Annotated in this window: 55 protein-coding genes, 1 other RNA gene and 3 pseudogenes (1 of these 59 running past the window's edge); 27 read left to right on the forward strand and 32 right to left on the reverse strand. The window is 51.2% G+C overall.

What is annotated here, in order from left to right:
• The first annotated feature begins 130 nt into the window (after positions 1-130).
• The 3 genes and pseudogenes from J4614_RS09670 to J4614_RS09680 all read left to right on the forward strand — a co-directional run bounded on the left by J4614_RS09670 (position 131) and on the right by J4614_RS09680 (position 1,173).
• Positions 131-264: non-coding RNA, RtT sRNA (locus J4614_RS09670), on the forward strand.
• A gap of 196 nt (positions 265-460) precedes the next feature.
• A pseudogene (locus J4614_RS09675) lies at positions 461-814 on the forward strand (integrase); the annotation flags it as partial.
• Between the two features lie 161 nt (positions 815-975).
• Positions 976-1,173, forward strand: a complete 198-nt coding sequence (locus J4614_RS09680) for a hypothetical protein (protein WP_001117984.1) — start codon at positions 976-978, stop codon at positions 1,171-1,173.
• A gap of 212 nt (positions 1,174-1,385) precedes the next feature.
• Here J4614_RS09680 and clpA read toward each other — a convergent pair whose 3' ends face one another.
• The 3 genes from clpA to J4614_RS22105 all read right to left on the reverse strand — a co-directional run bounded on the left by clpA (position 1,386) and on the right by J4614_RS22105 (position 4,186).
• Positions 1,386-3,662 carry an ATP-dependent Clp protease ATP-binding subunit ClpA gene (clpA, locus tag J4614_RS09685; RefSeq protein WP_000934064.1) on the reverse strand — a complete coding sequence of 759 codons (2,277 nt, stop codon included), beginning with the start codon at positions 3,660-3,662 and terminating at the stop codon, positions 1,386-1,388.
• A 30-nt stretch (positions 3,663-3,692) separates the two neighbouring features.
• On the reverse strand, positions 3,693-4,013 hold the full coding sequence (clpS, locus tag J4614_RS09690) for an ATP-dependent Clp protease adapter ClpS (protein WP_000520789.1): 321 nt from the start codon (positions 4,011-4,013) through the stop codon (positions 3,693-3,695).
• 95 nt (positions 4,014-4,108) lie between these two features.
• A complete protein-coding gene (locus tag J4614_RS22105) occupies positions 4,109-4,186 on the reverse strand; it encodes a hypothetical protein (protein ID WP_212742690.1) in 78 nt (25 codons plus the stop codon).
• A 150-nt stretch (positions 4,187-4,336) separates the two neighbouring features.
• On the opposite strand from J4614_RS22105, the gene cspD reads away from it, so the two are divergent.
• Positions 4,337-4,558: a cold shock-like protein CspD gene (gene cspD, locus J4614_RS09695; RefSeq protein WP_000447499.1), complete on the forward strand. Its 222-nt coding sequence runs from the start codon at positions 4,337-4,339 to the stop codon at positions 4,556-4,558.
• A 129-nt stretch (positions 4,559-4,687) separates the two neighbouring features.
• Here the strand turns inward: cspD and macB are convergent, their stop codons facing one another.
• A complete protein-coding gene (macB, locus tag J4614_RS09700; protein ID WP_000125894.1) occupies positions 4,688-6,634 on the reverse strand; it encodes a macrolide ABC transporter ATP-binding protein/permease MacB in 1,947 nt (648 codons plus the stop codon).
• Positions 6,631-7,749, reverse strand: a complete 1,119-nt coding sequence (macA, locus tag J4614_RS09705) for a macrolide transporter subunit MacA (RefSeq protein ID WP_208293159.1) — start codon at positions 7,747-7,749, stop codon at positions 6,631-6,633. The genes macB and macA overlap by 4 nt, the downstream gene beginning before the upstream one ends.
• A 145-nt stretch (positions 7,750-7,894) precedes the next feature.
• Between macA and J4614_RS09710 the strand changes: the two genes are divergently transcribed.
• Positions 7,895-8,845 (forward strand): VirK/YbjX family protein, encoded by a 951-nt coding sequence (locus J4614_RS09710; RefSeq protein WP_001528818.1) that lies wholly within the window; start codon positions 7,895-7,897, stop codon positions 8,843-8,845.
• Here J4614_RS09710 and J4614_RS09715 read toward each other — a convergent pair.
• Complete coding sequence (locus J4614_RS09715; RefSeq protein ID WP_000599770.1) at positions 8,842-10,500, reverse strand: ATP-dependent endonuclease; 1,659 nt, start codon at positions 10,498-10,500, stop codon at positions 8,842-8,844. The two genes, J4614_RS09710 and J4614_RS09715, sit on opposite strands and share 4 nt — an antisense overlap.
• A 200-nt stretch (positions 10,501-10,700) precedes the next feature.
• On the opposite strand from J4614_RS09715, the gene J4614_RS09720 reads away from it, so the two are divergent.
• The 7 genes from J4614_RS09720 to J4614_RS09750 all read left to right on the forward strand — a co-directional run bounded on the left by J4614_RS09720 (position 10,701) and on the right by J4614_RS09750 (position 19,845).
• Positions 10,701-11,600 carry a lysine exporter LysO family protein gene (locus J4614_RS09720; protein ID WP_000491118.1) on the forward strand — a complete coding sequence of 300 codons (900 nt, stop codon included), beginning with the start codon at positions 10,701-10,703 and terminating at the stop codon, positions 11,598-11,600.
• 143 nt (positions 11,601-11,743) lie between these two features.
• Positions 11,744-13,396, forward strand: coding sequence for a hydroxylamine reductase (gene hcp, locus J4614_RS09725; protein ID WP_000458780.1), 1,653 nt, complete (start codon positions 11,744-11,746; stop codon positions 13,394-13,396).
• An 11-nt stretch (positions 13,397-13,407) separates the two neighbouring features.
• Positions 13,408-14,376, forward strand: a complete 969-nt coding sequence (hcr, locus tag J4614_RS09730; protein WP_000178698.1) for an NADH oxidoreductase — start codon at positions 13,408-13,410, stop codon at positions 14,374-14,376.
• 157 nt (positions 14,377-14,533) lie between these two features.
• Positions 14,534-16,252, forward strand: coding sequence for a ubiquinone-dependent pyruvate dehydrogenase (poxB, locus tag J4614_RS09735; RefSeq protein ID WP_000815324.1), 1,719 nt, complete (start codon positions 14,534-14,536; stop codon positions 16,250-16,252).
• Positions 16,253-16,290: 38 nt separating this feature from the next.
• Complete coding sequence (gene ltaE, locus J4614_RS09740; RefSeq protein ID WP_000566346.1) at positions 16,291-17,292, forward strand: low-specificity L-threonine aldolase; 1,002 nt, start codon at positions 16,291-16,293, stop codon at positions 17,290-17,292.
• 10 nt (positions 17,293-17,302) lie between these two features.
• Positions 17,303-18,736, forward strand: coding sequence for an SDR family oxidoreductase (locus tag J4614_RS09745; protein WP_000079017.1), 1,434 nt, complete (start codon positions 17,303-17,305; stop codon positions 18,734-18,736).
• Between the two features lie 95 nt (positions 18,737-18,831).
• Positions 18,832-19,845 (forward strand): NAD(P)-dependent oxidoreductase, encoded by a 1,014-nt coding sequence (locus tag J4614_RS09750; protein ID WP_086776537.1) that lies wholly within the window; start codon positions 18,832-18,834, stop codon positions 19,843-19,845.
• Here J4614_RS09750 and J4614_RS09755 read toward each other — a convergent pair.
• On the reverse strand, positions 19,842-20,672 hold the full coding sequence (locus tag J4614_RS09755; protein WP_058111904.1) for an N-acetylmuramoyl-L-alanine amidase: 831 nt from the start codon (positions 20,670-20,672) through the stop codon (positions 19,842-19,844). The two genes, J4614_RS09750 and J4614_RS09755, sit on opposite strands and share 4 nt — an antisense overlap.
• Entirely contained in the window at positions 20,669-20,992 is a 324-nt protein-coding gene (locus tag J4614_RS09760) for a heavy metal-binding domain-containing protein (RefSeq protein ID WP_001160725.1), read from the reverse strand. Before J4614_RS09760 ends, J4614_RS09755 begins: the two co-directional genes overlap by 4 nt.
• A gap of 127 nt (positions 20,993-21,119) precedes the next feature.
• Here J4614_RS09760 and J4614_RS09765 point away from each other — a divergent pair, with 127 nt between their 5' ends.
• The 6 genes from J4614_RS09765 (at position 21,120) to artJ (ending at position 25,700) form a co-directional block, all read left to right on the forward strand.
• The gene (locus tag J4614_RS09765; RefSeq protein ID WP_001270726.1) at positions 21,120-21,635 is read left to right on the forward strand and encodes a lipoprotein; all 516 of its coding nucleotides are present in this window, start codon (positions 21,120-21,122) and stop codon (positions 21,633-21,635) included.
• Positions 21,636-21,863: 228 nt separating this feature from the next.
• A complete protein-coding gene (gene artP, locus J4614_RS09770; RefSeq protein ID WP_000027186.1) occupies positions 21,864-22,592 on the forward strand; it encodes an arginine ABC transporter ATP-binding protein ArtP in 729 nt (242 codons plus the stop codon).
• Positions 22,593-22,609: 17 nt separating this feature from the next.
• A complete protein-coding gene (artI, locus tag J4614_RS09775; RefSeq protein WP_000756586.1) occupies positions 22,610-23,341 on the forward strand; it encodes an arginine ABC transporter substrate-binding protein ArtI in 732 nt (243 codons plus the stop codon).
• A gap of 6 nt (positions 23,342-23,347) precedes the next feature.
• Entirely contained in the window at positions 23,348-24,064 is a 717-nt protein-coding gene (gene artQ / locus J4614_RS09780; protein WP_001001677.1) for an arginine ABC transporter permease ArtQ, read from the forward strand.
• Positions 24,064-24,732, forward strand: coding sequence for an arginine ABC transporter permease ArtM (gene artM, locus J4614_RS09785; RefSeq protein ID WP_000895393.1), 669 nt, complete (start codon positions 24,064-24,066; stop codon positions 24,730-24,732). Before artQ ends, artM begins: the two co-directional genes overlap by 1 nt.
• 236 nt (positions 24,733-24,968) lie before the next feature.
• Positions 24,969-25,700, forward strand: a complete 732-nt coding sequence (gene artJ / locus J4614_RS09790) for an arginine ABC transporter substrate-binding protein ArtJ (RefSeq protein WP_000737537.1) — start codon at positions 24,969-24,971, stop codon at positions 25,698-25,700.
• A gap of 219 nt (positions 25,701-25,919) precedes the next feature.
• Here the strand turns inward: artJ and J4614_RS09795 are convergent, their stop codons facing one another.
• The 13 genes from J4614_RS09795 to J4614_RS09855 form a co-directional block, all read right to left on the reverse strand.
• Entirely contained in the window at positions 25,920-27,407 is a 1,488-nt protein-coding gene (locus tag J4614_RS09795; RefSeq protein WP_086776536.1) for a sulfatase, read from the reverse strand.
• 9 nt (positions 27,408-27,416) lie between these two features.
• Positions 27,417-27,737, reverse strand: a complete 321-nt coding sequence (locus tag J4614_RS09800) for a PTS sugar transporter subunit IIB (RefSeq protein ID WP_000655399.1) — start codon at positions 27,735-27,737, stop codon at positions 27,417-27,419.
• 29 nt (positions 27,738-27,766) lie between these two features.
• On the reverse strand, positions 27,767-29,110 hold the full coding sequence (locus J4614_RS09805) for a PTS sugar transporter subunit IIC (RefSeq protein ID WP_080083864.1): 1,344 nt from the start codon (positions 29,108-29,110) through the stop codon (positions 27,767-27,769).
• A 294-nt stretch (positions 29,111-29,404) separates the two neighbouring features.
• Positions 29,405-30,532: a 23S rRNA (uracil(747)-C(5))-methyltransferase RlmC gene (gene rlmC / locus J4614_RS09810; RefSeq protein ID WP_086776535.1), complete on the reverse strand. Its 1,128-nt coding sequence runs from the start codon at positions 30,530-30,532 to the stop codon at positions 29,405-29,407.
• Positions 30,533-30,574: 42 nt separating this feature from the next.
• Positions 30,575-31,048: a YbjO family protein gene (locus J4614_RS09815; protein WP_000505788.1), complete on the reverse strand. Its 474-nt coding sequence runs from the start codon at positions 31,046-31,048 to the stop codon at positions 30,575-30,577.
• 73 nt (positions 31,049-31,121) lie between these two features.
• The gene (potI, locus tag J4614_RS09820) at positions 31,122-31,967 is read right to left on the reverse strand and encodes a putrescine ABC transporter permease PotI (protein WP_001061629.1); all 846 of its coding nucleotides are present in this window, start codon (positions 31,965-31,967) and stop codon (positions 31,122-31,124) included.
• A complete protein-coding gene (potH, locus tag J4614_RS09825) occupies positions 31,964-32,917 on the reverse strand; it encodes a putrescine ABC transporter permease PotH (RefSeq protein ID WP_000105453.1) in 954 nt (317 codons plus the stop codon). Before potH ends, potI begins: the two co-directional genes overlap by 4 nt.
• A gap of 9 nt (positions 32,918-32,926) precedes the next feature.
• On the reverse strand, positions 32,927-34,060 hold the full coding sequence (potG, locus tag J4614_RS09830) for a putrescine ABC transporter ATP-binding subunit PotG (protein WP_001000698.1): 1,134 nt from the start codon (positions 34,058-34,060) through the stop codon (positions 32,927-32,929).
• Positions 34,061-34,147: 87 nt separating this feature from the next.
• Positions 34,148-35,260, reverse strand: coding sequence for a spermidine/putrescine ABC transporter substrate-binding protein PotF (potF, locus tag J4614_RS09835; RefSeq protein ID WP_000125769.1), 1,113 nt, complete (start codon positions 35,258-35,260; stop codon positions 34,148-34,150).
• Between the two features lie 348 nt (positions 35,261-35,608).
• A complete protein-coding gene (locus J4614_RS09840; protein WP_000624814.1) occupies positions 35,609-36,085 on the reverse strand; it encodes a YbjN domain-containing protein in 477 nt (158 codons plus the stop codon).
• A gap of 96 nt (positions 36,086-36,181) precedes the next feature.
• Entirely contained in the window at positions 36,182-37,084 is a 903-nt protein-coding gene (gene rimK, locus J4614_RS09845; protein ID WP_000684363.1) for a 30S ribosomal protein S6--L-glutamate ligase, read from the reverse strand.
• A gap of 57 nt (positions 37,085-37,141) precedes the next feature.
• A complete protein-coding gene (gene nfsA, locus J4614_RS09850) occupies positions 37,142-37,864 on the reverse strand; it encodes a nitroreductase NfsA (protein ID WP_000075300.1) in 723 nt (240 codons plus the stop codon).
• Positions 37,848-38,138 (reverse strand): YbjC family protein, encoded by a 291-nt coding sequence (locus tag J4614_RS09855; RefSeq protein WP_001259128.1) that lies wholly within the window; start codon positions 38,136-38,138, stop codon positions 37,848-37,850. The genes nfsA and J4614_RS09855 overlap by 17 nt, the downstream gene beginning before the upstream one ends.
• Positions 38,139-38,307: 169 nt before the next feature.
• Here J4614_RS09855 and J4614_RS09860 point away from each other — a divergent pair, with 169 nt between their 5' ends.
• Complete coding sequence (locus tag J4614_RS09860; RefSeq protein ID WP_000495513.1) at positions 38,308-38,571, forward strand: GrxA family glutaredoxin; 264 nt, start codon at positions 38,308-38,310, stop codon at positions 38,569-38,571.
• A gap of 31 nt (positions 38,572-38,602) precedes the next feature.
• Here J4614_RS09860 and J4614_RS09865 read toward each other — a convergent pair whose 3' ends face one another.
• The gene (locus tag J4614_RS09865; protein ID WP_000680849.1) at positions 38,603-38,980 is read right to left on the reverse strand and encodes an inner membrane protein YbjM; all 378 of its coding nucleotides are present in this window, start codon (positions 38,978-38,980) and stop codon (positions 38,603-38,605) included.
• Between the two features lie 270 nt (positions 38,981-39,250).
• On the opposite strand from J4614_RS09865, the gene J4614_RS09870 reads away from it, so the two are divergent.
• Positions 39,251-40,936, forward strand: coding sequence for an aspartate:alanine antiporter (locus J4614_RS09870; protein WP_001024853.1), 1,686 nt, complete (start codon positions 39,251-39,253; stop codon positions 40,934-40,936).
• A 116-nt stretch (positions 40,937-41,052) separates the two neighbouring features.
• On the opposite strand, the gene J4614_RS09875 is transcribed toward J4614_RS09870, so the two are convergent.
• Positions 41,053-41,673 carry a TetR/AcrR family transcriptional regulator gene (locus J4614_RS09875; RefSeq protein WP_000661873.1) on the reverse strand — a complete coding sequence of 207 codons (621 nt, stop codon included), beginning with the start codon at positions 41,671-41,673 and terminating at the stop codon, positions 41,053-41,055.
• A 167-nt stretch (positions 41,674-41,840) separates the two neighbouring features.
• On the opposite strand from J4614_RS09875, the gene J4614_RS09880 reads away from it, so the two are divergent.
• Together J4614_RS09880 and J4614_RS09885 are read left to right on the forward strand one after the other, a co-directional pair.
• Positions 41,841-43,052: an MFS transporter gene (locus J4614_RS09880; RefSeq protein WP_000217430.1), complete on the forward strand. Its 1,212-nt coding sequence runs from the start codon at positions 41,841-41,843 to the stop codon at positions 43,050-43,052.
• Complete coding sequence (locus J4614_RS09885; RefSeq protein WP_000023542.1) at positions 43,049-43,864, forward strand: Cof-type HAD-IIB family hydrolase; 816 nt, start codon at positions 43,049-43,051, stop codon at positions 43,862-43,864. The genes J4614_RS09880 and J4614_RS09885 overlap by 4 nt, the downstream gene beginning before the upstream one ends.
• A gap of 53 nt (positions 43,865-43,917) precedes the next feature.
• Here the strand turns inward: J4614_RS09885 and J4614_RS09890 are convergent, their stop codons facing one another.
• Positions 43,918-45,150, reverse strand: a complete 1,233-nt coding sequence (locus J4614_RS09890; protein ID WP_001181284.1) for an MFS transporter — start codon at positions 45,148-45,150, stop codon at positions 43,918-43,920.
• Between the two features lie 312 nt (positions 45,151-45,462).
• Between J4614_RS09890 and ybjG the strand changes: the two genes are divergently transcribed.
• Together ybjG and deoR are read left to right on the forward strand one after the other, a co-directional pair.
• Positions 45,463-46,071 carry an undecaprenyl-diphosphate phosphatase gene (ybjG, locus tag J4614_RS09895; protein ID WP_001528832.1) on the forward strand — a complete coding sequence of 203 codons (609 nt, stop codon included), beginning with the start codon at positions 45,463-45,465 and terminating at the stop codon, positions 46,069-46,071.
• A 71-nt stretch (positions 46,072-46,142) separates the two neighbouring features.
• Positions 46,143-46,901 carry a DNA-binding transcriptional repressor DeoR gene (gene deoR, locus J4614_RS09900; protein WP_000450103.1) on the forward strand — a complete coding sequence of 253 codons (759 nt, stop codon included), beginning with the start codon at positions 46,143-46,145 and terminating at the stop codon, positions 46,899-46,901.
• A 44-nt stretch (positions 46,902-46,945) separates the two neighbouring features.
• On the opposite strand, the gene dacC is transcribed toward deoR, so the two are convergent.
• On the reverse strand, positions 46,946-48,148 hold the full coding sequence (dacC, locus tag J4614_RS09905) for a serine-type D-Ala-D-Ala carboxypeptidase (RefSeq protein ID WP_000195710.1): 1,203 nt from the start codon (positions 48,146-48,148) through the stop codon (positions 46,946-46,948).
• A 243-nt stretch (positions 48,149-48,391) separates the two neighbouring features.
• On the opposite strand from dacC, the gene J4614_RS09910 reads away from it, so the two are divergent.
• Positions 48,392-49,018, forward strand: coding sequence for a glutathione S-transferase family protein (locus tag J4614_RS09910; RefSeq protein ID WP_000631902.1), 627 nt, complete (start codon positions 48,392-48,394; stop codon positions 49,016-49,018).
• Here J4614_RS09910 and J4614_RS22110 read toward each other — a convergent pair.
• Positions 49,015-49,526, reverse strand: a pseudogene (locus J4614_RS22110) (PQQ-dependent sugar dehydrogenase); the annotation flags it as partial. The gene J4614_RS09910 and the pseudogene J4614_RS22110 overlap by 4 nt on opposite strands.
• A pseudogene (locus J4614_RS22115) lies at positions 49,503-49,706 on the reverse strand (IS1 family transposase); the annotation flags it as partial. The pseudogenes J4614_RS22110 and J4614_RS22115, both read right to left, overlap by 24 nt.
• Positions 49,707-50,052: 346 nt before the next feature.
• On the opposite strand from J4614_RS22115, the gene J4614_RS09925 reads away from it, so the two are divergent.
• Positions 50,053-50,478, forward strand: a complete 426-nt coding sequence (locus J4614_RS09925) for a GntP family permease (RefSeq protein WP_000287110.1) — start codon at positions 50,053-50,055, stop codon at positions 50,476-50,478.
• 264 nt (positions 50,479-50,742) lie between these two features.
• On the forward strand, positions 50,743-51,633 hold the full coding sequence (locus J4614_RS09930) for a LysR family transcriptional regulator (protein ID WP_000545335.1): 891 nt from the start codon (positions 50,743-50,745) through the stop codon (positions 51,631-51,633).
• A gap of 5 nt (positions 51,634-51,638) precedes the next feature.
• Here the strand turns inward: J4614_RS09930 and J4614_RS09935 are convergent, their stop codons facing one another.
• The 5 genes from J4614_RS09935 to J4614_RS09955 form a co-directional block, all read right to left on the reverse strand.
• Positions 51,639-53,324 carry an electron transfer flavoprotein-ubiquinone oxidoreductase gene (locus tag J4614_RS09935; protein WP_001000306.1) on the reverse strand — a complete coding sequence of 562 codons (1,686 nt, stop codon included), beginning with the start codon at positions 53,322-53,324 and terminating at the stop codon, positions 51,639-51,641.
• Positions 53,325-53,772: 448 nt separating this feature from the next.
• Positions 53,773-54,936 (reverse strand): acyl-CoA dehydrogenase family protein, encoded by a 1,164-nt coding sequence (locus J4614_RS09940; protein ID WP_000835387.1) that lies wholly within the window; start codon positions 54,934-54,936, stop codon positions 53,773-53,775.
• Positions 54,933-55,196, reverse strand: a complete 264-nt coding sequence (locus J4614_RS09945) for a hypothetical protein (RefSeq protein WP_001528824.1) — start codon at positions 55,194-55,196, stop codon at positions 54,933-54,935. The genes J4614_RS09940 and J4614_RS09945 overlap by 4 nt, the downstream gene beginning before the upstream one ends.
• A 32-nt stretch (positions 55,197-55,228) precedes the next feature.
• Complete coding sequence (locus tag J4614_RS09950) at positions 55,229-56,182, reverse strand: FAD-binding protein (RefSeq protein ID WP_000157772.1); 954 nt, start codon at positions 56,180-56,182, stop codon at positions 55,229-55,231.
• A gap of 10 nt (positions 56,183-56,192) precedes the next feature.
• Positions 56,193-56,867, reverse strand: the 3' portion of a protein-coding gene (locus tag J4614_RS09955; protein WP_001523061.1) for an electron transfer flavoprotein subunit beta/FixA family protein. 75 nt of this gene lie beyond the right edge of the window; the window shows 675 of its 750 coding nt (coding positions 76-750); its start codon lies beyond the right edge, outside the window; it ends in the stop codon at positions 56,193-56,195.

Below are 56,867 nucleotides of genomic sequence, written 5' to 3' on the forward strand. Positions count from 1 at the left end.
AGTAAAAGAGTCCGTGGCAATTTATAACCATGAACGGCCACACCTGGCCCTGAAATACAAAACGCCCGATGATGTTCATCAGGCGTTTTACAGACAAAAAACTGTCAACCTATATCAGGACTAGTCACATAAAGCCACCCTACAGGGGGGATGAGAACACCCGACCGGGGTTCGACAACTGGCGCAGCCAGTTGGACAGACGACGAGCCTGCGAGGAGACTGCCCGAAGGGCGAGCGCAGCGAGTCAATCCCCCCTCACCGCCATATTCAAGAAAGAGCTCGTACGAAAGTACGGGCTTTTGTATCTAAACTTCTTGTTTTTACTGTGATTTTCCTGATGAAAGGTTTCTTTTTGGACCTTTGGTTGCTACACCAAACTTACTATAGATTGTGTAAAAACAGCCCCAGTCCCCTACCTGAAACGCTTTAGAAAAGTTTGCATAAGTATCTCTCGGTAGTAAAAAAGCACCGAGTTCCTCTGTCTGATTCTGCCGTTGCTTTATTAGAAGGCTTACCGCGTTTGAAAAATAACAATCATGTATTCCCTGCCCCTCGCGCTGAAACACTTTCTGATATGTCGTTATTGGCTGTATTGAAACGAATGGGATATACCAACTTAACGCAACATGGCTTCCGTTCTACTTTCCGTGAGTGGGCTAGTGAAACAACGGGCTATCAACGTGAGGTTATTGAACATGCGTTGGCGCACCAGTTGGCAGATAAGGCTGAAGCAGCGTATCAGCGTGGGACGTTATGGCCTAAACGGGTGGCGTTGATGGATGATTGGACGGGGTATAACACTGCCAACAGCTAAGCTACCTGTACGAAAGCATTATCGTTGATAACAACGTAGAAAGTGTGATGCTAATAGCATTCGCTTTCGAAAATGTGATAAGCAACAATTTCATACTGAACTATTTCTTATGTAATTATTATTATGGTTTACAAATTATATAAACCACTCAAGGAGAGGTTATGCCCGGACTGATAGGCTACTGGAAGCAACTTCCAACCAAAGATGAATATATTAAAAAACATAATATGAGTAAAATATCCTGCTACAGTTGTGGTCACGAGAAATTCAGCGATGTTGGTTTGATACAGGTATGGGATAATCACAGAAGAATTCTTTGTGCTAAGTGTAAGACTACTCTTTTCAGAGAAGAGGATTAGTTTTTTGGCATTGGTAACAGCGGCTTCAGCATCCCTTTTCACACAGCGGGGCGGGCTTTTTTTTCGCATTACCCCCCGTCGATTACCGGATGATGACGCAATTTACAAGCGCCTTGTCCGCCTACCGCGAGCACAACGCCATCAGGCTAACTATTAGCCGGCGTAAAAAAACCGGGCGCTAAGGCCCGGTTTGTACGGCAGTGAAACGAAGATTAATGCGCGGCTTCCGGCTTGTGCTTTTGCGCACTCTGGAAGCCATACGTCAACGCATTTTTCTCTTTATCCAGCGCGACGGTGACCTGTCCGCCATCAACCAGCGATCCAAACAGCAACTCATTGGCCAGCGGTTTTTTCAGGTTATCCTGAATCACACGCGCCATCGGTCGTGCGCCCATCGCCCGGTCATAGCCCTTTTCCGCCAGCCAGTCGCGCGCTTCCTGACTGACTTCCAGGGAGACGCCTTTCTGATCCAACTGGGCCTGCAACTCGACGATAAACTTATCGACAACCTGATGAATCACCTCGCCAGACAGATGATCGAACCAAATAATGTTGTCGAGACGGTTACGGAACTCCGGCGTAAACACTTTCTTGATCTCGCCCATCGCATCGGTACTGTTGTCCTGATGAATAAGACCAATAGATTTACGTTCGGTTTCTCGCACGCCGGCGTTGGTGGTCATCACCAGCACCACGTTGCGGAAATCCGCCTTACGGCCGTTGTTATCGGTCAGCGTACCGTTATCCATCACCTGCAGCAGCAGGTTAAAGACATCCGGGTGCGCTTTTTCGATCTCATCCAGCAACAGCACCGCATGAGGATGCTTAATCACCGCATCCGTCAGCAGCCCACCCTGGTCGAAACCGACGTATCCCGGAGGCGCGCCGATCAAACGGCTCACCGTATGACGCTCCATATATTCGGACATATCGAAGCGCAACAGCTCAATACCCAGCGCTTTTGAAAGCTGTACCGTAACTTCAGTTTTCCCTACGCCAGTTGGCCCGGCGAACAAGAATGAGCCGACAGGTTTATGCTCATGGCCCAGACCCGCACGACTCATCTTAATAGCTTCGGTCAGCGCCTCAATCGCGTTATCCTGGCCGAAGACCAGCATTTTCAGACGATCGCCCAGGTTCTTCAGCGTATCGCGATCGCTCTGCGAGACGCTCTTTTCAGGAATTCGCGCAATTCGCGCCACTACGGACTCAATATCCGCCACGTTGACCGTTTTCTTACGTTTGCTCACCGGCATCAGACGCGCCCGCGCGCCCGCTTCGTCAATCACGTCAATGGCTTTATCTGGCAGATGGCGGTCATTGATATATTTTACCGCCAGCTCGACCGCCGCACGCACCGCTTTCGCGGTATAACGCACGTCGTGGTGCGCTTCGTACTTAGGTTTCAAGCCGTTGATAATTTGCACCGTCTCTTCTACCGAAGGCTCGGTAATATCAATTTTCTGGAAACGGCGCGCTAATGCGCGGTCTTTCTCAAAAATATTGCTGAATTCCTGATAGGTCGTTGAGCCGATCACCCGGATCTTGCCACTGGAAAGCAGCGGTTTAATCAGATTTGCCGCATCCACCTGTCCGCCCGACGCCGCGCCAGCGCCGATAATGGTATGGATTTCATCGATAAACAGGATGCTGTTGGTATCCTGCTCAAGCTGTTTCAGCAACGCCTTAAACCGTTTTTCAAAATCGCCGCGGTATTTGGTGCCCGCCAGCAGCGAACCGATATCCAGCGAGTAAATGGTGCAATCGGCCATCACTTCCGGCACATCGCCCTGCACGATACGCCAGGCCAGCCCTTCGGCAATCGCCGTTTTGCCGACGCCGGATTCCCCCACCAGCAGCGGGTTATTTTTACGGCGACGACACAAGACCTGGATCGCGCGTTCCAATTCTTTTTCACGACCAATCAGCGGATCGATGCCGCCCACGCGAGCAAGTTGGTTAAGATTCGTCGTGAAGTTTTCCATACGTTCCTCCCCACCAGCTTGTTCGTCGCCAGTTGGCTGATTGCCGAGATCGGAAGATTGGCTCGGTTCGTCTTTTCGCGTCCCGTGAGAAATAAAGTTCACGATATCCAGACGGCTCACTTCATGCTTACGCAGCAGATAAGCCGCCTGTGATTCCTGTTCGCTAAAGATAGCCACCAGCACATTCGCGCCAGTCACTTCACTACGCCCGGAAGACTGAACGTGGAAGACGGCACGTTGCAGGACACGCTGGAAACTTAACGTCGGCTGCGTATCACGCTCTTCTTCACTGGCAGGCAGTACGGGTGTGGTTTGTTCAATGAAGGCTTCGAGTTCCTGACGGAGCGCCACCAGATCCACGGAGCATGCTTCCAGCGCTTCGCGAGCCGATGGGTTGCTGAGCAGCGCCAGCAACAGATGCTCGACGGTCATAAACTCATGACGGTGCTCGCGCGCTCTGGCGAAAGCCATGTTTAAACTGAGTTCCAGTTCTTGATTGAGCATAGGCACCTCCCCCAATTTTTATACCTGCATTCAGGCTTTTTCCAGCGTACACAGCAACGGATGCTCGTTCTCCCTTGCATACTTGTTCACCATCGCCACTTTGGTTTCCGCCACCTCGGCGGTGAACACGCCGCAGATGGCTTTGCCTTGATAGTGAACCGCAAGCATCAATTGCGTTGCACGTTCTACATCATAAGAAAAGAATTTTTGTAACACGTCAATAACAAACTCCATCGGAGTGTAATCATCATTGACTAATATCACTTTATACATAGATGGCGGTTTTAGCGCGTCGCGCACGCTATCTTCCACCAGCTGGTCAAAATCCAGCCAATCGTTCGTCTTACCCATCGTCAGTCGTCATTATCGGTTACGGTTGTCGGCAGGAAAATCTGCCGCTGACCAGAGTCTATGCACACAATCAATCTACCTCAATTGATAGATAACTAACATCTATCAGTACCATCCGCGACATCTGTCACATTCCCGGCAATAGCGTTAACTGCTTCAAATTTTTGATTCATTTTTACCCGATCCCCCCTGCCTGATGCTTGACGCCTCGCCTGATTTCTCTAAATTGTAATGTCGAGAGTTGGTGAGGTTTTGAACAGCCCCCACTCCGTCACCGGTTCATTCCATCTTACTTATATAAGATTTACGAAGGATGTCGAAGCATGGAAACGGGTACTGTAAAGTGGTTCAATAATGCCAAAGGGTTTGGTTTCATCTGCCCTGAAGGCGGCGGCGAGGATATTTTCGCCCATTATTCCACCATTCAAATGGATGGTTACAGAACGCTTAAAGCCGGACAGTCTGTCCGGTTTGATGTACACCAGGGGCCAAAAGGCAATCACGCCAGCGTCATCGTGCCCATCGAAGCAGAGGCCGTTGCATAGCTCCTCTGTCTCATTGTGTACATCCAGGAGGCAAAATGCCAGCCCGATCGGCTGGCATTTTTATTTAACGCCAGTTCCTGATAGCGACACTGTTACATCTTATCAGGCCGACAAATGACGTCAGCAAGATTACTCCCTTGCCAGCGCATCCACCGGGTCCAGTCGCGCCGCGTTTCTCGCCGGTAGCCAACCAAACAGTATCCCAGTAAACGTCGAACATAAAAACGCGCTCGCCAGCGCAGTCAGTGAAAAACCGATCTCCCAGCCGGGCAGGAAAAGCTGTAGCATAAATGCGATGAACATCGACAAGCTAATCCCCAGCGCTCCCCCAACCAGGCAAACCAGCACCGCTTCAATAAGAAACTGCTGTAGCACATCGCTGGCGCGCGCGCCTACCGCCATACGGATGCCGATTTCACGCGTTCGCTCGGTGACGGAAACCAGCATAATATTCATAACGCCGATGCCGCCGACAACCAGCGAAATGACGGCCACCAGCGTCAGAAATAACTGAAGAGTATAGGTGGTTTTTTCAGCCGTTTTCAGGACGCTGTCCATATTCCAGGTAAAGAAGTCTTTTTTACCGTGGCGTAAGGTGAGCAGGCGGGTAAGCTGCTGTTCAGCCTGATCGCTATCAACGCCATCTTTCACACGAACGGTGATCGAGTTAAGCCATGACTGACCCATTATGCGATCTGACATCGTGCTATAGGGCAACCAAACTTGCAACAGATTGCTATTGCCGTACATGGACGGTTTCTCTTCCGCCACGCCAATAACAATAACCGGCATATTACCCACCAGCACCACTTCCCCTACGACATTCGCTTTATTTGGAAATAGCTGGCGTCGCGTGTTGGCATCCAGCACCACCACCTGCGCGCGATCCTGTTGCTGTACAGCATTGAAGGTGTTCCCCTCCCTAAAAGACATGCCGTAAACGTTAAAATAATCGCCACTGACGCCATTAGCATTTACGGCAATATCAATATTGCCATAGCGAAGACGTAGGCTCTTTGAAACACTGGGCGTCGCAGAGTTAACCCACGGCTGTTTCTGAATAGCCACCAGATCGTCATATTTCAGCGCCTGTCGATACTGCGGGTTGTCGTCGCCAAAATCTTTGCCTGGATGAATATCAATCGTGTTAGTGCCCATAGCGCGGATATCCGCCAGTACCATCTGTTTTGCGGCGTCGCCGACCACCACAATCGACACCACCGACGCAATACCGATAATAATTCCCAGCATGGTCAGTAAAGTACGCATTTTGTTAGCGGCCATCGCTAACCACGCCATCGACAGCGCTTCGCGAAAGCTGCTGGCAAATTGCCGCCAGCCGGGAGCCGTATTAACTACGGCAGCGTCAACGCCCTGTTCGCGTTTCTTTTCCTGCGCGGGCGGATTATGGACAATCTTGCCATCGTGAATTTCAATAATCCGCTCCGCCTGGGCGGCAATCAGCGGATCGTGCGTCACAATGATCACCGTATGTCCGCGATCGCGCAGTTGGCGCAAAATCGCCATCACCTCTTCGCCGGAATGGCTATCCAGCGCGCCGGTCGGCTCATCCGCCAGAATCACCTGTCCGCCGTTCATCAGCGCGCGGGCAATGCTGACACGCTGCTGCTGTCCGCCAGAAAGCTGTGAAGGTGGGTAATCGACGCGATCGCTTAATCCCAGCCGCAAAAGCAACTCTCTGGCGCGCGCCTGGCGTTTTTTGCGTTCAATGCCGGCGTAGACGGCGGGGATTTCAACATTTTGCGCTGCCGTTAAATGCGACAACAGATGGTAGCGCTGAAAGATAAAGCCAAAATGCTCACGCCGCAGCTGCGCCAGCGCGTCCGGGTCCAGCGTCGAGACGTCCCGCCCCGCCACCCGATAAGTGCCGCTGGTCGGTTTATCCAGGCACCCGAGGATATTCATCAGCGTTGATTTTCCAGAACCGGAAACGCCGACGATCGCCACCATCTCCCCGGCGTGGATTTGCAGGGAGATATCTTTTAACACCGCCACCTGCTCTTCTCCGGAGGGGTAGCTGCGACTCACATTGCGCAGTTCAAGCAATGCCGTCATGGCGTCGCTCCTGGCCTGCTCTCGCCGATGATCACCTCATCGCCCGCTTCCAAACCTTTAACCACTTCCACGTCTGTATCGTTACGCTCACCAATGACCACTTCGCGCTCACGTTTTTCGCCGTTACGCAACAGCGCCACTTTATAACGATTGCCGCCCACCGGTTCGCCAAGCGCGGCGAGAGGAATAATCAGCACATTTTTGACATCCATGAGTTGAATATAAACCTGTGCGGTCATATCAAGACGCAAGATTCTTTTGGGATTCAGCACTTCAAACCGGGCGTAATAAAAAATAGCGTCGTTGACCTTTTCCGGCGTCGGCAGAATATCTTTTAAAACGCCTTCATAGCGCGTTTGCGGATCGCCTGCAATGGTGAACCATGCTTTCTGCCCCGCCCGAAGATGGATCACGTCCGCTTCCGAGACCTGCGCTTTTACCAGCATGGTGCTCATATCCGCCAGCGTCAGAATATTGGGCGCCTGCTGAGCTGCAATCACCGTTTGTCCTTGCAGGGTAGTGATTTGCGTCACTTCCCCCGCCATGGGAGCAACAATACGGGTATATTCCAGGTTGGTTTTCGCGGTGTCCAACGAGGCCCGATTACGTTTGATCTGAGCATCTATGGTGCCAATACGCGCCTGTTTAACCGCCATCTCCGTCGCCGCGGTATCCAGATCCTGTTGCGATACCGCCTGAGTCTTAGCTAACTGCTGCTGGCGCGCCAGCGTAACCCGCGCCAGCTTTAACTCAGCGGCTGCCTGCTGACGCTCCGCGTTCAGCTCCATCAGGGTGGCCTCGACCTCTTTTATCTGGTTCTCCGCCTGATCTGGGTCAATCACGCCGAGTAGCTGATCTTTTTTAACGTTATCTCCAATGGAGACCAGCAGCGTTTTCAACTGGCCGCTCACCTGCGCGCCGACATCCACTTTACGCAACGCGTCCAGTTTTCCAGTCGCCAGTACACTCTGTTCAAGATCGCCTGGCCGCACGATTAATGTCTGATAAGTTGGCAGCGGCGCATTTAGCATTCGCCAGCTAACCATCCCCCCCACTAAAAGAATTAAAATAATGGCCAGATAACGCTTTTTAAATTTCTTTCCCTTAGCACGCATAGAAACCCTGACGGCAAAATTTCAACCAGAAAGTAAACCGTATCTAAACAAACCTGACACAATAAAGATAGCGTCGGCTGTATTGACGATTGGTTAATGTTTCCTGTGGTTCAATCTCGACAATCTTATGTCGCGGATTACGATCATGACACAGCTTACAGATAATACCTGGTACACTTCAGATCACATCTCTCCTTTACAATTATTTATTCGTCTGACGCGCGGGCAATTACAGCCAGGAAAATTCTGGCGTAAAGCCAGCTTTCGTCGCAAGTTTTTAATCCGCTCATTAGTCATGCCGCGTGCGACCAGCCAATTACTGACCAATCTCACCCAATGGCCGGAGTTAAATACGTTACTTGCTCGTCAGCCGCGTTTGCCTATTCGGCTACATCGTCCTTATATGGCTGTAAATATTAAACGCGATTTCGCCTTAGACGCTCTGTGTTTTCATTATCAACAGATGCGCCAACTTTTATCGCGGGAACAACAAGTTAGCTATTTAAGTCAGTATGGCCTGAATCTTGCTAAATTTGAAACTAAAACCGGCGAGTTGTTTCAACTTGATTTAGTCAGTCTGGTCTCACTGGATAAAGAAGGTGAAAGCACTATTGTTGTTCGCGACGCACAGTTACGTATTCTGGCAGAGATCACATTTACCCTGTGTCGCTTTAACCAACAACGCACACTATTTATCGGCGGATTACAGGGCGCGGCAAACGACGTCCCTCACGAAATTATCCAGCAGGCGACCAAAGCCTGCCATGGTCTTTTTCCCAAACGCATCGTGATGGAGGCTCTCTGTCAGTTTGCGCAAGTCTTTCAGGCGGAGCAGATTATAGCCGTGAGTAACGATGCGCACGTTTACCGTAGCTGGCGATACATGGATAAAAAGACGCAAATGCATGCCGACTATGACGCGTTTTGGGAATCGTTAGGCGGTGAAAGAATTAAAGGGAATTACTATACGCTACCGCTGGCGATCGCCCGAAAAAGCGAAGCGGAGATCGCCAGTAAAAAACGGGCCGAGTATCGCCGCCGCTATGCTTTACTCGATAGCGTTGTCGAACAGGTTCCGGCCACATTCAAACGCTAATCCGCCCGGCCCCGCGCCAGCCAAACCACGCGCGAGAACATCTTTCTGAACAGCGGCGGCACGGCGTCAATTCCCCGCCGCCCGGCTTCCATCGCAACTTCAATCGCCAAATCCGGCTTTGACGAGCGGTGGATAGCTTTAGTGATAATTTTCCGGGTATTCATCGGTACATTAGGCGGAAGCTGCGCAACCCGGTGAAAAACATCGGCAAAGCCCTGACGATACATAAAATGTTCCATATCCAGCGCAGGCAGCGCCGTGAGATGTTCGCGTTCTTCTTCCCGATCGTTATTAAGCAGGCTGCGGACCGTCGCGGCATATTTTTTCCCCGCTTCGTCGCCATCCACCAGGACATGCCACTCGATTCCCATACGGCGGGCGAACTTCACCAGCGGTTTCAGACCGGACTGAGCAAACTCAATGACTTTAATGCCCTCCGCATCAAAATGATGTCCACACTGACGCGCCAGCTCATTAATAACCCAGGTTTCCGTCTCGCCTTCCACCAGTAGCCAGCAACGCGCAAACAGCGACGACGCGCGATTAAAGCGGATATGAAAGGCGATGCGCCGTCCATCTTCCGCGCTTAACCCGCCCGGGCCCAAACGCCAGGCGGCGACGCGGGAAGATTCGCGCACCAGCCGTACGACATGCTCCACCGGCGTTAGCGAGAGCAATTCGCCTGAGTTAGTCGTCGCTATCCGCTGTAGCGGCAACAGATTGAGCAATTGCCAGGCGACTGAAAGCATAATGGGATGTAAACGGGTTTCCGGATCTTCCACCAGAAGTAATGGTCGCGCGTCTTTATGTAACCGCAGCGTCCCTTTCGCCTGTAACAGCGTGGAGAAAAGCCCCAGCAGGATCACCCGATGCGACCGGCTGCCCGGTTTGTCGATCATCCGATTAATAATATCCAGATAGCGCCAGCTACGCTGCTCATTTTGCGAACGTCGGCGCATGAGTCGGTGACGCGCCTGTCCTGCGCCCTGCTCTGAGAAATAGTGTTCAAGCAGTTGCACCATCGCGGACAGTCCCTGACGAATCTGCCCGTCGGTTAAATTTTGCGGCCGGGTCGCCAGCTCACGCGCCAGAAAATCCAGCTGTCGGGCCGTGACTTCAACATCCGGCACATTGGGCACCGTACCGTTGCGAATACGTCGCATAAAGCGCGCATCGCGCAAACGTAGCACTGGCATCAGACGAACCAGGTGGCGCACCTGATCGTTAATATTTTCCACCGGCAATGGCTGCCCATCGCTATTGAGAAAACTGCGCAGCGTCATCACGCTACCATCGGCGCCGCATTCGCCCTCTAGCCGATAAAAAATACGGTGAAAATCATCCTCGCAAGGCGACCAGCATGCTTCCAGCGCTCGATAACGACGTACCCGATGCCGCCCTGGCTGCGTTTCGCGAAAAGTCAGAATAATATGCAGGTGATGCTCGCGTCCTTTTATGTCGCCAGGCGGAAACCAGAAATCCTCACGGACAAAATGGTAGAGATCGAGTTCCGGCGACAATAACAGAGTCAGCGCATCCAGCAGGCTGGATTTGCCCCAGGCGTTTTCCCCAATCAGCACGTTGTTTTGCTCCAGCATCAACGACAGTCGGTTGATACCGCGAAATCCCACTATTTCAACGCGTTCGAGAATCATGCTTCCTCCAGAAAAGCGTCACCACTCCATTAAACTCACCGCAGTATAACGGCAAATGCTTCCGCCTGGCGTGATATTCCCCCCTTTGCCTGAGGCAACTGTATGATAAATGTACGGCTGACGGTGTCGCTTTACTGATAGTCTGGAATTCGGTAGTGTCATGTACGCTATTCAAACAATAAAAAAGGGCCCGGCTGTTCATGTTTTCAGGACTTTTAATCATTCTGGTTCCACTGATTGTGGGCTATCTCATTCCACTGCGACATAAAGCCGCATTACAACTTATTAACCGGCTACTGAGCTGGATCGTGTATCTTATTCTCTTTTTTATGGGAATAAGCCTGGCGTTTTTGGATAACCTCGCCAGTAATCTGGTGGCGATTTTTCATTATTCCGCCGTCAGTATTACGATTATTTTATTGTGTAATATCGCTGCCTTATTGTGGCTGGAACGTATCCTCCCGTGGCGTCACCATCATCAGCAGGAAAAACTGCCTTCGCGTATTGCCATGGCGCTGGAGTCGCTGCAACTGTGCGGCGTAGTGGTATTGGGGTTTGTTATCGGCCTGAGCGGACTCTCTGTTTTACAGCACGCCACCGAAGCCAGTGAATATACGCTGATCTTTTTATTGTTCCTGGTGGGGATTCAGCTACGAAATAGCGGCATGACCTTAAAGCAAATTGTGCTTAACCGCCGGGGAATGATGGTCGCGGTCGTTGTCGTGGCAAGCTCATTACTGGGCGGCGTGATTAATGCGTTTATCCTGGACTTACCGCTAAAAACCGCCCTGGCGATGGCGTCAGGTTTCGGCTGGTACTCTCTTTCCGGTATTTTGCTGACGGAGTCGTTTGGACCGGTTATCGGCAGCGCGGCATTTTTTAACGATCTGGCCCGCGAACTCTTAGCCATTATGCTTATTCCCGGCCTGGTTCGCCGCAGCCGTTCAACGGCGTTGGGCCTGTGCGGAGCGACCTCAATGGACTTTACGTTGCCGGTATTACAGCGCTCCGGCGGCGTAGAGATTGTTCCGGCGGCTATCGTACATGGCTTTATCCTCAGCCTGCTGGTCCCCCTCTTAATGGCGTTCTTCTCGGCCTGATACCTCTTTGGCGGTAGGCATCTGCCGCCAAAATTGCGCTAAATCAATCTCCTTGCACATTATGGCAGAAATCCCTTTTATCCCTTTGTTCACAGGCATAACCTTAAACATGTATATTAAATATAACTTTAAAAGGTGTGACCATGTTTTGTGTGCAATGTGAACAAACCATCCGTACACCAGCCGGAAACGGCTGCTCCTACGCGCAGGGAATGTGCGGTAAAACAGCTGAAACGTCCGATCTGCAGGATCTGCTGATTGCGGCTTTGCAAGGTTTGTCTGCCTGGGCGGTGAAGGCCCGTGAATATGGCATCATTAATCACGACGTTGATAACTTTGCGCCGCGCGCGTTTTTCTCCACGCTGACCAACGTTAACTTCGACTCTCCGCGTATCGTCGGCTACGCCCGTGAAGCGATTGCCTTGCGTGAAGCGTTGAAAGCGCAGTGCCTGAGCGTGGATGCCAATGCGCATTGCGACAATCCGATGGCCGATCTGCAACTGGTTAGCGACGATCTGGGCGAACTGCAACGTCAGGCGGCGGAATTTACCCCGAATAAAGACAAAGCCGCCATTGGCGAGAATATCCTCGGCCTGCGTCTGCTGTGCCTGTACGGTCTGAAAGGCGCGGCGGCGTATATGGAGCACGCGCACGTTCTCGGTCAATACGACAACGACATTTACGCGCAGTACCACAAAATCATGGCCTGGCTGGGCACCTGGCCTGCTGACATGAACGCGCTGCTGGAGTGCGCAATGGAAATCGGCCAGATGAACTTCAAAGTGATGAGCATTCTGGATGCCGGTGAAACCACCAAATACGGTCACCCAACGCCGACTCAGGTCAACGTCAAAGCGACTGAAGGCAAGTGCATTCTGATCTCCGGTCACGATCTGAAAGATCTCTACAACCTGCTGGAGCAGACCGAAGGCACCGGCGTTAACGTCTACACTCACGGTGAAATGCTGCCCGCACACGGCTATCCGGAACTGCGTAAATTCAAGCATCTGGTCGGTAACTACGGCAGCGGCTGGCAGAATCAGCAGGTCGAATTCGCCCGCTTCCCTGGCCCAATCGTGATGACCTCTAACTGCATTATCGACCCGACCGTGGGCAGCTATGACGACCGTATCTGGACCCGTAGCATCGTCGGCTGGCCGGGCGTTAGCCATCTTGAAGGCGATGACTTCGGGCCGATCATTGCCCAGGCGCAGCAAATGGCGGGCTTCCCGTATAGCGAAATTCCGCATCTCATCACCGTCGGTTTTGGCCGTCAGACCCTGCTCGGCGCTGCCGATACGCTCATCGATCTGGTCAGTCGTGAAAAACTGCGCCACATCTTCCTGGTCGGCGGCTGTGACGGCGCGCGCGGCGAGCGTAACTACTTTACCGATTTCGCCACCAGCGTACCGGATGACTGCCTGATCCTGACTCTGGCGTGCGGTAAATACCGTTTCAACAAACTGGAGTTCGGCGACATCGAAGGGCTGCCGCGTCTGGTCGATGCCGGTCAGTGTAACGATGCTTACTCCGCGATTATCCTGGCGGTGACGCTGGCGGAAAAACTGGGCTGCGGCGTCAACGATCTGCCGCTATCGCTGGTGCTCTCCTGGTTTGAGCAGAAAGCGATCGTGATTCTGCTGACGCTGCTGTCATTAGGCGTAAAAAATATTGTCACCGGGCCGACCGCGCCGGGCTTCTTCACGCCGGATCTGCTGGCTATCCTCAACGAGAAGTTCGGTCTGCGCTCCGTGACCACCGTTGAAGAAGACATGAAGCAATTGCTGAGCGCGTAAGGAGGCCAATGATGACGATGCCAACCTCACAATGTCCCTGGCGAATGCAGGTGCATCACATCCGTCAGGAGACGCCGGATGTATGGACAATTGCGCTATTATGCCATGACTACTACCCTTACCGCGCCGGGCAGTATGCGCTGGTGAGCGTGCGTAATTCAGCGGAAACGCTGCGCGCCTACACCCTTTCGTCTACGCCGGGCGTCAGTGAATATATCACGCTGACCGTTCGTCGGATTGAAGATGGCACGGGTTCACAGTGGTTGACCCATGACATCAAGCGCGGCGATTACATCTGGCTGTCTGATGCAATGGGCGATTTTACCTGTGACGATAAAACAGAAGATAAGTTTCTGCTGCTCGCCGCCGGTTGTGGCGTAACGCCAATCATGTCGATGCGTCGCTGGCTGGCGAAATACCGCCCGCAGGCCGATGTGCAGGTCATCTTTAACGTCCGTTCGCCGGATGATGTGATTTTTGCCGACGAGTGGCGACAGTATCCGGTCACGCTAGTGGCGGAAAATCATGCCACGGAAGGTTTTGTCGCGGGCCGTCTGACCACGGAATTATTACAGCGCGTACCGGATTTGGCATCGCGCACCATCATGACCTGCGGCCCGGCGCCCTATATGGATTTCGTCGAACAGGGCGTGAAAGCGCTTGGCGTAACGCGCTTCTTTAAAGAGAAGTTCTTCACGCCGGTGGCGGAAACGGCAACCAGCGGCCTGAAATTCACCAAACTACAGCCAGCGCAGGAATTTTATGCCCCGATCGGTACGACGCTGCTGGAGGCGCTGGAGAGTAATAAAGTACCGGTTGCCGCTGCCTGTCGGGCAGGTGTTTGCGGCTGCTGTAAAACCAAAGTCGTTTCCGGCGACTATACGGTGAGCAGCACCATGACGCTGAGCGAGGCGGAGATTGCCGAAGGTTACGTACTGGCCTGCTCCTGCCATCCGCAGGGCGATCTTGTTCTCGCATAATCGGTAAACGTTCCATCGTAGGCCCGGTAAGCGTTAGCGCCACCGGGCGATTTACCACTCGCTTCATCCTTTCGCCCCTCTCTTCGCCAAAGAAAAACGTCATCGTCATCTTCAACTAAACTTGTAACCGTTATCACATTTAAGGAGATGGAGAACCATGAAACAAACCGTTGCTGCTTTTATCGCCAAAACGCTGGAACAGGCTGGCGTAAAACGAATCTGGGGCGTCACTGGCGACTCCCTGAACGGCCTGAGCGATAGTCTTAATCGTATGGGAACCATTGAATGGATGCCAACCCGCCACGAAGAGGTTGCCGCTTTCGCCGCCGGCGCACAAGCGCAGCTTACCGGCGAGCTGGCAGTGTGCGCCGGTTCATGCGGACCGGGCAACCTGCACCTGATCAATGGCCTGTTTGATTGCCACCGTAACCACGTCCCTGTTCTGGCGATCGCCGCCCATATTCCGTCCAGTGAAATCGGCAGCGGTTATTTCCAGGAGACCCACCCGCAGGAGTTGTTCCGTGAATGCAGCCACTATTGCGAGTTGGTTTCCAGCCCGGAGCAGATCCCGCAGGTACTCGCCATCGCCATGCGCAAAGCGGTGCTAAATCGCGGCGTCTCCGTGGTCGTACTTCCGGGTGACGTAGCGCTGAAACCTGCGCCTGAAAACGCCGTCACTCATTGGTACCATGCCCCGCACCCCGTCGTCACGCCGGCGGAAGAAGAGCTGAAAAAACTGGCGCAACTGCTGCGTTACTCCAGCAATATCGCATTGATGTGCGGTAGCGGCTGCGCGGGCGCGCATGAGGAGTTGGTCGCGTTGGCGGCAAAACTAAAAGCGCCAATCGTTCATGCCCTGCGCGGCAAAGAGCACGTTGAGTACGATAATCCTTATGATGTGGGAATGACCGGCCTGATTGGCTTCTCTTCTGGCTTCCACACCATGATGAACGCCGATACGCTGATCCTGCTCGGCACCCAGTTCCCCTACCGCGCCTTTTATCCGAGCGATGCCAAAATCATTCAGATTGACATCAACCCGGGCAGTATTGGCGCGCACAGCAAAGTCGACATGGCGCTGGTGGGCGATATTAAAGCCACGCTTCGCGCCCTGCTGCCGCTGGTGGAAGAAAAAAGCAATCGTAAATTCCTCGATAAAGCTCTGGAGCACTATCGGGACGCCCGTAAGGGACTTGATGACTTAGCCAAACTCAGCGACAAAGCCATCCATCCGCAATATCTGGCGCAACAAATTAGTCATTTCGCCGCTGACGACGCTATTTTTACCTGCGATGTCGGCACGCCGACCGTCTGGGCGGCCCGCTATCTAAAAATGAACGGCAAGCGCCGCTTGCTGGGCTCGTTTAACCACGGGTCAATGGCCAACGCGATGCCGCAGGCGCTCGGCGCTCAGGCCACCGCGCCTGGTCGTCAGGTTATCGCGATGTGCGGTGATGGCGGCTTCAGTATGCTGATGGGCGATTTTCTCTCGGTGGTACAGATGAAGCTGCCGATAAAAATCGTCGTCTTTAATAACAGCGTGCTGGGCTTTGTGGCGATGGAAATGAAAGCTGGCGGCTACCTTACCGACGGTACCGAACTGCACGACACCAATTTCGCGCGTATCGCCGAAGCCTGCGGCATTACCGGTATTCGCGTGGAAAAAGCCGCAGACGTGGACGGAGCGCTACAGCGCGCGTTTTCCATTGACGGCCCGGTACTGGTTGACGTGGTCGTGGCAAAAGAAGAGCTGGCGATCCCGCCGCAGATCAAACTGGAACAAGCGAAAGGCTTTAGCCTGTACATGCTACGCGCCATTATTAGCGGCCGCGGCGATGAAGTGATCGAACTGGCGAAAACGAACTGGCTAAGGTAAAACAGTGCACATCACCTTTTAAAATCCAGGGATGTGCCATGATTGATTTACGCAGTGATACCGTTACCCGACCGGGCCGCGCCATGCTCGAGGCGATGATGACCGCCCCGGTCGGGGACGACGTATACGGCGATGACCCTACCGTTAACGCCCTTCAGCGCTACGCCGCCGACCTTTCCGGTAAAGAAGCGGCGCTTTTTTTACCCACCGGCACCCAGGCCAATCTGGTCGCGCTACTTAGCCATTGTGAACGCGGCGAAGAGTATATCGTTGGTCAGGGCGCACATAATTATCTCTATGAAGCTGGCGGCGCTGCGGTGCTCGGCAGCATTCAGCCGCAGCCCATCGACGCCGCCGCGGACGGTACGCTGCCGCTGGAGAACGTGGCGGCGAAGATTAAAGCGGATGACATCCACTTCGCGCGTACGCGCTTGCTCAGTCTGGAAAATACGCATAACGGGAAAGTGCTGCCGCGCGCGTATCTGAAAGACGCCTGGACGTTTACCCGCGAACGTGGGCTGGCGCTGCACGTTGACGGCGCCCGAATTTTTAACGCGGTGGTTGCCTACGGCTGTGAGTTAAAAGAGATTACGCAGTATTGCGACTCTTTTACCATCTGCCTGTCAAAAGGTCTCGGAACGCCGGTCGGTTCGCTGCTGGTCGGCAACCGCGATTACATTAAACGCGCGACGCGCTGGCGTAAAATGGTCGGCGGCGGAATGCGTCAGGCCGGGATTCTGGCAGCGGCCGGACTGTATGCGCTGAAGCATAACGTGGCGCGTCTGCAAGAGGATCATGATAACGCCGCCTGGCTGGCGCAGCAGCTTCGGGAAGCGGGCGCGGAGGTCATGCGCCACGAAACGAATATGCTGTTTGTTCGCGTTGGCGAAGCACAGGCCGCCGCGCTTGGCGACTATTTACGGGAACGGAATATCCTGATTAACGCCGCGCCGATTGTGCGTCTGGTGACGCATCTGGATGTCTCTCGCGAACAGCTTGCCGACGTCGTCGCCCACTGGCGCGCCTTTTTAGCCCGCTAAGGAGAGCAACGTGGCGCAACGCATTCTGGTTCTCGGCGCCAGCGGCTATATTGGCCAGCACCTGGTCTTTGCGCTAAGTCAGCAAGGGCATCAGGTGCGGGCGGCGGCGCGGCGCGTCGAACGTCTGGAAAAACAGCGCCTCGCCAACGTCAGTTGTCATAAGGTCGATCTGCACTGGCCGGAAAATTTACCCGCACTGCTTCGCGACATTGATACCGTTTACTATCTGGTACACGGCATGGGCGAAGGCGGCGATTTTATCGCCCATGAGCGTCAGGCGGCGCTCAACGTGCGCGACGCGCTGCGCCAGACGCCGGTTAAACAACTTATTTTCCTCAGTTCATTGCAGGCGCCGACGCATGAGCAATCCGATCACCTGCGCGCCCGCCAGCTTACGGCTGACACACTGCGCGACGCAGGCGTGCCGGTGACGGAATTACGCGCCGGGATCATCGTCGGCGCAGGCTCCGCCGCCTTCGAAGTCATGCGTGACATGGTTTACAACCTGCCAATACTCACGCCGCCGCGCTGGGTGCGTTCGCGCACCACGCCCATCGCTCTGGAAAATTTACTCTACTACCTGGTCGGCTTACTGGACCACCCTGCGCGCGAGCATCGTATTCTGGAAGCCGCCGGGCCGCAGGTATTAAGCTATCAGCAGCAGTTTGAACGTTTTATGGCCGTCAGCGGTAAACGGCGTCCGCTGATCCCGGTGCCTTTTCCGACCCGCTGGATTTCGGTCTGGTTTTTAAACGTCATTACCTCTGTGCCGCCGACTACCGCAAAAGCCTTAATCCAGGGGTTAAGGCACGATTTGCTGGCCGATGACGCCGCGTTAAAAAAGTTGATCCCCCAAACGCTTATCACCTTTGATGACGCCGTTCGCCGCACGCTAAAAGAAGAAGAAAAACTGGTGAACTCCAGCGACTGGGGCTACGACGCGCTGGCCTTCGCCCGCTGGCGTCCCGAATACGGCTATTTTCCAAAGCAGGCGGGCTTTACCGCGCAGACCCCGGCCAGCCTATCGGCGCTCTGGCAGGTCGTAAATCGGCTGGGTGGCAAAGAGGGCTATTTTTTCGGCAATATTTTGTGGCAGACGCGCGCCGCGATGGATCGTCTGGTGGGGCATAAACTGGCGAAAGGCCGCCCGTCGCATACCTTGCTCAAGCCTGGCGATACGGTAGATAGCTGGAAAGTGATCATTGTCGAACCAGAAAAACAGCTCACGCTCTTGTTTGGCATGAAAGCGCCGGGTCTGGGGCGGCTTAGCTTCACGCTGCACGATAAAGGTCGCTACCGCGAAATTGACGTGCGCGCCTGGTGGCATCCACACGGAATGCCGGGCCTGATTTACTGGCTACTGATGATCCCGGCGCACCTGTTTATTTTCCGGGGAATGGCAAGGCGTATTGCCCGACTTGCAGAACAAATCACAGAAAAATGAGAAAAAGTTGCTGTATTCTTTCGTGTTTCCCATTGCATACCGACGTAATTCACGGAAGAATGCGCACGACGGTTTATTAAACACAGTGGATTGATATGAAGGTACTGGTTACCGGCGCCACCAGCGGCTTAGGTCGAAACGCGGTTGAATTTTTGCGCAATAAAGGCATCAGCGTCAGAGCGACGGGTCGCAATGAAGCGATGGGCAAGCTGCTTGAAAAAATGGGCGCGGAATTCGTCCATGCGGATTTAACCGAACTGGTCTCCTCGCAGGCTAAAGTGATGCTCGCCGGGATCGACACGTTGTGGCACTGCTCCAGCTTTACCTCGCCCTGGGGAACCCAACAAGCTTTCGATCTGGCGAATGTTCGCGCCACCCGCCGTCTGGGAGAATGGGCGGTCGCCTGGGGCGTGCGCAATTTTATTCATATCTCCTCTCCCTCACTCTATTTTGATTACCACCATCACCGTGATATCAAAGAGGATTTCCGTCCGCATCGGTTTGCCAATGAGTTCGCCCGCAGTAAAGCCGCCGGCGAAGAGGTGATTAATCTGCTGGCGCAGGCCAATCCGCAAACACGTTTTACGGTGTTGCGTCCGCAAAGCCTGTTTGGCCCGCACGATAAAGTATTTATCCCACGTCTGGCGCATATGATGCACCATTACGGTAGCATCTTATTACCGCACGGGGGCAGCGCGCTGGTCGATATGACCTACTATGAAAATGCGATCCACGCCATGTGGCTGGCCAGCCAGCCGGGCTGCGATCATCTGCCTTCTGGCCGCGCTTATAACATCACTAACGGCGAAAACCGCACCTTACGCAGCATCGTACAAAAGTTAATTGATGAACTGTCTATCGACTGCCGCATTCGCTCTGTGCCTTACCCGATGCTGGATATGATCGCCCGCAGTATGGAGCGCTTCGGCAAAAAATCCGCCAAAGAGCCCCCGCTAACGCATTACGGCGTGTCAAAACTGAATTTTGATTTTACGCTCGATACGACTCGCGCGCAGGACGAGCTGGGCTACCAGCCCATCGTCACGCTGGACGAAGGCATTGAGCGCACCGCCGCCTGGCTACGCGATCACGGAAATTTACCGCGTTAATCCTGGCCGTACTTCTCCAGTAATGCTTCGGCAATCGCCTGCGTTTCGGCATCTGCGATACCGTTCCATTGCGCCGGACGGAAGTGCATCTGGAACGCCATAATCACCCGCTGTTGCTCGCGTGCCGTCATATCGGCTTTGACTTCATAACCATAGCGCGAGAGTAACGCAAGCACCGTTGCGGTATCGACTGGCGTATACGGCGCGCGTCCAGCCAGATAAAACGCCACACGCTGGGCGTCAGGCCAGGCGCCAATCCCCTGCGCCGCCAGCTCGCGCCACGGGAAGCGCGGGCCGGGATCGTCTTTACGCTGCGGCGCGATATCCGCATGGGCCACCACATTCTGCGGTTTGATGTCATAGCGCGCGATAATGTCCTTCGCTAACGGAATCAATGTCTGAATTTGCGCGGATTCAAACGGCGCGAAAGATTTCACCCCGCCGGACATTCGCCAGCCGCGATTTTCCAGCTCAATGCCAATAGACGTATCATTGAGACGCGTGGCGCCTCGCCAGAAACTGACGCCCGCATGCCAGGCCTGATCCTGTTCCGGCACCAGTTGCCAGATGCGCGGTTTACCGCCATATAATGGCGGGGTTGCGGGAATCAGGTAATGCGAACTGACGTTGCGACCCGTTAACGTCGCCAGCGAAACGTCAAAGTTTTCCGCCGTATAGTGAATCACCAGAACTTTAATGCGCGGATAGGCCGCCTGCGCCCGATGTCGGGTATCAAGCTGATATCCCTCTTTATCGATAATTCCTTTTTCGCTCGCGCAGCCTGTTAACAGCAACGCGAGACCCACCAGCCACAGTAGCGCTCTCATCGGCGCGTTTTCACCGCCGTTCCGCTGACGCTGACCATCAGCATACTGCCATCCTTGCCGACAGTTTCGTAATCAATATCGATGCCTACCACCGCATCGGCGCCCAACGCTTTAGCCTGCTCGCCAAGTTCCTGGAAAGCGATTTCACGCGCTTTACGCAGCTCTTTCTCATACGCGCCGGAACGTCCGCCGACGATATCCCGAATGCCGGCGAAAAAATCGCGGAAAATATTGGCGCCTAAAATGGCTTCGCCCGTTACCACACCGCAATACTCCACGATGCTTTGTCCTTCCAGCGTTGGGGTTGTTGAAAACTGCATAGTGAATCTCCCAGGTTAGCTAAGCACACGATCTCAAACGCATTATCAAGCTGATACGCTATCATTGAAAGGATATAATTGATTATCGTAGATCGGTTTTTGCTCGATCGCCTATAAGGAAATCATCATGCGCTATTCTAAACTCTCTTTGCTCATCCCGTGCGCGCTTCTGCTTAGCGCCTGTACGACCGTCACTCCCGCCTACAAAGATAATGGCCCGCGTATCGGCGCGTGTGTGGAAGGCGGCCCGGACAGCGTGGCTCAACAATTTTACGACTACCGTATTCAACACCACAGCAATGATATCGCCGCGCTTCGCCCCTACTTGAGTGATAACCTGGCGAAATTGTTGACCGACGCCAGCCGCGATACGGAGCACCGTCAGTTGATGAGCGGCGATCTGTTCTCCAGCCGCGCTACGCTGCCGGATAGCGCCAGCGTCGCCAGCGCATCAACCATTCCGAACCGAGATGCGCGCAATATTCCTCTGCGGGTGGCGTTAAAACAGGGCGATCAAAGCTGGCAGGATGAGGTCCTTATGATTCACGAAGGCTCATGCTGGGTGATTGACGACGTTCGCTATCTGGGCGGAGATGTCCATGCCCCTGCCGGTACGCTGCGCCAGTCGATAGAAAATCGTTAACAGCCAGTATTCCCCGCTTTTGCACCCATAACCCCGTAAATTGTCTGGCATTCTGCCCGGGATGCCGACAATTCTTCTTACCTACTATTCCTCCTGCTATTTTGTGCTATGTTTAGGGAAGAATGTGGGATATATTTAACTTTTAACGCATAAATATTGCATAACTATTCTGCGAAAGGTACTATCTGCGGCTTCAATAGCTATCAGACTGCCTGTATACGAGTGTCAATGAGTATTCAATTAAACGGCATTAATTGCTTTTACGGCGCGCATCAGGCGCTGTTCGATATCACGCTGGATTGCCCCGAAGGCGAAACGCTGGTGTTGCTTGGCCCAAGCGGGGCGGGTAAAAGTTCGCTGCTGCGTGTACTCAATCTGCTTGAGATGCCGCGCTCCGGCACTCTGACTATCGCCGGGAACCATTTTGATTTTACGAAAACGCCGTCCGATAAGGCGATTCGTGAGCTACGTCAAAATGTCGGAATGGTCTTTCAGCAATATAATCTTTGGCCGCATCTCACCGTTGTGCAGAATCTGATTGAAGCGCCCTGCCGCGTACTGGGTCTGACAAAAGATCAGGCGCTGGCGCGCGCAGAAAAGCTGCTGGAGCGTTTACGTCTGAAGCCCTATAGCGATCGTTATCCGTTGCATCTTTCCGGCGGTCAGCAGCAGCGCGTCGCGATTGCCCGCGCGCTGATGATGGAGCCGCAGGTGCTGCTGTTTGATGAACCGACCGCCGCGCTGGACCCGGAAATTACCGCTCAAATCGTCAGCATTATTCATGAGCTGGCGGAAACGAACATTACTCAGGTGATCGTTACGCATGAAGTCGAAGTGGCGCGTAAGACCGCCAGTCGTGTGATTTATATGGAAAATGGTCACATCGTCGAGCACGGTGATGCGGGTTGCTTTGCCCACCCTCAGACCGAAGCGTTCAAAAACTATCTCTCTCACTAAGATTCGGGACAATGACAATGAAAAAAGTTCTGATTGCCGCGCTAATTGCAGGCTTTAGCCTTTCCGCTACAGCAGCCCAGACCATTCGTTTTGCGACCGAAGCGTCCTATCCGCCGTTCGAATCGATGGATGCTAATAACAAGATTGTCGGCTTTGACGTCGACCTGGCCAACGCGCTATGTAAAGAGATCGACGCCTCCTGTACCTTTACCAATCAGGCGTTCGACAGCCTGATCCCCAGCCTGAAATTCCGCCGCTTCGACGCTGTAATGGCGGGAATGGATATCACGCCGGAACGTGAAAAGCAGGTGCTGTTTACCACGCCATATTACGACAACTCCGCGCTGTTCGTGGGTCAGCAGGGCAAATACACCAGCGTCGATCAACTGAAAGGCAAGAAAGTCGGCGTACAGAACGGTACGACGCACCAGAAATTCATCATGGATAAGCATCCGGAAATCACCACCGTACCGTATGACAGCTATCAGAACGCGAAGCTGGATCTACAAAATGGCCGTATCGACGCTGTTTTCGGCGACACGGCGGTCGTGACCGAATGGCTGAAAGCCAATCCTAAGCTGGCGCCGGTCGGCGATAAAGTCACCGATAAAGATTATTTCGGCACCGGCCTGGGTATCGCGGTACGTCAGGGCAACACCGAGCTGCAGCAGAAATTCAATACTGCGCTGGAAAAAGTGAAGAAAGATGGGACTTACGAGACCATCTATAACAAATGGTTCCAGAAGTAATCTTTGATGAACGAATTTTTTCCTTTAGCAAGCGCCGCCGGGATGACCGTCGGCCTTGCCGTCTGTGCGCTGATCATTGGCCTCGCGTTAGCCATGTTCTTTGCCGTCTGGGAGTCCGTAAAATGGCGCCCGATTGCCTGGATAGGCTCCGCGCTGGTCACTATTTTGCGCGGCCTGCCGGAAATTCTGGTGGTGCTGTTTATCTATTTCGGCTCCTCGCAACTCCTGCTTACGCTGTCTGACGGGTTTACCCTCCATCTCGGCTTTACGCAGATCCCGGTGCAAATGGAGATTGAGAACTTTGACGTCAGTCCGTTCCTGTGCGGCGTGATTGCGTTGTCCCTGCTGTATGCGGCCTATGCGTCGCAGACGCTACGCGGCGCGCTGAAAGCCGTTCCGTCTGGTCAGTGGGAGTCGGGTCAGGCACTGGGATTATCAAAGACGGCGATTTTTTTCCGTCTGGTGATGCCGCAGATGTGGCGTCACGCTCTGCCAGGGCTGGGTAATCAGTGGCTGGTGTTGCTAAAAGATACGGCTCTGGTCAGCCTTATCAGCGTTAACGATCTAATGTTGCAGACCAAAAGTATTGCCACACGCACCCAGGAACCGTTTAACTGGTACATTATTGCGGCGGCTATTTACCTGGTCATTACGCTGATCAGTCAGTACATTCTCAAACGCATAGACCTGCGCGCGACACGTTTTGAGCGGAGGCCGGACTAATGCTTGAGTATTTACCTGAACTGCTAAAAGGGCTACACACCAGCCTGACGCTGACCGTGGCTTCTATTGCCGTCGCTTTGGTGCTGGCGTTAGTTTTTACCATTATCCTGACACTAAAAACGCCGTTCGTGGTGTGGCTGGTGCGCGGCTATATCACGTTGTTTACCGGTACGCCGTTGTTGGTGCAAATTTTCCTGATCTACTACGGACCCGGTCAATTCCCGACACTGCAAGAGTATCCGCTACTCTGGCATCTACTGTCTGAACCGTGGCTGTGCGCACTGATCGCGTTGTCGCTAAACAGCGCCGCTTACACCACGCAGCTATTTTATGGCGCGATTCGCGCGATTCCGGAAGGTCAGTGGCAGTCCTGCGGCGCGCTGGGGATGAGTAAGAAAGATACGCTGGCGATTTTGTTGCCCTATGCGTTTAAACGCGCCCTCTCCTCCTATTCAAATGAGGTGGTACTGGTCTTCAAAAGTACCTCGCTGGCCTATACCATCACCTTGATGGAAGTCATGGGGTACAGTCAGTTGCTCTATGGTCGTACCTACGATGTGATGGTATTTGGCGCGGCAGGCGTAATTTATCTGGTCGTCAACGGTCTATTGACGCTGATGATGCGTTTGATTGAGCGTAAAGCCCTGGCGTTTGAGCGGCGCAATTAACCAGGCAGGATAAGGCATTCTCGCCGCCGTTCGACAATGGTCAGATGGCGCTGCGCTTATCAAGCCTACGATGCATAATATTGAATAAACCCGACGGACAAGTGGTTAACTTGTCCGTCTTTTTTTATCCATTTTAAAATATTTAATCATTTTTATTGCATACAAATTCAATTAATGGCATTGTAAATCTATGCCGCAGACACGGCGCATAATCATAAGATTACGGGAGTGACATCATGAAAAAGTTAGTTCTGGCCGCATTACTCGCCTCTTTCGCCACTGGCAGCATCGCCGCTGAAAAAATCAATTTCGGGGTTTCCGCCACCTATCCCCCGTTTGAATCCCTGGATGCGAGTAATAAAATTGTGGGCTTCGATATCGATCTGGCAACCGCATTATGCAAGCAAATGCAGGCAGAATGTACTTTTACCAATCATGCTTTCGATAGTCTTATCCCGGCGCTGAAATTCAGAAAATATGATGCCGTCATTTCCGGAATGGACATTACCCCGGAGCGCAGTAAGCAGGTCGCCTTTAGCAATCCCTATTATGCGAACTCCGCGCTGGTGATTGCCAAAAAAGACACCTATAAAACCTTTACCGATCTAAAAGGTAAGCGTATCGGTATGGAAAATGGCACCACGCATCAAAAATATCTCCAGGATAAACATCCGGAGGTCAAAACCGTGGCCTACGACAGCTACCAGAATGCGATTATCGACCTGAAAAATGGCCGTATTGACGGTGTCTTTGGCGATACCGCAGTGGTCAATGAGTGGCTGAAAACGAATCCGCAACTGGGTCCGGCAACAGAGAAAGTGACCGATCCGCAATACTTCGGTACCGGACTTGGCATCGCGGTGCGCCCGGACAATAAGGCGTTGCTGGAAAAACTGAATGATGCGCTGGCCGCCATTAAAGCGGACGGCACTTATCAGAAAATCAGCGATCAGTGGTTCCCGCAGTAAGACGTATGTGATTAGCCCACTGTGTTGCGAAATGGCAGTATAAATACCTTATTCAGCCCACGGGTCGCCATCAGGAAACTATCCAGGCCTGATAAGCGCAGCGCCATTGAGCATTCTACAGTTTGTCATCAGTCTCAAACGCCTGCATCAACAGGCGATTCGGACTAATACTTGCCGGGTGACGCTGACGCGTACCCGGCTTATAACATTGTTACGTTTTTAGATAACATCCAGACCCAGACGGCGATACTGCTCCGCCGGAGCATCATTTTCTTTCATCAAACGGATAAGTAAGTTGATCATCCTTGCTTCGATGGCCTCATCATGAATAGGATGTTGCTGCTGCGGATCGTCTCTGAGATCAAACAAGAGATGACCAAAGCTATTCACACCTTTATATTTTTCCCTGGCCGGAATACGTAATACCTGAAGCCCTTTAGTGAATTTAAACGGAGGTGCCAGAGATAATTTTCCCAGTTCATCCACGTCATAACGCGCATTCATCTTTATCGGCATTAACGTGTAGTTCGCAATGTCATGCTCACGCCCCGGCTGCGCGGCCCGCATATAAACATAGCGTCCGTCGGTAACATTAACATGTCCGCTAAACACGCCAAACAGCGCGCCTTCCCTGACGGGTTCATCACTGGCAATGACTTTCGCCAGCGGTTGGCCCTGCATATCTGCGGGAATAGGTTGTTGAAAATAATCCAGTAGCGTTGGCGCCCAGTCAATCATCTGCACCAGCGACTGCCGCCGCGCTCCGCATACCGCGCTGCGCGGGTCCCAGATAAACAGCGGGTTATTAGCCACCTCGTTATAATAGGGCATTTGATTTTTAGCCCACCAACCGTGCTCCCCCAGCAAGAAGCCGTGATCGGTACCGACAATCAGCATCGTATCGCGCCAGAGATCGTGTTCATCCATCAGATCAAGGATACGTCCAAGATTGCGGTCGCACATGGAAACCAGGGCCCGATAACGACAGCGAATATGCGCTATCGCCTCCTCGCTTTCACTGACTTTGCCGCGCGGCCAGTCATAATGCGGGCCTTGCCACTCATCGTCATAGAGCGATAAATATTCCTCGGTGGTATAAAACGGTTCATGCGGATCGAACGTCTCAACCTGCAATAACCAGTTATCTTCGGCATGATTTTTATGGATAAAATCGCACCCGGCGTCAAAAACTTTCGTCTGGGGAAAATCGGCTTCCTGCTGGATGTATTCGCGGTTCGCCCAGTCATGACGCCATAGCCCGGAAACGCCGCCTCCGGTTTGTTTTTGTGGAACGCGCAGTACTTCCGGAATGGGCGGCTCGCCAACACTTGCCTTCCAGTGATCGCCCTCCTGACCGCGTACTACGTCCCAGGAGCTATAGCGGTTATGGTAGTTACCGCCGCCGTCTTCCCAGTAATGCAAATGATCGCTGATAAGATGGGTGTAGATCCCCGCTTTTTTCAATAATTCCGGCATGGAATCATCAAAGGGTTCCAGCGGGCCCCAATCACGATGCAGGAAATTATAGCGCCCGGTGTGCAGTTCCCGACGGGCTGGCATACAGGGCATACTGCCGACATAACTATTGTCAAAGGTGGCGGCATGTGCCGCCAGGCGTTGAAAGTTAGGCGCTTTCGTTAGCAAATCGCCATAGGGCGGCAAATAGATTTTATTCAGACTGTCAAACAGCAGAATAATCGCTTTCATGACTCACCCTCATTTGTTGAGCAGGTGCGGAAAATTTTTCTCTACCACATCGTAAATCTGTTTACCTATTGATTCGCCATCCATGATATTTTCAATGGGAATGAGATATTGTCCGTGTTTAGGATCAAGGCTAACGACATCAAGCAATTTTTTCGAAATCGCATATATATCTGCCCAGTCGGTAAATCCACCGACCTCTCCCGCTGCCGTATGCTCCATATCAAAAGAGAAGTCATATTTTGCTAACGCTTTTTTAACCACAGTCTGTAACATTACGCTACTGCCTACACCATAACCGCATACGAATAAAATATTTACAGAATCTTTCATAATAAAATCCTTTATATAAACCGAATCAATTAAATGGAATAAGGACCAAGATGGAACGTTGAAGCAATAAATTTCAGTAATTCACAAATCGCAGGCCACAGAGTCGCCCAGTCAAATATTCCCGTCCAGCCCACACCTTCTTTTGCCAGCCCGGTTAAAGGAATGGCCCATACCGTACCGAAAGTCTGAATAATCCCTAACAGGAAAGTACAAATAATAACGGAACGATATCCCCCCATTCGGTTGGCTAATACGCCGATGGGACCGCCGGAAAAGAAGAGCGGAACAAAACCAGGCAATACCATAATAGGGCTATGGAGGAGCAGCAGAATGCCCATGGAAAAAATCGTGCCGAAGGTACAAAAGACGAATCCCAGCGTGGCCGCGTTCGGCGAAAAAGGTAATAAAGCAGCAACATCCACAGCCGGTATAGCGTTAGGAATAAAGCGATCCTGCCATCCTTTAAACGAACCGTTAATTTCGCCTACCATCATCCGCACGCCCTGCAGCAAGATGACCATATACATAGAGAATTGCAGGCCCAGATTGATGATATAGATATACCAGGGTTTGCCTTTCGCCATTAACTGTACGTTATCGATCCCTGTCGCCAATAAAAAACCGCCAACGAAGAGCGTCATCACAATGGCAATTGCCGTCACGTTGTGGTTAAAAATGGCTAACCAACCGGGAAGTTTCAGGTTTTCGGCGTCATGCTTTTCCGGATCGCCGAATTTATGCGCGAATTTCGAGAAAAACCACAGTCCCAACATCTGGTTATGCGCGATGGTAAAACCGGCGTTATTGGTCACTTTGGCGATGGGTTTAACAATAAGCGTGGTTGAAAACGCCCAAAAAACCCCGGTCAATACCCCGGCAATCACAATGGATTGTACCCAACCGAACCCCAGCCAGAAGACAATTAACCACAGTACCGCCTGTGAATGTGAGACCCCGGTATTACCGGTAAGAAATATACCTTTTGCGCCAGTATAACGACCAAATAAAACTAATATCAGGTTAGTAAAAAACGCCAGTACAAAAACGTATCCTACATAGCCGAAATTATCGCCCAGCGCTATTTGCGTCGCGGCTTTCATGGCGTATGAATCCATTAAGTATCCATGCACGCCATAAGCCTTGCTGACTGCCTCTGCAACCGGTTTAAAAGTGGCTGAAAATTGAAAGCCGCCAAATAACACCATCATCAAACCGACCATCGCGCTGATCATACCGGTGATAATTTTTATAGGCGTCTTTTTATCCAGCGCATAGCCAACACCGACTAATATCCCAATTAATATTGCCGGTTCAGTTAAAAACGTTTGAATAACATCTATAAATTTGGCAAACATCGTCTGAACGCCCTCCATAAGCGTGCCTATTCGTTGTCATGATTGACCCCTTTACTGACGTTGCGTATTGCTTCGCTGATGCTATTGAAATTTACCCGATAAACCACCTTGTCTAATTTTGCCTTACACGCACTTTAATAATCAAAATTAGTCATTAAAAGATTTAAAGTGATTATTTGTGATTTGATTTGCAAAAATAGGGTAATATATAACCATGATCGATCGGAGTTTTTTATCGATCGATCATGGTTATTATTATTTATGGATAATTAGACAGTTAATATAGATATTTTGTATGTCTAGTTTTTGGCGCTACAGCCTACAAAGCAGTGTTAACACTTCATAATGCGCGGTATGCGGGAACATATCGAAAAGCTGAACACGTTGAATACGGTAGTTCGGCAGATGGCGAATATCCTGCGCCATCGTCTGCGCGTTACAGCTTGAATAAATAATAAAACGCGGCGCCATTTGTGCAAGGTAATCGCACAACGGCTTGCCAATGCCGCGGCGGGGAGGATTCACCAACACCAGGTCGGGCGTTTCGCCTTGTGCGGTGGCGAATTGGGTGGAATCCAGCGCCTGGAAATGAAGGCGGGTCAATCCCAGCTCGGCAGCGGATTGCTTCGCGCAGGCAATCGCCTCCGGCGCGATCTCAATACCGGTTAATTGCATCTGCGGCGTCGCGCAGTGCAGGCCGAATCCGCCCACTCCGCAAAAAAGATCCCACATATGGCGTACCGGCAGTTGTCCTACCCAGTCGCGCGCCGTCGCATATAATCGGCTGGCGACCGTAGGGTTGGTCTGAAAGAAACTTTTCGGACGAATCCACAGCGGCACATCGTTAAAACGTTCCGCCAGCGCCTGCTGATCCGTCAGGTAGATTTCCGTCTCCCCTTCCATAATCGCCATATGTACCGGCTGAATATTTGCGGTGATCACCCTGAGCTGCGGCAGTTGCGCACGCAGCCACGGTAACGCCGCGCGCAGTTGCGTAAGTTTGGTTTCTGAACGCAACACGAAGCGTAGCATCATGCCGCCATCGAACTGACTTTCCGTCAGCAACAGGTATTTCAGTTCGCCGCGTTTTCGCGCCACGTTATAAGGCGTGAGTCCGGCACGGGCAATAAAAGGTTTTAGCGCGCTGAATACGGGGGCAAAGGAGGCGGGATACAGCGGGCAGCCGCAAAGATCGACCGGCGTACCGTCGCGATGCAGCATCCCGAAGAGCGGTTTTTCTACACTACCGCTCACGACCATTTTCGCTTTGTTGCGGAAATGCTGTTCCGGGCCGCCAATCGGCGCGCACCACTGTTCAACAGGCAGCCCGGCCAGCAAACGATGTAAATCGGCTGTTTTTGCGGAAAGTTGTTCGTTAACCGACTGCGTAATCCATTGACAGGAACGGCAGCGACCCGCGTCATAGAGTGCGCACTGCATACCAAAAAACCTTCATATTATCCGGGGCGACGATTATACACATTATTGCAGCCGGAAGAACCGACGGCTGGGAGCGGGAATAAACAGCAGAAACAGAATTAAAAGATCGGGGAGTTTTTGCATGACCAGGGAATGCAGGATATCACGCTTCGATTCTCCCGCGATGCTAAACAACTCCGGATACCCGTAGCCTAACGACGCCGCCCACAGATATCCGCTCACAATAATTTGTGTCGCCAGGTACACCCAGCGCGCCCAGCTACGGCCTTTCACCAGCGAAAACGCACAATAAATTTCAACAAAGACCAGCACTAAGCTTGCCAGAAAGACAAGGGTTAAGCTCCACGTCTGCACACTGCGATGAATAAACTCGCCCATCCCGCGTATGCCGAGGGTATTCATAATCATCAGCACATCGAGACCGCGAATCAAAATAATCGCCATAGCCGCAACCTGCACCAGCGTAGGCACATTTAAACGGGCATGTGATGAGGTTGATTGCTTTATAAATCCCAATGAATGTCTTCCCTGAAAATGATGCCGCGACCCGCGCGGCAACGCATTGCCATAGTGGAAGATTTTAGTGGCTTCAGCCGCGTCTTGCACGCTGGATATCGCGAATCCGCTGTTTTTCCGCTCGCGCCATCAGGTACCAGGCAATAAATCCGACGATTCCTACCACGCCGAGGATTAACGTCGCCAGCGCGTTGATTTCCGGGTTCACGCCCATGCGCACGCTGGAGAAAACCAGCATCGGTAGCGTGGTGGCGCCGGGACCGGAAACGAAGCTGGCAATCACCAGATCGTCAAGGGAAAGCGTAAAGGCCAACAGCCAGCCCGAGATCACCGCTGGCATGATCATCGGTAACGTAATGACGAAAAAGACCTTCAACGGCGCCGCGCCAAGATCCATCGCCGCCTCTTCAATCGAACGATCCAGTTCGCGTAATCGCGAAGCGATCACCACTGCCACGTAGGCGGTACAGAAAGTGACGTGCGCCAACCAGATGGTCAGCATCCCGCGATCGGAGGGCCAGCCGATAGCATGACCGAGCGCGACAAACAGCAGCAGCAGCGACAGCCCGGTAATCACATCCGGCATCACCAGCGGCGCGGTGATCATAAACGCAAAGCCGTTTGCGCCGCGAAACCGTCCAAATCGCACCATCACCACCGCGGCAATGGTACCGAGCACCACCGCCATCGTCGCCGCGCAGGCGGCAATTGTCAGGCTTAGGCCCACTGCGCTCATCATGGCGGTATCCCGAAAGAGCTCGCCATACCAGCGCGTCGACCATCCCGCCCACACCGTCACCAGCTTCGAACTGTTAAACGAGTAAATCACCAACATTAACATCGGCGCATAGAGAAAAGTAAACCCCAGCACCAGAATCAGAATGCGCCAGGGCGAGCGAACGACCGGTAAGTTATTCATCCGTGCTCCCCCACACTTTTTTGCTGATGTTTATGGAACCACATGATCGGTACTATCAGCAGCAGCAACATAATAATGGCGACCGCAGAAGCCACCGGCCAGTCGCGGTTATTGAAAAACTCCTGCCACAGAACGCGACCAATCATGATACTGTCCGGCCCGCCAAGCAGTTCCGGGATCACGAACTCGCCCACCGCCGGGATAAAAACCAGCATCGAGCCGGCGATGATTCCGCCTTTGGTGAGCGGTACAATGATGCTAAAAAACGTTTTCAGCGGTCGGGCGCCGAGATCCAGCGACGCTTCCACCAGCGAATAATCAATGCGCGTCAATGCGGTATAAATGGGCAGAACCATAAACGGCAGATAAGCATAAACAATGCCGATATAGACGGCCAGGTTAGTGTGCAGGATCGTCAGCGGCTGATCGATAACCCCTAGCCACAGCAACACATTGTTCAGCACGCCGTTGTTTTTCAAAATGCCCATCCAGGCATAGACGCGTATTAAAAAAGATGTCCACGAGGGCAGGATCACCAACAGCAGCAGGATATTGCGCGTGGAGGGCTTGCTGTGCGCCACCGCCCACGCCAGCGGGTAGCCCAACAGCAGGCAGCAGATTGTGGAAATACCGGCAATTTGTAACGATTGCAGATAGGCTTCGAAATAAAGCGGATCGTCGGTCAGTTGCAAAAAATTGCCGAGGTTGAGCGTAATCGACAACTGACCGTCAGCCCATTCCAGCAGATCGGTATACGGCGGGATCGCCCTCGCCATTTCCGCCAGGCTTATCTTAAAGACGATAAGAAACGGCAGTAAAAACAGCAGAATGAGCCAGATATAAGGCAAAGCAATAACCAGCTTACGCCCATGTTTCATTTGCATCCGCGCCAACCATAGCGCCGCGCCGCCAGGTTTACTGATGCGTGCCGGAGGTTCAAGTGTGCTCATGTTTCCCCCTTATACCGTCAGGACCACGCAGCTATCCGCTTCCCAGCACAAACGCACTTCATCGCCCCAGGTCGGTAACCCTTTCCGGTAACGGTGCGCATTCTGCAGTTGAGCGCTGATCATCTGCCCGCTTTTTAGCCGCACATGATAAATAGACAGATCGCCGAGATACGCAATATGCGCCACTTCGCCGACGGCGAAATTATAGCCATCGGCAGGCGGCGACTCACACAGCATGATTTTTTCCGGACGTAGCGCCACATATACCGGCACATTATCAACGACAGAGGCATCTGCATCGACTTTTAACGGATGAACCAAACCGGGCGCGTCAATGACCAGACCGTCCTCTTCACGCGCTTTCAGTAAGCCCTCAAAAACATTTACCGATCCGATAAATTCGGCGCTGTAGCGGGTCGTCGGATGCTCGTAAATCTCCTCCGGTTCGCCAATTTGCACAAATTTTCCACGGTTCATGATGGCAATGCGCCCCGCCATCGTCATCGCTTCTTCCTGATCGTGCGTCACCATGACGCAGGTCACGCCGACGCGCTCAAGGATATCCACCACTTCAAGCTGCATCCGGTCGCGTAATTTTTTATCCAGCGCGCCCATCGGTTCATCCAACAAGAGCAGCTTAGGACGTTTCGCCAGGCTGCGAGCCAGGGCCACGCGCTGACGCTGACCGCCGGAAAGCTGATGCGGCTTACGTTTCGCAAACTCCTGCATGTGCACCAGACCCAGCATCTCATTGACGCGGCTGGTAATCTCCGCCTTCGGCAGTTTGTCCTGCTTCAGACCAAAAGCGATGTTCTGCTCTACCGTCATATGCGGAAACAACGCATAGGACTGAAACATCATATTAATTGGACGCTGATACGGCGGAACATGCGCCAGATCGACGCCGTCGAGCATAATTTGCCCGCTGCTCGGCGGTTCAAAACCTGCCAGCATCCGTAGCAGAGTCGATTTTCCACAACCTGACGCGCCCAGCAGGGCAAAAATCTCGCCTTTATAGATAGTCAGACTGACATCATCGACAGCATGTTGCCCGTCGAATGACTTCGTCAGGTTGCGAATTTCCAGAAGCGGCGTCAGCGCTTTACGGGTTTTCACCTGCGGGCGGTGGGGGACATCATTCACAAGGCGCTCTCCGGCATAACACAATCAAACGATACAAACGGTGGAATGCCCGATAGCGCACGCTTATCAGGCCATACCGTTAATAAATTACTTACCGCTTTTCACCTTCGTCCATGCGCGGGTGCGGACGCGATCAATCTTCGGCTCCTGCACTTTCAGGGTAAACAACTTGGCCCGCACATCCGCCGGCGGATAAATTCCCGGGTTATCGCGCACCTGCTGGCTGACCAGCGCCGTCGCCTCTTTATTCGCATTGGCGTAGAAAACGTGATCGGAAATATGGGCAATCACATCAGGGCGCAGCAGATAATTAAGGAACTGGTAGGCCTCGTCTTTATTTTTGGCGTCAGCCGGCATGGCAAACACATCAAAAAACGCCATTGCCCCCTCTTTGGGGATCGAGAAAGAGATATTGACGCCATTTTTCGCCTCTTTCGCCCGGTTAGCGGCCTGCCAGACATCGCCCGCCCAGCCGATGGCCACACAGGTATCGCCATTAGCCAGATCGTTAATGTATTGCGAGGAGTGGAAATAGCGAATGTTTGGCCGTAGCTTCAACAACAGATCGGTTGCCGGGCCGGTGTAGTCATCCGCTTTGCTGCTATTCGGATCTTTACCCAGATAGTTCAGCACGGTGGCAAAAATTTCTTCAGGCGCATCAAGGAAAGAGACGCCGCAGCTTTTTAGCTTCTCCAGATTTTCCGGCTTGAGGACTAAATCCCAGCTATTCACTGGCGCATCATCCCCCAGCACCGCTTTCACTTTATCAACGTTATAGCCAATGCCCGTCGTGGCCCACATATAGGGCATGGCGTATTTGTTGTCAGGATCGTGCTTCGCTACCAGTTTCAGCAGTTCAGGATCGAGGTTTTTCCAGCCGGGAAGTTTGCTTTTATCCAGCGGCTGAAAAACGCCCGCGGTGAGCTGGCGCTCAAGAAAACTGGCCGATGGCACCACCAGATCGAACCCAGTGCTGCCTGCCATTAACTTGCCTTCCAGCACTTCGTTAGAGTCAAAGACATCATAGATAACGTTAATCCCGGTCTCTTTTTCAAAGTTCGCCACCGTGTCCGGCGCGATATAATCTGACCAGTTATAAATGTGCAGCGTTTTTTGTTCGGCAGCGAGCGTGCCGACAGAGACGACCATCAGAGCACCCGCAACCAGACCCGATAGCCATTTTTTCTTTAAGGCGGTCATCATCGCTTTCCTTCTGAAATCCGTTAACAAATGAACCCATTAGGCGTGGTTTAAAACATGCCTGAAATGTGCATACCTTTTCATTTGATACAAATGAAGAAGAGAGGTCGCCCTCCCTGCCATCAAGCTCGCTATAGAAGCTTCGCAAGAATAACTTTAGCTAAGGTTTGAGGCTATAGCCCAGATTAAAAAACGCCTTTTATCAATTTTTTATGCAGGTTTTGTCTATGTGATAAAGCGAAATGGTCAGAAAGGAGGTGAATAATTCTTTAAATAAAGGTTAACAGCAGCATAAAAAAACGTAAACAGCAGCCGCGCTGGCAGCGACTGCCTGATTATCGGGAGGGATCAGTGAAGAAAATGGTCAACCGCGCTGGTTTTTTGCGCGTCTTCTTCCGCGTTAAACAGAAGCTGATGCGCCCCGGCCTCAAGGATCACCATAGAAATCTGCTCTTCACTTTGGCGAACAAACCATTCGAACTGTTCGTAGGTGACGCCTTGCATAACGGATAAAGACTGGCACACAACCAGTTTTGGCAGATTATCATCCTGCATATCGAGAAAGGCTTTTACCGTCAACGAACTGGCGTTAATAGCAGAGAGATCGGCCGCCAGCGGCAGCAACGCGGAAGGCCTGACCTCCGCCATCGCGGAAAAAAGAACGGTGTTGTCCACCAAATCGATTTTAGCATCGTAGACGCCGTCAAAATTCTGCATATGCGGCAAATGCAGCGCCTGGCAGGTATCACATTCGAAGAAATTCATGCCCAGGTCGTCGAGCCATTGACGCAACGTATCCAGAGTGGGAACGACCAGTGATATCATAATAATGTGCTACCTCTTACGATGACGATGAAAAAATTACCGGCACAGCTTACGCAAAAAGCGTGCTTCGTACTACGGCGGAATCCATGATTGCGATTAGCCGCCGATTTTAAGGCAAAATTCAGGCGTAGCGTGACGTTCTATCCACTGAATCATTCGCCCCGCGATATCCACGCCCGTGGTCTTTTCGATACCTTCCAGTCCCGGCGAGGCATTCACCTCCATCACCAGCGGCCCGCGCGCGGCGCGTAAAATATCGACGCCCGCCACATCCAGCCCCAGCGTCTGTGCGGCTTTGATGGCGATATCCCGTTCACGGGGCGTGATCGTCGCGATGCTGGCCACCCCGCCACGATGAAGATTGGAGCGAAAATCACCGGCTTTCGCGCACCGCTCAATCGCCGCCACAACCTCATTGCCGACGACCAGACAACGAATATCGCATCCTTTAGCTTCGGCAATGTATTCCTGAACCAGGATATGGGCATTGAGCCCCCGAAACGCATCAATAACGCTTTCAGCAGCCTGACGCGTCTCCGCCAATACCACGCCGATCCCTTGCGTGCCTTCTACCAGCTTCACGACCAGCGGCACCCCGCCAACCATCTTAATAAGATCGCTGGTATCATCCGGCGAATGGGCGATCCCGGTAATGGGGAGATCGATCCCCTGGCGCGCCAGAAGTTGTAGCGATCGCAGCTTATCGCGCGCGCGGGTAATGGCGACGGATTCATTCAGCGGATAGCTACCCAGTAGCTCAAACTGACGTAGCGCAGCGGTACCATAAAAGGTAATGGCCGAACCAATACGGGGAATAACGGCGTCAAAATGGGGCAGACGACGCCCCTTGTAATGGATCGACGACGCAGCCGGATTAATATTCATATAGCAGGAAAGAGGATCGAGTATCTCGACCAGATGGCCGCGCCGCATCGCCGCTTCGCGCAGACGTTTGCAAGAATAGAGCGTTCCATCCCTGGACAATATGGCAATTTTCACCCTGCACCTCGCTGAAAACCCTGAAAAGCCCGCGTATCATACACTGGCCCGCAGGTTTTAGCGCGTCGCCCAGCCCTGTTTATGCAAATATTCAAGGATAAATGGGCGATTTTCTTTAATCAGGGTGCGACGGATATGATCGCTCCAGGTATCGCGTCGCGTATTACTGCCGCGGGTCAGATAATACTCAGCCAACTGCTCGTCATAGCGCGCCAGCAGCTTTTCATCAAGCGGTTGATACTGGTTCTCATGAACCACAAGCTCGGCAGGCAGGCGCGGTTTCAGATCCGGATTATCCGCAGGCCATCCCAAACACAGACCAAAGAGCGGCAATACATGCTTCGGCAATTTTAATAGTTCGGTAACAGATTCAATATTGTTACGAATACCGCCGATATACACGCCGCCTAACCCCAGTGATTCCGCCGCCGTCAGCGCATTTTGCCCCATCATCGCCGTATCGACGACACCGAGCAGCAGTTGTTCGGCAAGCCCCAACTGCGCGTCAGGGCAGATCTGCAAATGACGATTAAAATCGGCGCAAAATACCCAGAACTCAGCGGCCTGCGCCACATGCTTTTGCCCGCCCGTCAGGGGCACTAACGCCTCGCGCAGCGCCCGATCGGTAATACGGATAATAGAGCTGCACTGTAAAAAACTGGAACTGGACGTGCTGCGCGCGGCGGCAATAATGGCCTCTCGCTGCGCGTCAGTCACGGGTTCATCGGTGAAATGGCGAATAGAACGATGGCCACAAAGAAGTTCAATGGTCGGACTCATTATGCTTTTCTCTATCTGAACGGGAAGAAATGTCGGGTGGACGTTTCATCAACTGCGGCGCCAGTAACTGCGCAATACGCCACATCATCGCCACCGCGGCGGGGAGGATCAACACGACGCCGAGGAAAACCATCAATACGCCAGCCAGCGGCGTATTGAACGGCGCGGGCAGCGTAAGGTAATGATTAAGCGATAGCAGAGCAAGCGCCAGCAAAATCATACCGAGGCATTCCAGTATCAGTATGCTTTTGGGTAACACGCCAATCGTGCGCATATCAAGCCTCCCGGTTAACTGACGCACAGTGTAGAACGTTCTGGTCCGGCGTGCTTAACAGATATAGCCCTGGGTTATCAAAGGAACAGGCGTAACCTGCTTTTCATCTGCCGTAAATCGCGGCATGATAACACCTGTTCGCCGTCTGGCTTTATGTTCGAGGAGAGATATGTTTACTGTTATTTTTGGCCGCCCAGGGTGCCCTTATTGCGTGCGTGCAAAAGAGTTGGCGGAAAAACTGAGCAAAGAACGCGACGATTTCAACTACCGCTATATTGATATCCATGCTGAAGGCATTACTAAAGCGGATTTGGAAAAAACCGTAGGTAAACCTGTAGAAACCGTACCGCAGATTTTTGTCGATCAAAAACATATCGGCGGCTGTACGGATTTTGAAGCATGGGCAAAAGAAAATCTGAATCTTTTCGCCTGATTGCTCTGGCAACGCCCTCTGCCGGAGGGCGCTATTGGCGTTTTTTTCGCCGGTGGCTAAACAGGCTGCTAATAAACAAATAACAGAGCGCGCCTAACGCACACCAGAATACGGCGCTAAATAACCACGCCAGTTCTTGCCAAAACGATCGGGTAGGCATAAATACCACGCGCATTAACACCAGGCAAAACGGCGCCGCCAGCATCGCCCCGATCAGCGGTCGGATCACCTCGCGTCGGTGAGAACAAAAACTGGCCACCGCACCAGGCAACGTAAAAAATAACAGTCCAATCTCAGGATGCCCTGCCGCGCGAAAAGCGCCTTGTACATGCATAGTTAATGAAAGACACACCACAATAAAGAGTACAAAGCAGCAGACAACGCTTGCCCACCCGTGTTTATGTTTCAATCGTTCCTCCTGACACTCTCTATCGAACACGCTTTCCGCCGTGAGGCATCCAGTCAGATAAAGTCATGTGGCATTCCATGCCAAAAACACACCTGCACGATTCTTATAGCCGTTAGTACGCAATAAGATTAAACTAGCAGGATATATTGTTGTGTTGTTTTTATTTGGATGCTGTATGCAATACGATTGCACCCTTAATTCATGATAAAAACAGTAGCGTAAATTACCATTTCTTTCAACAGCTTACTCGTAAACAAGAAGTTAGTCTCCGTGAATATAAACGTCGCAGATTTGTTAAATGGGAATTACATCCTGTTATTATTTGTGGTCCTGGCTCTTGGCCTGTGTCTTGGCAAGTTACGTCTGGGTTCAGTCCAACTTGGTAATTCCATTGGCGTTTTAGTGGTCTCTCTATTATTAGGGCAGCAACACTTCAGTATTAACACCGACGCGCTAAATCTGGGATTTATGCTGTTTATTTTTTGTGTCGGCGTCGAGGCTGGCCCCAACTTTTTTTCGATTTTTTTTCGCGACGGTAAAAATTATCTGATGCTTGCCCTGGTCATGGTCGGTAGCGCTCTGCTAATCGCCTTAGGCCTTGGTAAGCTATTCGGCTGGGATATCGGCCTGACGGCCGGTATGCTGGCCGGCTCAATGACATCCACGCCCGTGCTGGTTGGCGCAGGCGATACCCTGCGACATTCCGGCATCGCCAGCACCCAACTTTCCTCCGCTCTTGATAATCTGAGCCTGGGTTATGCCCTGACCTATCTGATTGGGCTAGTCAGTCTGATCGTGGGCGCGCGCTACTTGCCTAAACTACAGCATCAGGATTTGCAAACCAGCGCCCAGCAAATTGCTCGCGAGCGCGGTCTGGATACCGATGCTAATCGCAAAGTTTATTTGCCGGTTATCCGCGCCTATCGGGTTGGTCCGGAACTGGTGGCCTGGACTGACGGAAAAAACCTGCGCGAGCTGGGTATTTACCGCCAGACAGGTTGCTATATCGAACGTATTCGTCGTAACGGTATTCTGGCGAACCCGGATGGCGATGCGGTGCTGCAAATGGGCGATGAGATTGCGCTGGTCGGCTATCCGGACGCGCACGCCAGGCTCGATCCCAGCTTCCGTAATGGTAAGGAAGTGTTTGATCGCGATCTGCTTGATATGCGCATCGTAACGGAAGAAATTGTGGTGAAAAACCACAATGCGGTCGGTCGCCGCCTCGCTCAGCTCAAGCTGACCGATCATGGCTGCTTCCTTAACCGCGTCATCCGCAGCCAGATCGAAATGCCTATCGACGATAACGTCGTGCTGAATAAAGGCGACGTGCTACAGGTGAGCGGCGACGCCAGACGCGTAAAAACCATCGCCGATCGCATTGGTTTTATTTCGATCCATAGCCAGGTGACGGACCTGCTCGCCTTCTGCGCTTTTTTTATCATCGGGTTAATGATCGGGATGATTACCTTCCAGTTCAGCAATTTTAGTTTCGGCATCGGCAACGCGGCCGGATTGCTGTTCGCCGGGATCATGCTCGGTTTCCTGCGCGCTAACCACCCTACCTTTGGTTATATTCCGCAGGGCGCGCTTAACATGGTGAAAGAATTCGGCTTGATGGTATTTATGGCCGGCGTTGGTTTAAGCGCCGGCAGCGGTATCAGCAACGGTCTGGGCGCGGTCGGCGGACAAATGCTGATCGCCGGGCTTGTCGTCAGCCTGGTACCGGTGGTGATCTGCTTCTTGTTTGGCGCTTATGTGCTGCGCATGAACCGGGCGCTGCTGTTCGGCGCCATGATGGGCGCGCGTACCTGCGCCCCGGCGATGGAAATCATTAGCGATACGGCGCGCAGCAATATTCCAGCGCTGGGTTATGCGGGGACTTACGCCATCGCCAACGTTCTGCTAACGCTGGCGGGGACGCTTATTGTCATCATCTGGCCGGGGTTAGGATAAAACTGAAGTTTGCCTTTAAGTGAAAAAATTTTGCCAATAGGTCGAACTTTTCGTTAAAGCATCAGTCATACCTATTGCCACTGCTTTTCTTTGATGTCCCCATTTTGTGGAGCCCATCAACCCCGCCATTTCGGTTCAAGGTTGGTGGGTTTTTTGTTGCCCGACGCAGAGTGACACGACATTGACTCTCCGGCGATTCGCTTTACCATCTGTAAAATCGCTTCACGCGCCAGCGGCGTTCGATCCGTTACAAAATGCAGCGTCATCCCCTCGATAAACGCATCCAGTGCGCGGGCGGTCTGCGCGTCAAACCACTGCGCCAGCGTATTCTGGCTACGCTGCATCCAGTTTTGCATGACTATTTTTAACGCTGGCTTATCGCTGGCATAGGCATATAACTGATACATTAACGCCATATTATCCGGCGTCGTAACCTGCGAGCCGTAAATCATTTCCGTTATCGCCTGGCACGCCCCCTCCGCATCCGTCACCTGCGCAAAAAAATCCTGGTATTGACGCGACATGTTCTCGGTGAAAAGTGTAAAAGCTTCACTCAATAACGCATCCATACCGGCAAAATAGTAGGTCATCGAGCCAAGCGGCACCTGAGCGATAGCGGCGATTTTCCGGTGCGTCACGGCATGAACGCCATAGGTCTTTACCGCTTCCAGTGTGGCCTGAATTATTTTTTCCCGTCGCTTAGGATCATTGGCGCGTCTTACGGCATTTTCTTTCATGATGAGTTCCACATCTCATTCAGGATGCAGGCTATAGTAGCCTGCCGCTTACGCTGAAAAAATAGACAGTAAAAACTGTCTGCACAACGAAGTATGACGACGATATGTACAAATGTACACAAGCTTGCTAATGTTTACCTCTCGCTTCTATTTTCTGGCCTGACGCTATGACCGTCCTCTCCTCACGTAACGCCTTAAAACGCCGTACCTGGGCGCTGTTTATGTTCTTCTTTTTACCCGGACTGCTGATGGCCTCCTGGGCAACCCGAACGCCTGCTATTCGGGATATTCTTTCCGTCTCTACCGCGGAAATGGGGGCGGTCTTATTCGGGCTTTCTATCGGTTCAATGAGCGGTATTCTTTGTTCCGCCTGGCTGGTGAAACGATTTGGCACCCGAAAGGTTATTCGCACGACGATGACCTGCGCAGTAACCGGGATGGTTATTCTTAGCGTCGCGCTGTGGTGCGCCTCGCCACTGATTTTTGCCCTTGGATTAGCCGTTTTCGGCGCCAGTTTTGGCGCCGCCGAAGTGGCGATTAATGTCGAAGGCGCGGCGGTCGAACGCGAGCTGAATAAAACCGTTCTGCCGATGATGCATGGTTTCTACAGTTTCGGCACGCTGGCGGGCGCTGGTGTCGGCATGGCGTTAACCGCATTAAGCGTCCCGGCTAACATCCATATCATCCTCGCGGCTGCCGTGGCGATCGCGCCCATTTTTATCGCCATTCGGGCGATCCCTGACGGTACGGGTAAAAACGCATCGGAAGATGCTCACCTTCAGGAAAAAGGATTACCTTTTTATCGGGACATCCAGCTTTTGCTTATTGGCGTGGTGGTGCTGGCAATGGCATTCGCCGAAGGCTCTGCGAATGACTGGCTGCCGCTACTGATGGTAGACGGACACGGTTTTAGCCCAACCTCCGGCTCTCTGATCTACGCCGGTTTCACGCTAGGTATGACCGTTGGCCGCTTTACCGGCGGCTGGTTTATTGACCGCTATAGCCGGGTGACGGTTGTTCGCGCCAGCGCGTTGATGGGAGCGCTGGGCATTGGTCTGATTATTTTTGTCGATAGCGACTGGGTTGCCGGCGTCTCGGTCATTCTTTGGGGCTTAGGCGCTTCGCTCGGCTTCCCGCTGACCATTTCCGCCGCCAGCGATACCGGTCCCGACGCGCCGACGCGCGTGAGCGTTGTCGCCACGACCGGCTATCTGGCGTTTTTGGTCGGGCCGCCGCTGTTGGGCTATCTGGGAGAGCACTATGGATTACGCAGCGCCATGATGGTTGTGCTGGCGCTGGTTATTCTGGCGGCGCTGGTGGCGAAGGCCGTCGCCAAACCTGTATCGACTCCGCAACCGGTGATGGAGCATAACGCATGAGTATCAAATTAATCGCCGTCGACATGGACGGCACTTTTCTGAGCGATCAAAAAACCTATAACCGTGACCGGTTTATGGCGCAGTACCAACACATGAAGCGGCAAGGCATTCGCTTTGTCGTGGCCAGCGGCAACCAGTATTACCAGTTAATCTCCTTCTTTCCGGAAATTGCGCACGAAATCGCTTTTGTCGCGGAAAACGGCGGCTGGGTGGTCAGCGAAGGAGAGGATATTTTTAACGGCGAGCTGACAAAAGCCGACTTCCAGACGGTTGTCGAACACCTGCTCACACGCGCCGATGTGGAGATTATCGCCTGTGGAAAAAACAGCGCCTACACGCTGAAACGGTATAACGATGCGTTAAAAGCCGTTGCGGCAATGTATTATCATCGTCTGGAGTTTGTGGATAATTTTAATAATATCAACGATGTCTTTTTCAAATTCGGCCTTAATATTACCGATGAACGGATACCGGAAGTACAGGCGGCGCTGCACGACGCCATTGGCGATATCATGGTCCCTGTTCATACCGGCTATGGCAGTATTGATTTAATAATTCCCGGCGTGCATAAAGCCAACGGCCTGCGTCTGTTACAGCAGCGCTGGGGCATTCATGATAGTGAAGTGGTGGTCTTCGGCGACGGCGGCAACGATATTGAGATGCTGCGTCAGGCCGGGTTTAGTTTTGCCATGTCGCACGCCAGCGAAGCGGTCGCGGCGGCGGCGAAATACCGCGCCGGATCGAACAACCAGGAAGGCGTGCTGGATATTATCGACAGCGTATTAAACAACGAGCCGCCGTTCAACGTCTAGCGGATACCTCTCTATGCCTGATAACAGAAAGCTTATCAGGCGTAGCCGCTCTCTCAGACTGTTTGCAAATTCCCCGTCCGCTTATCTTTTAAGAAGACCAGCATCAGCAGTAGCCAAAGAATACCGTTTGCCAGATTAAACAGGCTAAATAGCCCATTGCCGCCGCTTAACCAGGCGTGTTTACTTACTTCAATGCCAACGGTAAAAATCAGCATTTGTAGCATTCCCATCGCCGCCGAGACCGTTCCTTTACTCATATCGCTGGAGAAGAGCGTCAGACGCACCAGTCCGGCATTCGCCAGCCCAATGCCAAAAGCGTATACGCTTAATCCCGCCGTCATCCATAAATAAGCATGGGATGAAACCACCGTCGCCGCCGCGGCGATGATCAGCCCCGCGACGATAGGCCAGCCGCCCATCACGATCAGCGAGCGAACCGTACGTCGGGAGGTTAAACGCGCCAACACCAGATTACCGGCAATGAGCGCGCCAAAAACGGGCACCTGTAGCAGACCATATTCATAGCTGCTGAGCTGTTCGCCGCTAATGATGATAATCGGCGACTGCGCAATCCAGGCCAACAGCGGCAGGCTGACAAATCCCAGCGCTAACGCCCCTGCGACGAACCGCCGGTTTTTTATCACCAGCCGATAATCCCGGCCCAGCGCCTTAAATGACAACGTTTCGCCCCGCCGCGTGGCGGTCTCCGGCATTGCGCGCTGTAGCCCGAAAAAGGCGATAGCGGCCAGTGCGGCAAATAAAATAAACATCCCCTCCCACGGCAGAACATGCACCCATGCCGCCCCAACCAGTGGTCCCAGTAGCGGCGCGATTAACGCCACGTTCGCCATCAGCGCGGTAATTTTTATACACACCGCCTCCTCAAAGGATTCCTGAATCGCGGCATACCCTACAGCGCCGATAAAACACAGGCTAATCCCTTGCAAAAAACGCAGGAAGGTAAATTGTTCGATGTTTTTCGCCAGTAACGTCGCCAGGCAGGTGACAATAAACCACACGACGCCCGCCAGCATCACGGGACGACGGCCAATCCGGTCAGACAACGGACCAAGCAGCCACTGTAAGAACATACCGCCCGCCAGATAAGCGGTCATGGACGTCGGAACCCAGTCCAGGCCCGCCTGATACTGCTCAACCACCGCCAGCATACCCGGCTGGATCATGTCGTTGCCAATATAAGTAGAAAATTCGTACAGCACCAGACAGAGAGGAAAAAGCAACGCCTGACGTCCCAGCCTGCCGCCTGATTGTAAACGATTCTGCATACCATCTCTTCGCCAATAAAAACCGCGCAGAGTGTAATGAAAGTCGGGGAACTGAGATAGCGAATTATGAGGCTGCAAGGGAAATAGCGCACATTTTTACAGAAAGCCACTTAGCGCTTGCGTACTTTAAGGTTAATTTAAGTTTGCGCCGTTATCATCGACATTATTTTATGCCATTGTCTTAAATCTCTTCATGTTGCCGCCAAATAAGACAATACTGCTTTTCCTCCCTGTTACGCTGCATTTATGCTCAGTTTGCACGGGGATGAGCTGGCTATCCCTTTTGATTTCATTGCTCCGAGCCTGGATGTTATGCTGGAAAACCTTAACAACTCGCTGTTTTATTTTATTAACGCCACGCCTGATTCCGCGCAGTGGACAATTTCGCTCGCTATCTTTATCGCCAAAGATCTTATCAACATCGTCCCGCTCTTAGCCGTTGTACTCTGGCTGTGGGGTCCCCGCGATCGGGTCTGCGCCCAGCGTCAGCTGATCGTTAAAATTGGCATCGCGCTGATTATCAGTCTGGCGGTCTCCTGGACAATGGGACACCTTTTCCCGCACGACCGTCCATTTGTCGATCATATCGGCTATAACTTCCTGCATCATGCCGCCGATGACTCGTTCCCCAGCGATCACGGTACGGTGATTTTTACCTTTGCGCTGGCGTTTTTGTTCTGGCACCGCCTCTGGTCAGGCATCGTGATGATGGCGATAGCCATTACCATCGCCTGGTCGCGCGTCTATCTCGGCGTACACTGGCCGTTAGATATGATTGGCGCGCTGCTGGTAGCGATGCTTGGCTGCCTGAGCGCACAGCTGATCTGGCAATGGTACGGCGCGCCGCTCTACCAGGCGCTGCAACGTTGTTACCGTTTCTGTTTCGCGTTGCCCATTCGAAAAGGCTGGGTACGTGACTAAACAGCGAAAAAAAGAGTAATATTAAGCGCTCTGTATGGTGCGGAGCGCTTATTTAACTCTCCAGGGGAACTATGGAAACGCGACGCGACGAGCGTATTGGTCAATTGCTGCAGGCCTTAAAACGCAGCGATAAACTTCACCTTAAAGAAGCCGCGACCCTGTTGGGCGTCTCTGAAATGACCATTCGTCGCGACCTGAACCATAAAAGCGCGCCTGTCGTGTTGCTGGGCGGCTATATCGTACTGGAGCCCCGCAGCGCCAGTCATTATCTGTTAAGCGATCAAAAATCTCGTCTGGTGGAAGAAAAACGCCGAGCCGCTCAGTTGGCTGCAGGCCTGGTACAAGCGCATCAGACGGTATTTATTGACTGTGGCACCACCACGCCGTGGATCATTGAAGCCATTGATAATGACCTTCCCTTTACGGCGGTGTGCTATTCACTTAATACCTTCCTGGCGCTGCAGGACAAACCCCATTGCCGCGCTATCCTCAGCGGCGGGGAGTTTCACGCCAGCAACGCCATTTTCAAACCGCTTGATTTCCATGAAACCTTAAACAATATTTGTCCGGATATCGCGTTTTATTCCGCCGCCGGCGTTCATACCAGTAAAGGCGCTACCTGCTTTAATCTGGAAGAGCTGCCGGTAAAACATTGGGCCATGACGATGGCACAGTGCCATGTACTGGTGGTGGATCACAGTAAATTCGGCAAGGTACGTCCGGCGCGGATGGGGGAATTATCACGCTTTGATACGATTATCAGCGACCGCCGTCCCGATGAGGCCTTTGTGGCCTACGCTAAAGCGCAACAAATTACTCTGATGTATTAACCGCCCGTTGCCGGATGCGACGCGCACCCGGCAACGGGGTTATTTTACGAGAACCAACTGCCAAACCACTGATGGAGTTTCATCAGCACAAAATCCCACATCCGGCTGAAAAATCCCCCCTCCTCGACGTTTTCCATCACCATTAACGGGCGTTGCTCAATGGATTTTCCGTTAAGCTGGAAATCGATGGTGCCGACAACCTGCCCTTTCTTCAACGGCGCCGTGAGCTGTGGTTCGTTCAACGTAAAGCTGGCCTTCAGGTTTTTAAGCTGCCCACGCGGAATCGTCACAGACCCCGCATCGCCCGCCCCCAAATTGACCTCAGGCTTATCGCCAAACCAGACCCGTTGCGTCACGAATGTCGCGTCAGGTTTAATCGGCGTGACCGTTTCAAAGAAGCGGAAACCCCAGGTCAACAGTTTTTCTGACTCATTAAAACGAATACGGTCCGTTTTCGCCCCCAGCACGACAGAGATCAGACGCATATCGCCCTGAGTGGCGGAGGCGACAAGGTTATACCCAGCGCCAGCCGTTGTCCCCGTTTTCATGCCGTCGACATGCAGATTGGTGCTCCACAACAGGCGGTTGCGGTTCGGTTGACGAATATTATTAAAAGTAAATTCTTTCTCTTTATGAATGGCGTATTCGTCAGGCACATCGTGAATCAAGGCCTTGCCGAGCAACGCCATATCGCGAGCGGTACTGAACTGCCCTGGCGCATCAAGACCGTGTACCGTCTGGAAGGTTGTATTCGTTAATCCCAGTCGTTTCGCATAGGCATTCATCAGGCCGATAAAGGACTCCTGGCTTCCGGCGACGTAGTCGGCAAGCGCGATACAGGCATCATTACCTGACTGAATGATGATGCCTTTATTAAGATCCGCAACAGACACCTGATCGCCTGGCTTCAGAAACATCACCGACGACCCACGTAGCGCCGGGTTCCCCGTCGCCCAGGCATCTTTGCCCACCGTTACCATATCGGTCAGCTTGATTTTCCCTGCCTTCAGCGCCTGGCCCACTACGTAGCTGGTCATAATTTTTGTCAAACTGGCAGGGTCAAGTTTCTCATCGGCATTACCTTCCGCCAGTACTTTACCGCTGGCGTAATCCATTAAGATCCAGGCTCGCGCATCAACGCCCGGCGGCGCGATCGTTTGTTCCTCTGCCTTTACAGGCGAAGCGAAAAGGAATAAGAGAACCGAACCTGCCGCGAGGCTACGAAGGGAAGAAGCGTATTGCGTCATAGTACCACCCGAGTATCCATTCCAAAAACACACGTCACACCACCGTGTAATAAGTGCGGTGAGTAATAACGCACTCACGACGTTAAAGAAACCGTAACTTGGTAAAGTTTTTAAAGTTTATGCAATAACATCCCGTTACGCTTCCTTCATAACGATTTTTTTACAGACCATTGTGTAAATGTTAGGTTTATCTCACGGTAGGCCGATTACTGTCATCATCCTGATAAAACAGAAGGGGTTAATATGATTACGCTGTGGGGCCGGAACAACTCGACTAATGTTAAAAAAGTGTTGTGGACGCTTGAAGAGCTGGAACTGCCATACGATCAAATTCTGGCAGGCGGAAAATTCGGCGTTAACCAGGATGCCGACTATCTGGCGATGAATCCCAATGGACTGGTGCCGCTGCTTAAAGATGATGAAACCGACCTGTTATTGTGGGAATCCAATGCCATTGTCCGCTATCTGGCGGCGCAATACGGCCAGAACCGGCTATGGGTTGATAATCCGGCGCGGCGTGCGGAGGGCGAAAAATGGATGGACTGGGCGAATCAAACGTTAAGCCCGGCGCACCGTGTGATCCTGATGGGACTGGTCAGAACCCCGCCGGAAAAACGCGACCAGGCGGCAATTGAAGCTGGTATCGAAAAGTGTGATGGCCTGTTTGCGCTTCTTGATGATGCTCTGGCCCACCAGCCGTGGTTCTCCGGGGATAACTTTGGCACCGGTGATATCGCTATTGCGCCTTTCGTCTATAACCTGCTGAACGTGGGTCTGAAATGGACGCCGCGCCCGAATCTGGAACGCTGGTATCAACAGCTTACCGAGCGCCCTGCTTTTCGCAAAGTGGTGATGATCCCAGTCACCTAACGCGTAGCCGCGGCCTCAAGTGAAGGACTTACCTTGAGTAACTGCCCGTCGGACTCATCGGTTAACACATATAAGTAGCCGTCAGGTCCGACACGCACATCGTAGATACGTTGCTTTCTGTCACACAAAATACAGTCTTCTTCCGTCACCGTATTGCCATTAACGCGCATCACAATAACCTCTTTATCTTTTAGCGCGCCGATAAACAGTTTATGCCGTCACGGCACAAAAACGTCGCTGATATAAAGGCCATCCCGCTAATTGCCGGAGAATCTTTCCAGTAATAAACCGGCTGCTCCGCCCCCGCGACAATTTTACCTTTGGCTTCCGACACTTTCAGACCGCTATAGTTAGCGCCCCATGTGGCCAGCGGCCAGCCATAATTTTTGCCTTTTTTCGGTATGTTAATTTCATCGCCACCGCGCAGACCGTGTTCATGCAGCCATAGCGCGCCGCTCCAGGGATTGACTGCCAGTCCCTGCGGATTACGAATACCGGCATTGTACATGGCAAGATCAACAACCTGCTCTTTCATGCCGGGCTGACAGGCGCGGTATTCATAGTCGACCTGAAAGCTGCGGCAACATGCCTGACAGCGGTAATGCTGGTGCCCTGCACTCCCCGGACCATACTTTTTAACGGATGCCGTTTGCGCGCAAAACGGGCATTTCACATCGACTTTAACCATCATAAATCCTGCGATAAAAGTCGGTATTCGAAACGATAATCACCGATTGAATACATGATCGTTTTCTGGGGATTTCACTGCATGTCATGATGGTTTACTCCTGCGATGAATAAGAGAACGGCGTTTAACCGTAAAATCAACATGCAGCGGGTCGAGAATAAAGATTATTAACGGAGTGATACCGACTTGAATCCGCCGAGTACTTTTTAGAGTATGTTCCATTCTTCGCGCCGGAATCCCTGAGTAATAGCCTGTCTGATCTAAAATGGAGATCAGAAAAATATGACACAAGCTGTTGCATAACATGGATAAAATGGGTAGTCATGCAAGCGAGATAAGACAATGAATGTATTCATTACTGATGCTGGTCGCTTATCGTGGTTACAGTGTGATCCTTTTTGCTCCGCTGGTAGCACTTGGCGCAGTTCTGTTCACCCGTCCAGTGACGGTCGCCCCGGTTTTCAGTGATATATTTATGGATAAGTTGATCGGTTTTGTAAAACTTTATTTTCCTGTCTTTCTGCTGGGTGCAGTATTTGGCAAGCTGATTGAATTTGCTGGTTTTTACTACTCAATTGTCAGTGCTGTGACCTGTATGGTGGGCCAGAACAAAGCCATGCCGATGATTATTCTTGTATGCGCTTTATTGACCTATGGAGGCGTATCATTGTTTGTGGTGGCGTTTGCCAATCTGTTCTTTACTTGGCTGATTCCACATATTTACGGTGATCAGTTTATGATAAATCTGCCGGGGCTGAAAAAACCGCTGTAAACGGGTTAACCTGATGACCACGGGGAGCAGGTATTAGCATCTACGTTACAACGGTTCCGACAATATGTCTGACCTGACCCCCTGTCAGCGGTCACCAGCGTCCTACCAGATCCGCCCCGGATCATGGTAGGGCGGTGACACCGTCAGCCTACATTTTGTAGTTATCTCGACGTGACAGGAATTCGGATAGGCCGAAATACTCAGTCTGACTGAGTCTATAAAAAAGCAGCACACTGTATTATACGTTAATTATGAGCCACAACGATGCACTTTGATATAAAAGATTTAAAATTATTCCTTGCTATCAGTGAAGAAGGGAGCTTAACACGTGGAGCGGAAAAAACTTACATGTCTGCCGCATCTGGTAGCGTGCGTATACGTAATCTTGAACAGAGTATCAATCTGAGATTGCTGTATCGTAGTAGCAAGGGGATAACGTTATCCTCTGCTGGTGAAACATTTAAACACCACGCCAGCCTTATTGTGAATCAGATGGAAATGTTACGTAGCGATATGCAGGAGCATGTTAAAGGCATCAAAGGACATGTCAGAATATTTTCCAGTATAACTGCTATTGCAGAGTATCTCCCCCCATTGTTGAGCCATTTCCTTACACTATATAACGATGTGAATATTGATCTCAGGGAGTATCCAAGTCCGGAAATTGTACGTTCTGTTATTGAGGGGAAAACTGATCTCGGAATTGTTGCTGGTAATATTACAACAGATAATCTTGAAATACTGCCGTTCCGTACTGATAGGCTAGTGCTTATCACCGCGACAGACCATCCCTTTGCTGACAGAAAAAGCGTGACCTTTCATGAATTAATTCAATATGAACAAATCAGCCTGCCTGAAGGGACAGGAATGTTTGAATTTATCCGAAAAAAGGCAGAACTAGTACCATCTAAACTGAAAATTAGAATACAGGTCGGCAACTTTGAAACATTTTGCCGTATGGTTGAAGCAAAAGTGGGCATTGGTATAATGCCTCACTCTGCTGCATCCCGTTTGCGTCAGTTGCATGAATTTTCGATTATTGATCTTGATGAATTTTGGTCATTAAGAAAATTACAAATCTGCGCCAGAAGCTTTGACAAATTACCCGGCTTCACACAAAAACTGGTTACTATGCTCACAGCTCAGACTGAGTGATAGCGTTACATCCCTGTATAATTTGGTCCGTTGCCACCTTCAGGCGTAGTCCAGGTTATATTTTGTTTAGGATCTTTAATGTCACAAACTTTACAGTGAATACAGTTCTGTGAATTTATTTGCAGACGCATGTTTTGTGTTTCACTATCCTGTAAAAATTCATATACTCCGGCAGGGCAATATCGTTCTTCGGGGCCACCATAAATATCCAGATTAATGGATATAGGGATATTCTGATCACTGATTTTCAAATGTACTGGCTGGTCGTCATCATGCCAGGTGTTACTGAGATAGACGGATGACAAAATATCAAACGTCAGTTTACCGTCAGGTTTGTCGTACAGTTTTTTCTGGCTTTTGTTGGCCGGTTGCAGAGTGATATTGTCCGGTCGGTTATTTTTTACACGCCAGGGGATTTTTTTTATACCCATTCGGGGAAGCAGCCAATGCTCAATGCCAGTCATGATAAAACCTATCACACGCCCTTTTTTAAACCAGGGTTTGAAATTACTACCATTTTCCAGTTCCTGCCAAAGCCAGCTCTGTCGCAGTAATGTTTGATATTCTGTCAGTATGTCGTTTTTCCTGTTGTCCAGCAAAGCATTAAATATAGCGTCAGCCGCTATCATGCCACTTTTGATAGCTGTATGGATGCCCTTGATTCTACTTGCATTGAGCGTACCGGCATTACAACCAATCAGCAGACCACCAGGTAAACAGGGATCAGGCATAGACGCAATCCCGCCGTTATTGATTGCTCTTGCGCCATAACCAATACGCTTACCCCGGTCAATGTATTTGCGTATAGAAGGGTGTGTTTTCAGGCGCTGCATTTCCTGAAAAGGGCTTAACCAGGGATTTGAATAATCAAGTCCCACAACCAAACCTAGTGCAATTTTATTATCATTAAGATGATAGAGAAACCCACCCCCAAACGACTCTTTATCCAGAGGCCAACCTGTGGTGTGAATTACAAGCCCCGGGTGGGACTGGTCTGATGGAACCTCCCACAACTCTTTTATGCCTATGCTAAAACTCTGGGGTGCTTTGCCTGTATCAAGATGAAATTTTTTGATCAGTTCTTTAGCCAGACTACCGCGGGCCCCTTCGGCAAAAATTGTATATTTTGCCAGAATTTCTATTCCACTCTGGAACCCCTCTTTCTTGCTGCCATCCCGATGACGTCCCATATCACCAGTTACTACACCGATAATGTTAGTATCCTGATCATACAGTATCTCAGTTGCCGAAAAGCCTGCATAAATATCCACGCCTGACGTTTCTGCCTGACCGGCGAGCCATTTAATGAGATTACCGAGGCTTACGATAAAGTTTCCATGGTTGCGAAAATTATCAGGAATCAATGCATCCGGCAAATTAATACATTTTTCATTCGTCAGTAACAGTAATTTATCCTGAGTAACAGGCTGTTTAATGGGTGCGCCTCTTTCCTGCCAATCAGGAATTAGTTCATTCAGCGCTCGGGGATCCATGACTGCCCCACTGAGAATATGAGAACCAGGCTCAGCTCCTTTATCAAGGACGATAATGGACAGTTCTTTTCCTGCGTCATTTGCCTGTAATTTAAGTTTAAGAGCTGCAGATAATCCGGCGGGTCCTGCTCCCACAATAAGAACATCACATTCTATTGTCTCACGTGATTGCTGGGTATTAGAAAGTGTATCGTTCATTATTAACTCCTTAATTTTTCAGCACCGTAGGAACAGCTATATTATGTAAATAAAATTGCATTCATATTGTAACCAATGAAATAAATATCATAGTGATAAAACAGATGAAATGGTATAGGAATGTTCAACCTTAGAAAAAGGTGCCTATAAGACTATATAGCCAGTTATCAACTATTAAAAAAATGTCGGTGATGATGAAGCATTCCATAACATTTATATTTAGCTTTCTCCCTCAGATGAAAAATAATATACACAAATCATTTTTAAGCCGTTCATCATAATTGCAGGAAAAGTCCCTATTTTCTTGGCATTCTATTATAGTTACCCGCGAGAAATAATCAGCCAACTGTCGGGTACAGAAGGGAGCGGCAATGACATGTTCAATCGAGACTATAATGACTCCGGACAGAGGTAACTGTTTCATAATATTTTTCCAATTGATTTGACATCAGAATGAACGTGGCATCTCCAGCACATGCTCAGCGATATAGCTCAGGATCAGGTTGGTAGATATGGGAGCAACCTGATATAAACGTGTTTCTCTAAACTTTCGTTCGATATCATACTCACAGGCAAAACCATATCCACCATGAAATTGCAGGCAGGCATTGGCTGCTTCCCAGCTGGCTTTCGCAGCAAGGTATTTCGCCATATTAGCCTGTGCTCCACAATCAAGATGCTGATCAAAAAGCTCGCACGCTTTAAAACGCATCAGATTAGCCGCTTCCACTGCAATAAATGCTTCTGCAATAGGAAACTGCACCCCCTGGTTCTGACCAATGGGACGACCAAAAACCTCACGCTCGCAGGTATAGCGGGTAACACGATCCATAAACCAATATCCATCGCCTATACATTCTGCCGCAATCAAGGTACGCTCTGCATTTAAACCATCAAGTATGTAATGAAAACCCATACCCTCTTCACCAATAAGATTTTCTTCGGGAATTTCCAGGTTGTCAAAAAAGAGCTCGTTGGTTTCATGATTGACCATATTGGGAATAGGTCGTACTGTCATTCCATTTTTCATAGCTTCTTTAATATCAACCATGAAAATAGACATCCCTTCGGATTTACGTTTTACATTTGCAAGCGGAGTAGTTCGAACCAGAAGAATCATCCAGTCTGAATGTTGAACACGTGAAATCCAGACTTTTTGTCCGTTTATCACATACCGGTCTTCTCTTTTTACAGCTGTAGTTTTAATTCTGGTGGTATCTGTACCTGCTGTGGGTTCTGTGACGCCCATCGACTGCAGGCGCCATTCACCAGTAGCTATCCGTGGCAGCCAGAATTCTTTCTGTTTATCGGATCCATGACGTAACAACGTATTCATGTTATACATCTGACCATGGCAGGCTCCAGAGTTTCCACCCGATCTATTGATCTCTTCCATGATAATAGATGCTTCAGTTAAACCAAGCCCTGACCCTCCAAATTCCTCCGGGATGAGCGCAGCCAGCCAACCAGCTTTGGTTAGTTTATTAACAAACTCTTCAGGATAAGCTTTTGCTTCATCTATCTTACGGTGATATTTATCATCAAATTCACTACATAATGAACGAACCGCATCACGAATATCCTGATATTTATCCTTTTCAATACTTTTCATAATTTTTTCCTCAATAAACCAGCGCCAACAGGGGGTAGAAAATGACCTTTTATCGGATGACCATCAGCAGATAGATCTGACTGGCGGTCGACAGGAAGAAAATAGAGCCAGTGCCATAATTCTGGCAGAACGCCCCCCTCTTTAAAGATTTTGATGTCTTTATCCAGAGTGGCGGCCAGCAGCTTAGCGGGACCGGGGTTAAGATAATCGGTGTTGCGCAGAATGCCAGGCTGCCAAATTTGAATATCAGTATATTGCATAAAAGTTACCTTTAAGGAGGAAAAAATATGATTTATAATTTATCGATAAGTTCAGGTACAGCTTTGAAAATATCAGCTACCAAACCATAATCCGCAATAGAAAAGATAGGAGCGTCAGGATCCTTATTAATAGCGACAATGACGCCTGACTCTTTCATCCCGGCAAGATGTTGTATGGCGCCAGAAATTCCCAGAGCAATATAAAGTTGAGGCGCAACGATTTTTCCGGTCTGGCCAATCTGATAATCATTTGGTGCATAACCAGCATCTACAGCAGCCCGGCTTGCCCCCACGGCAGCGCCTAATTTATCTGCCAGGTTATCAACAAGTTCTTTGAATGCCTGTGCACTTCCTACTCCTCGTCCACCTGATACTACAACTCTGGCGGATTGTAAGTCTGGACGGTTACTTTTATTAACATGTTGGCTAATAAATTTTACCTGATCTGAACCAAGAACAACCTCTGTAAATTCAATGGGGGCTTTTCCCTCATCTTCCGCAACCGCAGCCGCAGCCGCAAATGAGGTAGGACGAACAGTTATCACTTTATATTCATCATCACTGTGTACTGTGGCAATAGCGTTACCCGCATAGATTGGACGTTCAAAGGTATGTTGATCAATGACACGCGTAATATCACTAATCTGAGATACATCAAGTTTTGCTGCTAAGCGTGGCGCACAGTTTTTTCCAAAAGAGCTTGCAGGAAAAAGAATGGACTGATAATGATTTTTCCCACTATTCAAAAAATAGCTGATCTGTTTTTCCACATTCTCTGCCAGAAGGTGTTCGAATAGTGGGCTGTCAGCAACAAATACAGTGGATATCCCCTGAATATGACTGGCTTTAACTGCAATACTTTCTATACCATATCCTAACATAAGTATATCTATATCACTATTAATGGCTTTTGCCGCAGTGATAGTACTGAGTGTTGAAGGTAAAAGAGTATTGCCGTTATGTTCAGCAATAACTAAAGAAGCCATATTTTTCTCCTTAAATTACTTTTTCTTCGTTTTTTAATTTATCTAGCAGCGTGTTAATATCTGGAACGATTATGCCTGCTTTCCTTCTTGCTGGCTCATCAACTTTAATAATAGTCAATCTGGATGACGGGTTAATACCAAGTGAATCGAAATCTATCTCCTTAACAGGTTTCTTTTTGGCTTTAATAACATTCGGCAAGCTGATATTCCTCGGTGTATTCAGACGTAGATCTGTAGTGAGTACTGCAGGCAGGGATAAATTTAACGTTTCTAATCCTCCATCAACCTCACGAACAGCAGTTAATGAATTATCAGAAATAGTAATTTCACTAACATTAGTGGCTTGGGGAAGATCGAGTAATGCTGCCAGCATTTGGCCTACCTGATTACAATCATCGTCAATAGCTTGCTTGCCTAATAATATAATATCGGGTTTTTCATTCCGGGTAATAGCGGTGATAGTTTTGGCCACAATTAGTGGTGTAAGAGAGTTTTTTGTTAATATGTGTATTGCCCTGTCTGCCCCTGCTGCCAGTGCTGTACGCAATACATCCCCTACACCTGTGTTTCCTATAGACACTACAACAACCTCACTGATTAATCCCCGTTCTTTTAAACGTACTGCTTCTTCAACTGCAATTTCATCAAATGGATTGATACTGAGTTTTGAATCAGAAATATCAAC

This window comes from Salmonella sp. 32031103-2018-00083-FB-01-SM-01, assembly GCF_017571995.1.
GTDB lineage: Bacteria > Pseudomonadota > Gammaproteobacteria > Enterobacterales > Enterobacteriaceae > Salmonella > Salmonella enterica.

What these genes read in the sequence shown, in the direction of transcription:
- macB (WP_000125894.1), bottom strand. Translation starts at nt 6,634, where the DNA reads ATGACGGCATTGCTTGAACTGCGCAATGTGAGTCGCAGCTACCCCTCC.
- J4614_RS09715 (WP_000599770.1), bottom strand. Translation starts at nt 10,500, where the DNA reads ATGATTCTCGAACGCGTTGAAATAGTGGGATTTCGCGGTATCAACCGA.
- deoR (WP_000450103.1), top strand. Translation starts at nt 46,143, where the DNA reads ATGGAAACGCGACGCGACGAGCGTATTGGTCAATTGCTGCAGGCCTTA.
- hcr (WP_000178698.1), top strand. Translation starts at nt 13,408, where the DNA reads ATGACGATGCCAACCTCACAATGTCCCTGGCGAATGCAGGTGCATCAC.
- artI (WP_000756586.1), top strand. Translation starts at nt 22,610, where the DNA reads ATGAAAAAAGTTCTGATTGCCGCGCTAATTGCAGGCTTTAGCCTTTCC.
- poxB (WP_000815324.1), top strand. Translation starts at nt 14,534, where the DNA reads ATGAAACAAACCGTTGCTGCTTTTATCGCCAAAACGCTGGAACAGGCT.
- J4614_RS09945 (WP_001528824.1), bottom strand. Translation starts at nt 55,196, where the DNA reads ATGCAATATACTGATATTCAAATTTGGCAGCCTGGCATTCTGCGCAAC.
- J4614_RS09765 (WP_001270726.1), top strand. Translation starts at nt 21,120, where the DNA reads ATGCGCTATTCTAAACTCTCTTTGCTCATCCCGTGCGCGCTTCTGCTT.
- J4614_RS22105 (WP_212742690.1), bottom strand. Translation starts at nt 4,186, where the DNA reads ATGAATCAAAAATTTGAAGCAGTTAACGCTATTGCCGGGAATGTGACA.
- clpS (WP_000520789.1), bottom strand. Translation starts at nt 4,013, where the DNA reads ATGGGTAAGACGAACGATTGGCTGGATTTTGACCAGCTGGTGGAAGAT.
- rlmC (WP_086776535.1), bottom strand. Translation starts at nt 30,532, where the DNA reads ATGCAGTGCGCACTCTATGACGCGGGTCGCTGCCGTTCCTGTCAATGG.
- J4614_RS09720 (WP_000491118.1), top strand. Translation starts at nt 10,701, where the DNA reads ATGTTTTCAGGACTTTTAATCATTCTGGTTCCACTGATTGTGGGCTAT.
- potI (WP_001061629.1), bottom strand. Translation starts at nt 31,967, where the DNA reads ATGAATAACTTACCGGTCGTTCGCTCGCCCTGGCGCATTCTGATTCTG.
- J4614_RS09860 (WP_000495513.1), top strand. Translation starts at nt 38,308, where the DNA reads ATGTTTACTGTTATTTTTGGCCGCCCAGGGTGCCCTTATTGCGTGCGT.
- nfsA (WP_000075300.1), bottom strand. Translation starts at nt 37,864, where the DNA reads ATGAGTCCGACCATTGAACTTCTTTGTGGCCATCGTTCTATTCGCCAT.
- J4614_RS09855 (WP_001259128.1), bottom strand. Translation starts at nt 38,138, where the DNA reads ATGCGCACGATTGGCGTGTTACCCAAAAGCATACTGATACTGGAATGC.
- J4614_RS09755 (WP_058111904.1), bottom strand. Translation starts at nt 20,672, where the DNA reads ATGAGAGCGCTACTGTGGCTGGTGGGTCTCGCGTTGCTGTTAACAGGC.
- J4614_RS09800 (WP_000655399.1), bottom strand. Translation starts at nt 27,737, where the DNA reads ATGAAAGATTCTGTAAATATTTTATTCGTATGCGGTTATGGTGTAGGC.
- J4614_RS09890 (WP_001181284.1), bottom strand. Translation starts at nt 45,150, where the DNA reads ATGCAGAATCGTTTACAATCAGGCGGCAGGCTGGGACGTCAGGCGTTG.
- J4614_RS09940 (WP_000835387.1), bottom strand. Translation starts at nt 54,936, where the DNA reads ATGAAAAGTATTGAAAAGGATAAATATCAGGATATTCGTGATGCGGTT.
- ltaE (WP_000566346.1), top strand. Translation starts at nt 16,291, where the DNA reads ATGATTGATTTACGCAGTGATACCGTTACCCGACCGGGCCGCGCCATG.
- clpA (WP_000934064.1), bottom strand. Translation starts at nt 3,662, where the DNA reads ATGCTCAATCAAGAACTGGAACTCAGTTTAAACATGGCTTTCGCCAGA.
- artM (WP_000895393.1), top strand. Translation starts at nt 24,064, where the DNA reads ATGCTTGAGTATTTACCTGAACTGCTAAAAGGGCTACACACCAGCCTG.
- J4614_RS09875 (WP_000661873.1), bottom strand. Translation starts at nt 41,673, where the DNA reads ATGAAAGAAAATGCCGTAAGACGCGCCAATGATCCTAAGCGACGGGAA.
- J4614_RS09910 (WP_000631902.1), top strand. Translation starts at nt 48,392, where the DNA reads ATGATTACGCTGTGGGGCCGGAACAACTCGACTAATGTTAAAAAAGTG.
- artQ (WP_001001677.1), top strand. Translation starts at nt 23,348, where the DNA reads ATGAACGAATTTTTTCCTTTAGCAAGCGCCGCCGGGATGACCGTCGGC.
- J4614_RS09950 (WP_000157772.1), bottom strand. Translation starts at nt 56,182, where the DNA reads ATGGCTTCTTTAGTTATTGCTGAACATAACGGCAATACTCTTTTACCT.
- J4614_RS09795 (WP_086776536.1), bottom strand. Translation starts at nt 27,407, where the DNA reads ATGAAAGCGATTATTCTGCTGTTTGACAGTCTGAATAAAATCTATTTG.
- potH (WP_000105453.1), bottom strand. Translation starts at nt 32,917, where the DNA reads ATGAGCACACTTGAACCTCCGGCACGCATCAGTAAACCTGGCGGCGCG.
- macA (WP_208293159.1), bottom strand. Translation starts at nt 7,749, where the DNA reads ATGCGTGCTAAGGGAAAGAAATTTAAAAAGCGTTATCTGGCCATTATT.
- artP (WP_000027186.1), top strand. Translation starts at nt 21,864, where the DNA reads ATGAGTATTCAATTAAACGGCATTAATTGCTTTTACGGCGCGCATCAG.
- J4614_RS09880 (WP_000217430.1), top strand. Translation starts at nt 41,841, where the DNA reads ATGACCGTCCTCTCCTCACGTAACGCCTTAAAACGCCGTACCTGGGCG.
- dacC (WP_000195710.1), bottom strand. Translation starts at nt 48,148, where the DNA reads ATGACGCAATACGCTTCTTCCCTTCGTAGCCTCGCGGCAGGTTCGGTT.
- J4614_RS09710 (WP_001528818.1), top strand. Translation starts at nt 7,895, where the DNA reads ATGACACAGCTTACAGATAATACCTGGTACACTTCAGATCACATCTCT.
- J4614_RS09840 (WP_000624814.1), bottom strand. Translation starts at nt 36,085, where the DNA reads ATGATATCACTGGTCGTTCCCACTCTGGATACGTTGCGTCAATGGCTC.
- J4614_RS09750 (WP_086776537.1), top strand. Translation starts at nt 18,832, where the DNA reads ATGAAGGTACTGGTTACCGGCGCCACCAGCGGCTTAGGTCGAAACGCG.
- hcp (WP_000458780.1), top strand. Translation starts at nt 11,744, where the DNA reads ATGTTTTGTGTGCAATGTGAACAAACCATCCGTACACCAGCCGGAAAC.
- J4614_RS09925 (WP_000287110.1), top strand. Translation starts at nt 50,053, where the DNA reads ATGTATTCATTACTGATGCTGGTCGCTTATCGTGGTTACAGTGTGATC.
- cspD (WP_000447499.1), top strand. Translation starts at nt 4,337, where the DNA reads ATGGAAACGGGTACTGTAAAGTGGTTCAATAATGCCAAAGGGTTTGGT.
- J4614_RS09680 (WP_001117984.1), top strand. Translation starts at nt 976, where the DNA reads ATGCCCGGACTGATAGGCTACTGGAAGCAACTTCCAACCAAAGATGAA.
- ybjG (WP_001528832.1), top strand. Translation starts at nt 45,463, where the DNA reads ATGCTGGAAAACCTTAACAACTCGCTGTTTTATTTTATTAACGCCACG.
- artJ (WP_000737537.1), top strand. Translation starts at nt 24,969, where the DNA reads ATGAAAAAGTTAGTTCTGGCCGCATTACTCGCCTCTTTCGCCACTGGC.
- J4614_RS09760 (WP_001160725.1), bottom strand. Translation starts at nt 20,992, where the DNA reads ATGCAGTTTTCAACAACCCCAACGCTGGAAGGACAAAGCATCGTGGAG.
- J4614_RS09885 (WP_000023542.1), top strand. Translation starts at nt 43,049, where the DNA reads ATGAGTATCAAATTAATCGCCGTCGACATGGACGGCACTTTTCTGAGC.
- potF (WP_000125769.1), bottom strand. Translation starts at nt 35,260, where the DNA reads ATGACCGCCTTAAAGAAAAAATGGCTATCGGGTCTGGTTGCGGGTGCT.
- J4614_RS09805 (WP_080083864.1), bottom strand. Translation starts at nt 29,110, where the DNA reads ATGGAGGGCGTTCAGACGATGTTTGCCAAATTTATAGATGTTATTCAA.
- J4614_RS09930 (WP_000545335.1), top strand. Translation starts at nt 50,743, where the DNA reads ATGCACTTTGATATAAAAGATTTAAAATTATTCCTTGCTATCAGTGAA.
- J4614_RS09935 (WP_001000306.1), bottom strand. Translation starts at nt 53,324, where the DNA reads ATGAACGATACACTTTCTAATACCCAGCAATCACGTGAGACAATAGAA.